At 51.1% G+C, this 57,671-nt stretch carries 51 protein-coding genes (2 of these 51 cut by a window edge); 27 read left to right on the top strand and 24 right to left on the bottom strand.

The window, feature by feature from the left end; genetic code table 11:
• The 8 genes from ACYU87_RS12225 to ACYU87_RS12190 form a co-directional block, all read right to left on the bottom strand.
• Positions 1-1,335, bottom strand: the 5' portion of a protein-coding gene (locus ACYU87_RS12225; protein WP_461134349.1) for a D-alanine--D-alanine ligase family protein. Its footprint begins 318 nt before the window's first position; the window shows 1,335 of its 1,653 coding nt (coding positions 1-1,335); the start codon lies at positions 1,333-1,335; the stop codon falls past the left edge of the window.
• Positions 1,336-1,472: 137 nt separating this feature from the next.
• Positions 1,473-1,739, bottom strand: coding sequence for a NifU family protein (locus ACYU87_RS12220; RefSeq protein ID WP_461134348.1), 267 nt, complete (start codon positions 1,737-1,739; stop codon positions 1,473-1,475).
• Positions 1,740-1,780: 41 nt separating this feature from the next.
• Positions 1,781-2,884, bottom strand: coding sequence for an Mrp/NBP35 family ATP-binding protein (locus ACYU87_RS12215; RefSeq protein WP_461134347.1), 1,104 nt, complete (start codon positions 2,882-2,884; stop codon positions 1,781-1,783).
• A gap of 40 nt (positions 2,885-2,924) precedes the next feature.
• Positions 2,925-3,947, bottom strand: a complete 1,023-nt coding sequence (locus ACYU87_RS12210) for a GSCFA domain-containing protein (protein ID WP_461134346.1) — start codon at positions 3,945-3,947, stop codon at positions 2,925-2,927.
• 270 nt (positions 3,948-4,217) lie between these two features.
• Positions 4,218-4,661, bottom strand: coding sequence for a 50S ribosomal protein L9 (gene rplI, locus ACYU87_RS12205; RefSeq protein WP_460940297.1), 444 nt, complete (start codon positions 4,659-4,661; stop codon positions 4,218-4,220).
• A 102-nt stretch (positions 4,662-4,763) separates the two neighbouring features.
• Positions 4,764-5,015 (bottom strand): 30S ribosomal protein S18, encoded by a 252-nt coding sequence (gene rpsR / locus ACYU87_RS12200; RefSeq protein ID WP_018620831.1) that lies wholly within the window; start codon positions 5,013-5,015, stop codon positions 4,764-4,766.
• A 2-nt stretch (positions 5,016-5,017) separates the two neighbouring features.
• A complete protein-coding gene (gene rpsF, locus ACYU87_RS12195) occupies positions 5,018-5,392 on the bottom strand; it encodes a 30S ribosomal protein S6 (RefSeq protein ID WP_461134345.1) in 375 nt (124 codons plus the stop codon).
• A gap of 75 nt (positions 5,393-5,467) precedes the next feature.
• Entirely contained in the window at positions 5,468-6,409 is a 942-nt protein-coding gene (locus tag ACYU87_RS12190; RefSeq protein WP_461134344.1) for a hypothetical protein, read from the bottom strand.
• A gap of 182 nt (positions 6,410-6,591) precedes the next feature.
• Here ACYU87_RS12190 and ACYU87_RS12185 point away from each other — a divergent pair, with 182 nt between their 5' ends.
• The 9 genes from ACYU87_RS12185 to ACYU87_RS12145 all read left to right on the top strand — a co-directional run bounded on the left by ACYU87_RS12185 (position 6,592) and on the right by ACYU87_RS12145 (position 13,045).
• Positions 6,592-7,251 (top strand): YggS family pyridoxal phosphate-dependent enzyme, encoded by a 660-nt coding sequence (locus ACYU87_RS12185; RefSeq protein WP_461134343.1) that lies wholly within the window; start codon positions 6,592-6,594, stop codon positions 7,249-7,251.
• A gap of 39 nt (positions 7,252-7,290) precedes the next feature.
• Complete coding sequence (locus ACYU87_RS12180; RefSeq protein ID WP_461134342.1) at positions 7,291-7,668, top strand: DUF423 domain-containing protein; 378 nt, start codon at positions 7,291-7,293, stop codon at positions 7,666-7,668.
• 109 nt (positions 7,669-7,777) lie between these two features.
• Positions 7,778-9,373 (top strand): peptide chain release factor 3, encoded by a 1,596-nt coding sequence (locus ACYU87_RS12175; RefSeq protein ID WP_461134341.1) that lies wholly within the window; start codon positions 7,778-7,780, stop codon positions 9,371-9,373.
• Positions 9,374-9,474: 101 nt separating this feature from the next.
• Positions 9,475-9,807: a hypothetical protein gene (locus tag ACYU87_RS12170; protein ID WP_461134340.1), complete on the top strand. Its 333-nt coding sequence runs from the start codon at positions 9,475-9,477 to the stop codon at positions 9,805-9,807.
• Positions 9,808-9,907: 100 nt separating this feature from the next.
• Entirely contained in the window at positions 9,908-10,129 is a 222-nt protein-coding gene (locus ACYU87_RS12165) for a hypothetical protein (protein ID WP_461134339.1), read from the top strand.
• 159 nt (positions 10,130-10,288) lie between these two features.
• Positions 10,289-11,161, top strand: a complete 873-nt coding sequence (locus tag ACYU87_RS12160; protein WP_461134338.1) for an ATP-binding cassette domain-containing protein — start codon at positions 10,289-10,291, stop codon at positions 11,159-11,161.
• Positions 11,158-11,982 (top strand): hypothetical protein, encoded by an 825-nt coding sequence (locus ACYU87_RS12155; RefSeq protein WP_461134337.1) that lies wholly within the window; start codon positions 11,158-11,160, stop codon positions 11,980-11,982. The genes ACYU87_RS12160 and ACYU87_RS12155 overlap by 4 nt, the downstream gene beginning before the upstream one ends.
• 2 nt (positions 11,983-11,984) lie before the next feature.
• On the top strand, positions 11,985-12,362 hold the full coding sequence (locus tag ACYU87_RS12150; RefSeq protein ID WP_461134336.1) for a GntR family transcriptional regulator: 378 nt from the start codon (positions 11,985-11,987) through the stop codon (positions 12,360-12,362).
• Positions 12,359-13,045, top strand: a complete 687-nt coding sequence (locus ACYU87_RS12145) for a hypothetical protein (RefSeq protein ID WP_461134335.1) — start codon at positions 12,359-12,361, stop codon at positions 13,043-13,045. Before ACYU87_RS12150 ends, ACYU87_RS12145 begins: the two co-directional genes overlap by 4 nt.
• 20 nt (positions 13,046-13,065) lie before the next feature.
• Here the strand turns inward: ACYU87_RS12145 and ACYU87_RS12140 are convergent, their stop codons facing one another.
• The 4 genes from ACYU87_RS12140 to ACYU87_RS12125 form a co-directional block, all read right to left on the bottom strand.
• Positions 13,066-13,344, bottom strand: a complete 279-nt coding sequence (locus ACYU87_RS12140; RefSeq protein WP_461134334.1) for a hypothetical protein — start codon at positions 13,342-13,344, stop codon at positions 13,066-13,068.
• A 36-nt stretch (positions 13,345-13,380) separates the two neighbouring features.
• A complete protein-coding gene (gene bla, locus ACYU87_RS12135) occupies positions 13,381-14,412 on the bottom strand; it encodes a class A beta-lactamase (RefSeq protein ID WP_461134333.1) in 1,032 nt (343 codons plus the stop codon).
• A gap of 37 nt (positions 14,413-14,449) precedes the next feature.
• A complete protein-coding gene (locus ACYU87_RS12130) occupies positions 14,450-15,631 on the bottom strand; it encodes a cystathionine gamma-synthase family protein (RefSeq protein ID WP_461134332.1) in 1,182 nt (393 codons plus the stop codon).
• A gap of 330 nt (positions 15,632-15,961) precedes the next feature.
• Positions 15,962-17,287 (bottom strand): DEAD/DEAH box helicase, encoded by a 1,326-nt coding sequence (locus ACYU87_RS12125; protein ID WP_461134331.1) that lies wholly within the window; start codon positions 17,285-17,287, stop codon positions 15,962-15,964.
• A gap of 75 nt (positions 17,288-17,362) precedes the next feature.
• Here ACYU87_RS12125 and ACYU87_RS12120 point away from each other — a divergent pair, with 75 nt between their 5' ends.
• The 10 genes from ACYU87_RS12120 (at position 17,363) to ypfJ (ending at position 27,870) form a co-directional block, all read left to right on the top strand.
• Positions 17,363-18,700 (top strand): DEAD/DEAH box helicase, encoded by a 1,338-nt coding sequence (locus ACYU87_RS12120; RefSeq protein ID WP_461134330.1) that lies wholly within the window; start codon positions 17,363-17,365, stop codon positions 18,698-18,700.
• A 128-nt stretch (positions 18,701-18,828) separates the two neighbouring features.
• On the top strand, positions 18,829-19,971 hold the full coding sequence (locus ACYU87_RS12115) for a DEAD/DEAH box helicase (RefSeq protein WP_461134329.1): 1,143 nt from the start codon (positions 18,829-18,831) through the stop codon (positions 19,969-19,971).
• A gap of 142 nt (positions 19,972-20,113) precedes the next feature.
• Positions 20,114-21,277: a T9SS type A sorting domain-containing protein gene (locus ACYU87_RS12110; RefSeq protein WP_461134328.1), complete on the top strand. Its 1,164-nt coding sequence runs from the start codon at positions 20,114-20,116 to the stop codon at positions 21,275-21,277.
• A 529-nt stretch (positions 21,278-21,806) separates the two neighbouring features.
• Entirely contained in the window at positions 21,807-22,499 is a 693-nt protein-coding gene (locus ACYU87_RS12105) for a YMGG-like glycine zipper-containing protein (protein WP_461134327.1), read from the top strand.
• A 105-nt stretch (positions 22,500-22,604) separates the two neighbouring features.
• Positions 22,605-23,060 (top strand): YybH family protein, encoded by a 456-nt coding sequence (locus tag ACYU87_RS12100; protein ID WP_461134326.1) that lies wholly within the window; start codon positions 22,605-22,607, stop codon positions 23,058-23,060.
• A 150-nt stretch (positions 23,061-23,210) separates the two neighbouring features.
• A complete protein-coding gene (locus tag ACYU87_RS12095) occupies positions 23,211-24,110 on the top strand; it encodes an alpha/beta hydrolase (RefSeq protein ID WP_461134325.1) in 900 nt (299 codons plus the stop codon).
• 92 nt (positions 24,111-24,202) lie between these two features.
• On the top strand, positions 24,203-25,261 hold the full coding sequence (locus ACYU87_RS12090) for an SDR family NAD(P)-dependent oxidoreductase (RefSeq protein ID WP_461134324.1): 1,059 nt from the start codon (positions 24,203-24,205) through the stop codon (positions 25,259-25,261).
• A gap of 126 nt (positions 25,262-25,387) precedes the next feature.
• Positions 25,388-25,672: a hypothetical protein gene (locus ACYU87_RS12085; protein ID WP_461134323.1), complete on the top strand. Its 285-nt coding sequence runs from the start codon at positions 25,388-25,390 to the stop codon at positions 25,670-25,672.
• A 177-nt stretch (positions 25,673-25,849) separates the two neighbouring features.
• Positions 25,850-26,920: an NADPH dehydrogenase NamA gene (gene namA, locus ACYU87_RS12080; protein WP_461134322.1), complete on the top strand. Its 1,071-nt coding sequence runs from the start codon at positions 25,850-25,852 to the stop codon at positions 26,918-26,920.
• A gap of 95 nt (positions 26,921-27,015) precedes the next feature.
• Complete coding sequence (gene ypfJ / locus ACYU87_RS12075) at positions 27,016-27,870, top strand: KPN_02809 family neutral zinc metallopeptidase (RefSeq protein ID WP_461134321.1); 855 nt, start codon at positions 27,016-27,018, stop codon at positions 27,868-27,870.
• Positions 27,871-27,969: 99 nt separating this feature from the next.
• Here ypfJ and ACYU87_RS12070 read toward each other — a convergent pair whose 3' ends face one another.
• The 3 genes from ACYU87_RS12070 to ACYU87_RS12060 all read right to left on the bottom strand — a co-directional run bounded on the left by ACYU87_RS12070 (position 27,970) and on the right by ACYU87_RS12060 (position 34,983).
• Entirely contained in the window at positions 27,970-30,693 is a 2,724-nt protein-coding gene (locus ACYU87_RS12070) for an ABC transporter permease (RefSeq protein WP_461134320.1), read from the bottom strand.
• 3 nt (positions 30,694-30,696) lie between these two features.
• Positions 30,697-31,023: a PadR family transcriptional regulator gene (locus tag ACYU87_RS12065; RefSeq protein ID WP_461134319.1), complete on the bottom strand. Its 327-nt coding sequence runs from the start codon at positions 31,021-31,023 to the stop codon at positions 30,697-30,699.
• Between the two features lie 279 nt (positions 31,024-31,302).
• Positions 31,303-34,983: a PAS domain S-box protein gene (locus tag ACYU87_RS12060; protein WP_461134318.1), complete on the bottom strand. Its 3,681-nt coding sequence runs from the start codon at positions 34,981-34,983 to the stop codon at positions 31,303-31,305.
• A gap of 244 nt (positions 34,984-35,227) precedes the next feature.
• On the opposite strand from ACYU87_RS12060, the gene ACYU87_RS12055 reads away from it, so the two are divergent.
• From ACYU87_RS12055 to ACYU87_RS12045, 3 genes are read left to right on the top strand one after another with little or no spacing between them, the layout of a single operon-like run.
• Positions 35,228-35,563, top strand: a complete 336-nt coding sequence (locus ACYU87_RS12055; protein WP_461134317.1) for a PKD domain-containing protein — start codon at positions 35,228-35,230, stop codon at positions 35,561-35,563.
• Positions 35,564-35,569: 6 nt separating this feature from the next.
• Positions 35,570-36,652, top strand: a complete 1,083-nt coding sequence (locus ACYU87_RS12050; RefSeq protein ID WP_461134316.1) for a hypothetical protein — start codon at positions 35,570-35,572, stop codon at positions 36,650-36,652.
• 25 nt (positions 36,653-36,677) lie between these two features.
• Positions 36,678-37,526: a hypothetical protein gene (locus ACYU87_RS12045; RefSeq protein ID WP_461134315.1), complete on the top strand. Its 849-nt coding sequence runs from the start codon at positions 36,678-36,680 to the stop codon at positions 37,524-37,526.
• Between the two features lie 205 nt (positions 37,527-37,731).
• On the opposite strand, the gene ACYU87_RS12040 is transcribed toward ACYU87_RS12045, so the two are convergent.
• The 7 genes from ACYU87_RS12040 to ACYU87_RS12010 form a co-directional block, all read right to left on the bottom strand.
• Positions 37,732-39,159: a WG repeat-containing protein gene (locus ACYU87_RS12040; RefSeq protein WP_461134314.1), complete on the bottom strand. Its 1,428-nt coding sequence runs from the start codon at positions 39,157-39,159 to the stop codon at positions 37,732-37,734.
• 122 nt (positions 39,160-39,281) lie between these two features.
• Complete coding sequence (locus ACYU87_RS12035) at positions 39,282-39,857, bottom strand: retropepsin-like aspartic protease family protein (RefSeq protein ID WP_461134313.1); 576 nt, start codon at positions 39,855-39,857, stop codon at positions 39,282-39,284.
• Positions 39,850-41,202, bottom strand: coding sequence for a LapA family protein (locus tag ACYU87_RS12030; protein ID WP_461134312.1), 1,353 nt, complete (start codon positions 41,200-41,202; stop codon positions 39,850-39,852). The genes ACYU87_RS12035 and ACYU87_RS12030 overlap by 8 nt, the downstream gene beginning before the upstream one ends.
• A 33-nt stretch (positions 41,203-41,235) precedes the next feature.
• Positions 41,236-44,670 (bottom strand): hypothetical protein, encoded by a 3,435-nt coding sequence (locus tag ACYU87_RS12025; protein WP_461134311.1) that lies wholly within the window; start codon positions 44,668-44,670, stop codon positions 41,236-41,238.
• A gap of 87 nt (positions 44,671-44,757) precedes the next feature.
• Complete coding sequence (locus tag ACYU87_RS12020) at positions 44,758-46,248, bottom strand: hypothetical protein (RefSeq protein ID WP_461134310.1); 1,491 nt, start codon at positions 46,246-46,248, stop codon at positions 44,758-44,760.
• Positions 46,249-46,352: 104 nt separating this feature from the next.
• The gene (locus ACYU87_RS12015; protein WP_461134309.1) at positions 46,353-46,796 is read right to left on the bottom strand and encodes a hypothetical protein; all 444 of its coding nucleotides are present in this window, start codon (positions 46,794-46,796) and stop codon (positions 46,353-46,355) included.
• 105 nt (positions 46,797-46,901) lie between these two features.
• Positions 46,902-48,410 carry a hypothetical protein gene (locus tag ACYU87_RS12010; RefSeq protein WP_461134308.1) on the bottom strand — a complete coding sequence of 503 codons (1,509 nt, stop codon included), beginning with the start codon at positions 48,408-48,410 and terminating at the stop codon, positions 46,902-46,904.
• A 234-nt stretch (positions 48,411-48,644) separates the two neighbouring features.
• On the opposite strand from ACYU87_RS12010, the gene ACYU87_RS12005 reads away from it, so the two are divergent.
• The 4 genes from ACYU87_RS12005 to ACYU87_RS11990 all read left to right on the top strand — a co-directional run bounded on the left by ACYU87_RS12005 (position 48,645) and on the right by ACYU87_RS11990 (position 53,349).
• A complete protein-coding gene (locus ACYU87_RS12005) occupies positions 48,645-50,390 on the top strand; it encodes an Ig-like domain-containing domain (protein WP_461134307.1) in 1,746 nt (581 codons plus the stop codon).
• A gap of 165 nt (positions 50,391-50,555) precedes the next feature.
• Positions 50,556-51,371 carry a 16S rRNA (adenine(1518)-N(6)/adenine(1519)-N(6))-dimethyltransferase RsmA gene (gene rsmA / locus ACYU87_RS12000; protein ID WP_461134306.1) on the top strand — a complete coding sequence of 272 codons (816 nt, stop codon included), beginning with the start codon at positions 50,556-50,558 and terminating at the stop codon, positions 51,369-51,371.
• Between the two features lie 73 nt (positions 51,372-51,444).
• Positions 51,445-52,797: a magnesium transporter gene (gene mgtE, locus ACYU87_RS11995; RefSeq protein WP_461134305.1), complete on the top strand. Its 1,353-nt coding sequence runs from the start codon at positions 51,445-51,447 to the stop codon at positions 52,795-52,797.
• A 15-nt stretch (positions 52,798-52,812) separates the two neighbouring features.
• On the top strand, positions 52,813-53,349 hold the full coding sequence (locus ACYU87_RS11990) for a GNAT family N-acetyltransferase (protein WP_461134304.1): 537 nt from the start codon (positions 52,813-52,815) through the stop codon (positions 53,347-53,349).
• Between the two features lie 22 nt (positions 53,350-53,371).
• On the opposite strand, the gene ACYU87_RS11985 is transcribed toward ACYU87_RS11990, so the two are convergent.
• Entirely contained in the window at positions 53,372-53,977 is a 606-nt protein-coding gene (locus tag ACYU87_RS11985; RefSeq protein ID WP_461134303.1) for a hypothetical protein, read from the bottom strand.
• Positions 53,978-54,500: 523 nt separating this feature from the next.
• On the opposite strand from ACYU87_RS11985, the gene ACYU87_RS11980 reads away from it, so the two are divergent.
• Complete coding sequence (locus ACYU87_RS11980; RefSeq protein WP_461134302.1) at positions 54,501-55,487, top strand: FAD:protein FMN transferase; 987 nt, start codon at positions 54,501-54,503, stop codon at positions 55,485-55,487.
• Between the two features lie 30 nt (positions 55,488-55,517).
• On the opposite strand, the gene ACYU87_RS11975 is transcribed toward ACYU87_RS11980, so the two are convergent.
• Positions 55,518-57,671: the 3' portion of a PepSY domain-containing protein gene (locus tag ACYU87_RS11975; RefSeq protein ID WP_461134301.1), read on the bottom strand. It continues 39 nt past the right edge of the window; 2,154 of the gene's 2,193 nt are visible here — the last part of the coding sequence; its start codon lies off the right edge, out of view; the stop codon is at positions 55,518-55,520.

The raw sequence follows: 57,671 nt of genomic DNA, 5'->3' as shown, positions 1-57,671 counted from the left end.
GAGATGGAAGGTGTCCTTTCCGGTACGAATGCGCTCCCGTAAGGACTGACGAATAAGATAGGTAAGCGAATTCGACAAGTTCAGGCCAATCTCCGCCATCTGCTTAAAGATCAATGACGAAGGCGACATACCCGGAATGGTATTCGGATCGTGCAGCAGCACATCGCCCGCGGGCGTCAGAAACCCGTCAATCCGGGAATAGACATTAATACCCAATCGGCTGAATACCTGTGCCACGGCCAGCTGAATCTTGCGGTTGTTTTCCAAGCTTGTATCAACCGGTATCCGCTTTTTGGTCGTGTTCAGTTTGTACTTTGATTCAAAATCGAAGCTGGTAACGTTGTAGATTTCTGTGGGTGGCAGAGCAATCGCAATCTGGTCATCATCCTGAATAACCCCGCAGGAAAACTCCTGACCCGTAATGAATTCTTCGAATAGAACTTCATCTTCCGCGTTCAACGATGCTAACGATACCGGCTGGCCCTGTTGAGCGATACTATCTAGTTTGGTGACGAAATCAGCCGGGTGTTTGATTACTTCGCCGGTTTGCTCAACAACGACGGGAAAACTGATACCTGAGTCCAGACTGACCATTTTCTGAGCCAGCTCGCTCTTCTCGTCCGTTGACAGGCTGGACCATGCACTCAGCTGACTCCAGCCATCCGGTTGTACGGTCATGGTGAAGAAACACTGCTCCACCGAACGGCAGAACAAAGCCAGATCAGCTTCGCGAACGATGGCTACGCCAATGGATGAGCCCTGGTGGGGAGCTTTTACAACAATCGGTAGTCCCAGATGATCGACCAGCGATTGAAAGAACTGCGCTTTATCGGCCTGCTCGTAAGCGTCCCGGCAAATCGTAGCCGTTTTTTTCTGCTGACCATTGGCCAGCGCAATCAACTCATTTTGTAAAATCTTATTGATACCGACAGCCGAGCCAACCAGCCCTGGTCCTGTGTAGGGCATTTTGTGCCACTCCAGCAGGCCCTGAATAGCACCGTCTTCGCAGTCGGGACCGTGCATAGCCAAAAAGGCCAGGTCGAAATGGTCACGGAATTGTTCGGGCCGTAGCTCGGGTAAGGTGGCGTCAAGCGCGTCGATAGCTAACGATTCGTCGTAAACCGAAAAACCAGACGCATCCTGTGGCAAGGCATCGCGTAATGATGGTGATTGCAGGAACGGAGGGGATACGAGCCGAAACCGCCCGCGTCCGTCGACAAACACCAGAACTGGCTCAAACAACCCCTTATCTAAATTAGCCAGGGCAGTACGCCCACCGGCAAATGAGACCTCCCGCTCCCGCGCTGGTCCACCAAAGAAAATGCCTATTTTCACTGAATGAAGGGATAATACGAAGTACAAAGAAACAAAAAAACGCCTGATTCGGCGTTTTGATGAGTGAGAAAGCCACGAGTAACGCGTGTGTTTCCCGAACAAGATACGGAATATACTCCGCTATAAAGTCAAATTCGCTAAAAGGCAGGCGTTATATTCACCGCTTCAACTTTGGTGATTTCCGGGACCGCTTTCAGAATGGCTTCTTCCAGACCACCTTTGAAGGTCATAGCCGACATCGGGCAGGAGCCGCAGGAGCCCATCAATTCGAGCCGAACCGTTTTGTCGTCCGTAACTTCCAGAATCTTCACATTGCCACCATCGGCTACCAGATACGGTCGCATGCTGTCGAGCGCCCGCTCTATTTTACTTATCAGTTGGTCGTTATTGACTACCGTCTCCATTGATTGATTGATTTACGGTAAATTTATACTTTCTATGTTGTTTATGCAACCTGAACCCGTTCGGTACGATCAAGACTGGCATTACGGATGGCTACTTGCTGGGCCAGCGCTTCGGCAGCTGCCTGAAAGGCTTCCGTAGCTACCGGTTCGCCGGCGCTGATAGCAGGTCGACCTTCATCACCGGCCTCTCGAATACTCTGTACCAGCGGAATCTGCCCCAGCATCGGTACATCAAACTGATCGGCCAGAAGCTGACCGCCCCCTTTGCCAAATATGTAATACTTATGGTTGGGCAGTTCGGCCGGGGTAAAATACGACATGTTTTCGATCACGCCCAATACAGGTACGTTGATCTGCGGCTGGCGAAACATCGACAACCCTTTCGTAGCATCGGCCAGTGCCACCTTTTGGGGCGTTGTTACAATGATGGCCCCGGTAACCGGAACCGTTTGTACCAGCGTTAGGTGAATATCACCCGTACCCGGCGGAAGGTCAATAAGCAGATAGTCCAGTTCGCCCCAGTCGGCATCAGAGAAAAACTGTTGCAGGGCCCGGCCAGCCATTGTACCCCGCCAGATAACAGCCTGGCCCGGAGCGACCAGTAAACCCATCGACAGCATCTTGATGCCAAACTGTTGAATCGGCTCCATACGCGTCTGGCCATCTACCTGAAAAATCCGTGGCTGAATGTTTTCCGCCCCGAACATTGTAGGCATCGAAGGACCATAAATGTCAGCGTCGATAATTCCGACTTTCGCACCGGATTTGTGCAGGGCAATGGCCAGATTGGCCGTTACCGTAGATTTGCCAACGCCCCCCTTCCCCGACGACACCGCAATGATATTTTTTACTCCTGGAAGTGTAGGTGCATTAACCCGTGTCGAAGTTACGTCTGACGTCATGTCGATCGTAATCTGGATATCAGCGCCTATATGCGAATGAATGGCGTCTTCGCACCGCTTGCGGATAACTTCTTTAAGCGGGCAGGCGGGTGTGGTTAGCACAACGGTGAAGCGTACGGAGCCAATGCCCAGCACCACATCTTTTACCATGTTCAGCGAAACGATGTCACGTTTCAAATCGGGTTCTTCAACGGTGCTCAATGCCCGTAGAACGGCTTCCTTCGATAATCGGTAATCAGACATATAAATGGGAAAAAAGAGAAGGGTAGAAGGAAGGATGTAGTCAGGCGATTTCTTTTTCGCCCTCCTGCCGTTCAACCGTTTCTCCCTGTTTTAAACGACTTCGCACCGCTGCCAGTTCCGCTGACACGTCTGCATGTTTTGAGATACTTTCCAGCTGAGCCATTAATTTAGTCAGAAACTGACAATGTGCCCGGCTATCGGTCCCATGAAGCGGTCGGTGCGCCAGCGACTTCATGATTTGCGACCAGTCTACCACAAAGTTACGAAGTTCAAGGGTAAAGGCGCACTCGGCGAATTTGGCAAAAATATAGTCGTGAGCCTGTGCATTCGGATGAATCATATCGGCTTCGTAAAAACGATAGTCACGCAGATCATCCATCATCAATTCGTAGGCCGGGAAATAGGCAACCCAGTCATGCCAGGTGGTTAGTTCGTGGGTGAGCACCCGCAACATGGACTTACTGATGCTGTTGACGGGCAAGGTATCCCGCGTATGGCGCACCGGACTAACGGTAAAGACTACCTTCAGGTCGGGGCTGGCTCTGCGCAGCGTTTTTAACAAAAGCGCTAATTCGTCGCGTAAATGATCAATCTGGTACAGGTATTTTTCAAACAGCTGGCCGGGCATCTTGTGGCAGTTGGCAACAACCCTACCCGTTTCGATATGCCGGTAAACAACGGCAGAACCGAGCGTAATAACTAGAAAGTTTGCCTGGCGAATGGCATCGGCGGTGAGCGACAGGCAGGTAGTCAGCTTATCGCGTAGTTCATGCTGGCTGTTAGCCCAGAGCGACGAATGAAAGTCGTAGTGAAACCACACGCCATTGCGCTCAAGATAACCGTCTTCATCGGGAGCCACGTCCCGCAGCGCCATCGTCAGCAGTTTAGCGATAGAGACCGGATTAAAGATCGTCCCGAGTGGATTGATCAGAACCGGCCGTTTGTAATCAGTTAACCGGCGTCCCATAACATCGGCAAAGCACGATCCGATGGTCACAATCCGGCTGGTAAGACCCATACGATGGGGTAGCGATTCGGGCGAAAATTCGGTATGAAACTGCATACTTTACTAACAAAAAAACGGCTTGATTAGGTCCTTCCTGTGCCTAAATTCTATTAGTTTACCCGCTGATTATCAGTAGTTAATTGGCAAAATTAATGATCCACTGGTGAGCGTTTTATAGCTCATTGTTTTCCTCGGAATACGGAAGCCCCATGAGTTTCGAGGCTAGCTTCCTGTTGAATGAGTACCCTTTGTTCAGGGAGACAAAACAAAAAATCGACCGGTCTCGTCATGCAACGCGCCGGTCGATTTTAATTAAAATAGAAGAGACTATTCAGCCGAAACTACTTCAAATTTTACTTTGTGCTTCACATCCTTGTGCAGGTCGAGCGAGGCTTCGTAGGTGCCAAGAACTTTAACGTCTTCCACCGTAATTTTCTTCCGGTCGATATCAAAGCCTTTCTCACGCAGCGCTTCCGCTACTTGTGTGTTGGTTACCCGGCCAAAAATCTTGCCGCTGTCACCTGCTTTTGCCGGAATGGTCAGCGTCATATCGCCAATGCCATCCGCAATCGTTTGGGCTTCGGTTTTGATTTTTTCGGCTTTGTGAGCAGCCTGACGAATATTTTCAGCAACGATCTTTTTATTCGAATCAGTTGCCATCATTGCAAATCCCTGAGGTATCAGGTAATTGCGACCGTAACCGGGCTTCACCACAACGGTGTCGTTCTTATAGCCCAGGCCGGCAATATCGGTTTTTAAAATGATATCCATTTTTTGAAAAAGGTTTTCGGTTCACAGTATTTGGTTTACGGCGGGTCGGCGCATCAGTATACTACACTAGCGTCAGCCCTACCATAAACCATAAACCATAAACTATTTTAAAGAATCGCCTACGTAAGGCAGGATGGCCAGATGACGAGCGCGTTTGACAGCCTGGGCCACTTTGCGCTGGTTTTTCAGGGTTGTTCCGGTTAACCGCCGTGGCAGGATTTTACCTTGCTCGTTCAGCAGTTTCAGCAGGAAGTTACCGTCCTTGTAATCGATATATTTGATACCGGCTTTCTTGAAGCGGTCGTATTTTTTGCGATTCTCGGTTTTCGAGACAGATTCGTTTTGCAAACTCATGATTACTTAGCCTCTCCGGCGTTTTCGGTTTGTTTTTTCTTACCCACTAAGCCATTGCGTTTACGATCGTTGTAAGCAATAGCGTGCTTGTCGAGCGAAATCGTCAGGTGACGGATGATCCGCTCGTCACGGAGATACTCGGTGTTGAGTTTCTCGATGATCGTGCCGGGGGCCTTAAACTCGAAGAGTTGGTAGTAACCCGTGTTCTTATGCTGAATTGGATAGGCCAGCTTGCGCAAACCCATGTGGTCTTCATGGACCAGTTCCGCACCGTTATCGGTCAGCACTTTGCGAAACTTGTCAACGGCGTCCTTCATCTGAGCATCAGATAAAACGGGAGTTAAAATGAACACCGTTTCGTAGTTATTAGGAAACATTTTTTTGTAATTTGTTTGAAATGAGGGCGCAAAGGTAAGAAATAATGTGATACTTGCAAAGGCAGGCCGGCGAATTTACCGTATCGTGAATTCACCTTCGCCAATCCGGAAGCCCTCACAATAGACTTCGACGGTATGCGTGCCCTCCTTGAATGGCTGGCCACCGCGTCCGTAGAAGAAGTCAAGCCGTTGGCGGCTATTGTCGAAGGTGAACTTCTGCATGGCGGTGTAAATCATGCCCTGGTTGTTGTAAATGAACTCACCAGAGCCCGTTGCCAGATCAGACACCACGGCACCGGAAGGATCGATAACCCGAACATAGATTAATTTCTCGTCTTTTTTGGCCAGGCCATTCGGCGATAATTGAATCGATATGTGGATCTTGTCGGTCTTTTTAGCTTTGTAACTGCCGCCGTCGCTTTCTTTGCCTCTCGCGTTGATGGCATTGATCGTCACCGTTTCGGCGTGCAGGGCCGCAGCGATGGTTACTTTCTCGGCCAGCTCCTGGTTTTTGATCGTAACGGATACGACTGAATCACTTAATGACTGTTTCTCGGCTTTGAGACCACTGTTTTCCTGGGCAAGTGATTCGTTCTGCTGGGACAGTACACCGTTTTCTTCTTTTAATCGGGCAATTTCCTGGTCTTTTTGAGCCAGGATCGCCTGGTAGTTCCTAATTTTCTGATCGTATTTTTTTCCATCAAAGGAGCTAACGTTTTTCAACTCCCGTTTATCGACTTCCAACTGGGCTTTCACCTTCATCAACGAATCGACACTACCCCCCAGCCGCTGAATTTCGGCAATTTTAGTATCAAGCTGGGCTGAAATGGAGTCGAGTTTTGTTTTAGCAATGAGGACCTCTTCTGTTTTGGCCGCAATGGTAGCATCTTTGGTTTTGTTGTCTTGCCGTTCCTGGTAATAGAAGTATAGGAGTAGTACATTCAAGGCGGCCAGGATCAGTAATGCCGCCAGTAAATAGCTACGACTGTTATTCTGAGGTTGTTGTCTGGGTTCCATTGGGGTCATGTGCTGGGCTGAAGAGTAGCGGTTAAAATCTTTACCAAAACTAAACCAACGAGTTATTTATTGCCTCAATTGGCGGGTTTGTGGCTAAAAACTACGCGTTCCCGCGGAGTTATCAAACCTATATTTGCACAATATTAGTAAACCGTTAGTATAAGACAACTACGTAAGAGATTATGATTGCTGATTCAATCCGCCTGATTGAGAGTGAATTACAGGATAAAGCAAAGCTGATTGCTGTGACCAAAACGAAACCCGTTGAGTTGTTACGCGAAGCGTATGACGCTGGTTGTCGCCGGTTTGGCGAAAATAAAGTGCAGGAAATGGTCGATAAATACCCGCAATTACCGGCCGATGTCGAGTGGCATTTAATTGGGCATTTGCAGAGTAATAAAGTTAAATATATGGCTCCTTTCGTGGCGATGATTCATTCGGTCGATAGTCTGAAACTGCTGCAGGAGATCAATAAACAGGCCGCTAAACACGATCGGGTTATTGATTGTCTGCTTCAGATTCACATCGCCGATGAAGAAACCAAATTCGGCTTATCGGCGGAAGAGGCTGAAGCACTGCTCAACGCACCTGAACTGGACGACCTGCCCAATATTCGCCTTGCTGGCCTGATGGGCCTGGCAACCAATACGGAAGATGAGTTGCAGGTACGACGGGAATTTCAGGGGCTTAAATCTCTGTATGACCGATTGTCGACCATTCAGCGCCCTATGCTTCAGTTTCAGGAACTATCGATGGGAATGAGTGGCGATTACCGCATGGCAGTCGAAGAAGGTAGCACGATGGTCCGGGTTGGCAGCGCCATTTTCGGAAGCCGTGCTTAAATTAATCGGTACGATCAACTAACTCTTGAGTCAATTACTATGAAATTCTTTATCCAGGCCGGAGCCGTTTTGGGATTACTGGGGGTCGCCATCGGCGCTTTTGGGGCACATGCCTTGCGGGCTATGCTCGAAACGTCGGGGCGGGCGGCCACATTCGAAACCGCCGTTAAGTACCAGTTCTATCACGCCATCGCGCTGGTCCTGGTCGGTATGTTGCTGCACCTGTTCGGGAGTAATCCGACTATCGTGAAGCTACTGAGCTGGTCGGGTTACTCGTTTCTGGGCGGAGTACTTATCTTTTCGGGCTCACTCTATTTATTATGCTTTACGGGCGTTACCTGGCTGGGGGCCATTACACCACTCGGCGGACTAGGTATGATTGCGGGCTGGGCACTGCTGCTGTGGGCGTTTCTGTAGCCTGACAGCGCGCGAAGGCCAGAGAATCGGTACTAGGCTGGCTCCGGCTCCGTTCAGCCTTCCTAATTCATCATTCTATTCGTATCTTTGTGCTTTGATTCTGAGAATAATGCAAACGAATATACAGGCCGAAACGGCCCGTCGGCGGACGTTCGCCATCATTAGTCACCCCGATGCTGGTAAAACAACGCTGACCGAAAAATTGCTGCTTTTTGGGGGAGCCATTCAAACGGCTGGCGCTGTCAAATCCAATAAAATCAAGAAGACGGCCACGTCCGATTTCATGGAGATTGAGAAGCAGCGGGGTATCTCGGTGGCTACCTCCGTAATGACCTTTGAGTACGATAACCTGAAGATTAACATTCTGGACACGCCTGGTCACAAAGACTTTGCGGAAGATACCTACCGGACGCTCACCGCGGTCGATAGTGTTATTCTGGTTATTGACTGCGTGAAAGGGGTAGAGGAGCAAACCGAGCGATTGATGGAAGTCTGCCGGATGCGCGATACGCCGGTTATTATTTTCATTAACAAGCTCGACCGCGAGGGCCAGAATCCGTTTGATCTGCTGGATGAACTGGAGGAAAAACTGAACATTCGCGTTCGGCCGATGACCTGGCCCGTGAACATGGGCTCCGATTTTAAGGGCGTTTACAGCCTGATCGAGAAAAAATTATATTTCTTCAAAGCCAACAAGACGAAAGTCGAAGCCGATGTGCTGCCCATTGACCTGGCCGATGATTTACTCGATACCAAAGTTGGTGCGCGCGATGCGGCTCAGCTTCGGGAAGATGTCGAGTTGATTGATGGCGTTTATGATGGCTTCGACCGGCAGGCGTACCTGGATGGGAAACTGGCCCCCGTATTTTTCGGATCGGCGGTGAACAACTTCGGGGTGAAAGAACTGCTCGAAGGCTTCTGCCATATATCGCCGGAACCCATTGCCCGCCCAACTGATAAGCGGGAGGTGGAGCCCGGTGAGAAAAACTTCAGCGGGTTTATCTTTAAAATTCACGCCAACCTCGATCCTCGCCACCGCGACCGGATTGCGTTCCTGCGGATTTGTTCCGGCGTGTTCGAGCGTAACAAATTTTATCGCCACACCCGCCTGGACAAAAACGTGCGATTTGCCAGTCCGTTCAGCTTCATGGCCGATAGCAAGAGCGTTGTGGAGGAGGGCTTCCCCGGCGATGTCGTGGGTCTTTACGATACGGGCACGTTTAAGATTGGAGATACCCTGACCGAGGGGGAAGCGTTACAGTTTCAGGGAATCCCGAGTTTTTCGCCGGAAATTTTCAAAGAATTGGTCAACCTCGATCCCATGAAGTCGAAGCAACTGGATAAAGGTATCCAGCAATTAACCGACGAGGGGGTAGCTCAGCTTTTTACGCTTGAACTGGGTAACCGGAAGATCGTTGGTACCGTAGGTGAACTGCAGTTCGAAGTTATTCAGTACCGACTGGAAAATGAATACGGGGCCAAATGCCGGTGGGTGCCGTTGAACTACACGAAAGCCTGCTGGATCACGGCCGAAAATCCCGTTAAATTAGCTGAGTTTATCCGGCTAAAAGGTAACCAGATTGCGTACGACAAGGACCAGAACCCGGTATTTCTGGCCGAGTCGGATTGGATGCTACGCATGAATGAACAGAATAATCCCGACGTTACCTTCCACCTCACTTCTGAATTTAAGGTAGCCGTTTAGAACGTTTGGCGTACCGTTTATGAAGATTCTTTATTGTATCGAAAACTCATAGGAAGCAAGCGAGTTGTTGTTCATATAAACTCACGTTAACGAAACAACGAATGACAAACTCACTCGCAACCCTGGCACTGGTTCTGATACTTGCCGGAACCGCTATTGCACAACAGAAACAACCCAGTCGTACGGCAACGGGCAAATCGTCCGGTGGTACAATCTCATCGGCCGATGCTGCCCGCTCAAATCCATCAGCGGCCAATACACACGATGGAACAAACGGGGCTTCTACCGGAACCGGCCTGACTAATGACCAACTCCAGGCCAATGGCAGCGGCTCCAACCAGGGTACCACTAAAGTAGATGCCAACAGTAGTGTAAGAACGGGACCATCGTCGGTAAAAGCGCGTAAAAAAACGCCTAAAGCAACCAACCAATAGTTGATCAAGGCTATTATTTATTGAATTAATGCATGTTTAATAACCTTTAAGGCAATCAGTGGTTAGTAAGGTTATAAAAACATACAAACTCGATAGACCAATGAAAAAGCTAATGATTGTTGCCGTTGCCGCTCTGTTAACGTCAGGAGCCGCCTTTGCTCAAGATGATATGAAGAAAGATGCAAAAGCAGAGCATAAGCACATGAAGAAAGAGGCTAAGATGATGAAAAAGGAAGCCAAAAGCGCCGGTGACGACGCGAAAGCTGATGCCGCAAAAGATATGAAGAAAGAAGCGAAGGCGATGAAGAAAAAAGACAGTTAGTCGTTTCTGGGTTCGTTCTAGTATGACCGAAAACCTCTCCTTGTGAGAGGTTTTTTTGTTGCACCAAAATTAAAACAGGAAAACGCTTGACTTTCATCTATAAATTTATCTACTATTGTAGTGTACTATTTATATAATACACTACAACGCCATGCCTTTATGATTGAGTTTCGCGATGTATCATTCGGCTACCACCGAGGTAAGCCGCTGTATGAAGGGTTGAATCTGACCCTAACGCCGGGTTCTATTTATGGCTTGCTGGGTCCGAACGGGGCTGGTAAGTCAACGCTACTGAGGTTGTTGTCTGGCCTGTTATTTCCTAAATCAGGCTCCATTCGGGTTGGGCAATACAGCCCAGAGAGTCGACAACCTGATTTTCTGGAAGATTTATTTCTGGTGCCGGAGGAGTTCTACATGCCTCCGGTACGCATTCGGCAGTTTGTGGAGTCTAATGCGCCATTTTATCCGCGATTCGATCGGACACAGATGGCCGGTTATATTCATGAGTTTGGCCTGACCCACGATCAGAAGCTTAACGAACTGTCGTATGGCCAGAAAAAGAAAATCCTGATTGGATTCGGACTGGCGACTAATACCGCCGTGCTCCTGATGGATGAACCCACCAATGGCCTGGATATTCCCTCGAAAAGCCAGTTCAGACGCATGGTGGCGGGTGCCGTTAATGAAGACCGTACCGTCGTCATTTCGACGCACCAGGTTAGGGACCTCGAAACGCTGATTGATCCCATCGTTATTCTGGCCGAGCGGTCCCGCTCACACATGACCGTTGCGCTCAAAGCCAGTGTCGAGGAAATTACGGCGCGGCTGTGGTTTGGTATGGTGCCCGAACTGGATAAAAGCCGATCAATTCTGTACTCCGAACGAGCTGTCGGTGGCTATGCCGTCGTAGCCGAAAATCCGCTGGGTGAGTCGAGTCGCCTGGATCTGGAGCGGTTATTCAACACCGTACAGGCCGAGCCAGCGCGTATTAGTCAATTGTTTTCATCCACATCAACCTTCTCGACTATATGAACCAGACCTTTTCATGGAGCCGCTTTAGCCGATTGTTGCGAACGTATCTGTCCGATAATAGAGGAGCATTGCTTGTTAACTTTCTCCTTCTTTCAGGCATACTAGTTGTCTTTTCGCTGATCTTTTACAGGAGTTACCCGGACGACGTTGACCGAACCAGATATTTAGTGTATTTTCTGATTGGCTGGGCGGCCTGGTTTGTCTTTACAGGGCAACAGGTAGCGGCACTAAATGAGAAAGAGCAAGCCATAATGTACCTGCTTCGTCCAGCCTCCTTGCTGGAGAAATACCTGCTCATCTTCCTGATTTCAGGAATTGGTTTTCTGGTTGTCTATCTGCTCCTGTTTACCCTGGTCGATGCCTCAGGCATCTCGTACGTAAACCATCGCAACTGGACACCCGATCAGTTGCAGCAAATTCGGCTTATGGGCGGCCGACTGCATGTAGAACCCTTCTACGTATCTGACATGCTTGGGCGTACACCGAAAGCCGTGTGGGCATTTTCACTACTCTTACACCCGATAACGCTGGCGTTTACGCTGCTGATCCGACGATTTACGTTGCCGCTGGTCGCTGTCGTTGTTATCGCTCTAGCGGTTATTGGTACGGTTGGGAATGACTATTTTGTGAATGGGCTATTTGGTGGGGTAGACGTTCAAGGGTTACCATTCTCTGACTCTACCGTGCTTCGGAACAATAATTATCGTCAGATTGAACTGCCTCAGCCATTGGGCAATCAAATTCGCTATACAGTGGCAATTATAGTGGTTGTGCTGCTATACATCACAGCTTACTTCAGCATTAAAGAACGGGAGGTATAAGAATGGATTTTAAGGACAGACAAGCTATATACCTGCAAATTGCTGAGTACGTCAGCGAGCAGGTGCTGGTGGGGCGCTGGGCGGTAGGCGAGAAGATTCCGTCGGTACGAGAGCTGGCGGCTGAACTGGAAGTAAACCCCAACACCGTCATGCGAACCTACGAGTTTTTAAGCCAGCAGGGCGTCATTGCCAACAAACGAGGCATCGGCTACTTTGCGGCTGACGATGCCATCGACAGGATTCGCACGTTCAGGCGCGAGCAGTTCCTGCAGAGCGATCTGCCGCAATTTTTCAAAAACCTGACTCTGCTGGGCATCGACCTGCGTGAAATAGAAGCCCGCTATGATCAATATGTAAACACGCTAACAAACGCACAATGAAAACAAGCTATATTCTTTTAGCGGTCATTGCCTTCATCACACTGACAGGTATGGTCGCTACCGATGTGTTGTTGAAGCAGCAATACGATAAACTGGACTGGAGCAATCCGTATCAGTCATTTGAACAGCGGACGCTGCCCGTTGCCAAACACGTCATTATTGAGGGGGCACCTGTTGCCGAAATAATTGTTGAAAAAAGCACGAAAAGGGCGCAGACGTTGCTGTTACCATCCATGGCTAATTCCTACAAATGCCGAAAAAGTGGTGATACGCTTTTTGTGTCGTATACCATGAATTATGACGGACAGAGCCGCGATCCGCATTATGATATTGACCGTACATTACCCGCTGGGATGATACTTCGTCTGCCTGATTTACGAAGCCTACGCATAACGAACGGACGGCTGACCGTCAATGATTTCACGACTGAACAACTGGTTATTTCATTACAGAACAGTCGTTTATTTACGAACAAATTGGCGGTATCAAACGCCTTTTCATTAACCGCAGGTCAGAATAGTTTTGCGGTACTGGGGGCCGATCATTACCGGACCTTAGCGGCTGTTGTAAACGATTCAAGTGGGATTAAGATCGTTGATAGTCAAGTAGATGTGTTCAAAAGTCAACTTTCGCCCAAAGCCGAAATACAGTTGAAAGGGCAATCGTTGAAATGGCTGAAATAGGCTAGGGTAGAGGATGGTGGCTAGAAGCCGCGCGTTGTTGGTTTCAGTGGTGGTGGTTTACTGCCGTTGGGGTAGGCTCCCAGCATGAAGAAAAAGCCACCGATGAAGGCAAACCAGATCAGCCACTTTAAAAAAGGGAAACGGGTTGTGACGGGCGGCAGTACCATAACACCGCAAATGAATAACAGCACAAGCGAAGCACTTGACCCACTGCTGTCCGTCACGCCACCCGTATGAATGATAATGGCCAGCGTCATGATGATGTACATCATGCCCATAAACCATTGAACTTGTTTCATAGGCTATAATTTTCTGGTAGTGCCCTGGGCAGTACGCTATCGAACGGCGTTCATAACAGTGGGTGACTGGTAAAGAAAATAATCATAAATGCTCCGGGCTGCGTGGGCTATGGTTTGCTCCCGTTCGGCCAGGGGCATAGGCGAATCACCCACAAAAACGGCAATCGCGAGGTGCCCGGCGTTGTCGGGTAGCGTAATAATGCCTACATCGTCGGTAGCACTGCCATCTAATGAACCTGTTTTATGGGCAACAACGGTGGCAGGCGGCAAGTATCCTTTCAGGCGGGCGGCTCCACCCCGGCAACGCTCCATAACACCCAGTAGCAACGCCCTACTCTCTGGCTTGAGCGCCGTGCCGCGGTAAATTTGTGTCAATAGGTTGACCATGGCCTCGGGAGTTGATGTATCGCGGGGGTCGGTTTTTAGTTTGAGGGCGGCAGCCCGTTTCATTTCCGGGGTGGTGGCACTGTCTAACCTGGCGTAAAAACCAAGCGTCCATTGGTCAGACGGCGGCAAGGTAATTCCGTCGAGATCGGCCAGTAGCTGGATAATGGTACGATCTGCCGACATGCCCTGAATCCCCAGCGTTTTCAGTCGATTCTGAACGGCTTGTGTGCCGCCTACCAGCCGCAGCAACATGTCCGTAGCGGAGTTGTCGCTAATGACCATCATCAATTCCAGCAGATTCTGAACGGATAGTTGAACACCGGGTTTGGCGAACAGCACGTCCAGTGTACCACTACCCGGATGCAGATCCGAAGGTTGCAGATCGACCATGGTCATTAGCGAGAGCTGACCCTTTTCGATCATCGTAAAAAGCTGTACTGCAATAGCTACTTTGATGGTACTCGCCATCGGAAAACGCTCCTGCCGGTTCAGGCTCACCTGCTTGCCCGATTCGAGATGCAGGGCACAAATACCGACTTTACCTTTGGCCAGCCCGGCAATACGCTCCAGTTCCTGTTGCAGTCGTTGCGCAGCGACATCCGGTTTTGATGCGGTACTGGTTTGGGCGTTGGCGGGGCCGTTCGCGAGTAAAAGCAGACCTGTGAAAAGGAGGGCCAGCATTGATTTCATCCGTTGGTTCATGCTAATCGAATCAGGTTTATAGTGTAGACAAGGCACTATCCAAATCAGTGAGCAGATCGCTGACGTTCTCGATACCAACCGAGTAGCGAATTAAACTTTCAGGAATGCCGAGTAGGCTGCGCTGTTCTTCGGTCAGTTCGACATGGCTGGTGGTTCTGGGTGGTCCGGCCAATGTGCTGACGGAGCCCAGACTAGCGGCCAGATGGACAAACTGGAGTTTGGGCAGGAATTTCTTTACGTTATCGTAGCTGCCATGCAGCGAAAAGCTCATGATGCCGCCAAACCCCGACATCTGCGCTTTAGCGATGTCATGCCCTGGGTGAGTCTCCAGGCCAGGGTAAAAAACGTCGCTTACTTTTGGGTGCGCTTTCAGGTGTTTGGCGATGGTGAGGGCGGATGCATTCTGCCGCTCAATGCGCAGCTCCAGCGTTTTCATGCCTCGGGCAATCATATACGCGGCATCTGCCTGTAGACTGGCGCCGTTGATTTCCCGGAACTGAAACACTTTCTCGACCAGTGCGTTTGTGCCGCACAGGACACCGCCCATGGCATCGGAATGGCCGCCGAGAAACTTGGTCGCGCTGTGTACCACCAGATCGGCTCCCAAGGCCAGCGGATTCTGGTTGATGGGCGTAGCGAACGTATTATCAACAACGGTTACAGCGCCTACTTTTTTGGCGGCAGCTGCCAGCCGGGCAATGTCGACAATTTTCAGGGTCGGGTTGGTCGGTGTTTCCAGGTAGAGAACATCGCACCCCTTCGCGATTTCGGCTTCGAGGTTGTCGAAGTCGGTTGTGTGGCAAAGGGTAACATTTACCTGGTAGCGGGGAAGAAAGTCGAGGAAGAGTCGGCTGGTACCGCCGTACGTATCGTTGAGCGACACGACCCGTTTGCCCGGCCCCAACAGCGCAAACAGCGTATTGCTGATGGCCCCCATTCCCGTAGCGAATGACGTAGCGGCTTCGGCACCTTCCAGAATACGGATTTTCTCTTCGAGTACGTGAACGGTGGGGTTGGTATTGCGGCTATAAATGTACCCTTCTGCTTTACCCGTTGCCACTTTATGCCACTCGTCCAGGTCATCGTAGGCAAAGGCAACGCTCTTCACAATGGGTGTTGTCACGGCACCGTCGTTGTAGTGATCATTTTCACCCGCCCATACCGAGACTGTACTTTTTTTGTAAGCTGAAAAATCCATTAGAACCGCTTGGTTAGTGGCTTACGAACAGGCGTATCGAAGCCAGGAATTGACAAGAGGGTAATAATACAGAATGAGGCTTTCTTATGAAAGTCGGAGGCTGTTTAAACTTTCTAAAAACGATTCGTGATCGGTTTTTTTGTCATTCTGACAGAAGAAGAAACTTCGGAATTCCTGCGGTGTTAGTTTTTTAACTGACATAAGGGGACAGTTCGCCCGCCCCGGCGAACCGGTTGCGATTCTTGAAACCGCGTGCTATTGATTAAGGAGGTTACTCAAAACCTCCCCGTGTCGGTTACTTATAACCGACACCACTGGACACCACAGAGACTAACGAGCCACTTCAATCTTGTACTTCTTTCCTTTCATCTTTTCCTGGCTGATCTTCGCCAGCAATGATTGTACTTTCTCCTGTTTTACGGCGGCAAACGAGATAAAATCCTGTACATCGATACGCCCCAGATCGCCTTTCTCCAGGCCACCCTTTTGGGCGAAGAAGCCAACAATGTCGACTTTGTTGAGCTTGTTTTTCTTGCCGCCACTAACGTACAGCGTTACGAAATCGGGGGGGGCAGGGAGTTGGGTTCTGACTGGCAAATGAAGTTCTTCAAGGGCGTCAGCGTCCAGATAGGCCGGTGGCGTTTCCCCGAGCGATAGAATGACATAGGCCGTTCCGGTGGCGTGCATGCGGGCTGTTCGGCCGTTGCGGTGCGTAAACTCGTGTTCCTGCAACGGTAAATGGTAGTGAATGACATGCTTCATTTCAGGAATGTCCAGCCCACGGGCGGCCAGGTCTGTCGTGACCAGATACCGGGTGCTGCCATTCCGAAATTGAATCAATGCCCGTTCCCGGTCGGCCTGCTCCATCCCGCCATGATACACGAGCGAATGAATACCCCGTTCGGCCAGTATTTCGCTCGTGCGCTCCGACGCGTCCCGGTGATTGCAAAAAATCAGCGCCGATTCCGAGTTTAGGGAACAAAGCAGCGCAAACAGCGTGTCGATCTTATCCTTCGATTCCGAATAAACCAGTTTGGTCGTTAACCCGGCCTGTTCGTCGGTTTCAGCCGCAAACGTCAGTTTGGTCGGGGCGTTGAGCCGGATGAAATCAGGGATACTGATGCCTGAGGTGGCTGAAACCAGTACGCGTTTGCGAAGTTTTCGTAACCCGTGAACGATGAAATCCATCTCATCGTGGAAACCCAGCGCCAGCGATTTATCAAACTCATCCAGCACCAGCGTATGAATACCATCCAGCGAAAAGCTCCGACGGGTAATGTGATCGGCGATGCGGCCGGGTGTGCCAATCAGAACAGCGGGTGGATTGCTCAGATTTTTAATTTCGGTTTCGACCGGGTGTCCGCCATAACATACGTTTACTTTATAGCCGGTCGACATTTTTTTCCATACCTGCTCAATCTGAATCGCCAGTTCACGCGATGGGGCCAGAATCAGGCACTGCACGTTTGTCTGGTCAGGCTTGAGCAGATCGAGGAGCGGTAACAGAAAGCCCACCGTTTTCCCCGAACCTGTAGGTGCAATCAGGAAGGTATCATTGTCTTGCCGAATCGCTTTTTGAGCGGCTTCCTGCATGGGGTTCAATGCCGGAATGCCAAGGCTTGTCAGAATCTGGGCTTGTTGCTGAGGGCTTATCATCCGGCAAAAGTAGCTCAAAATGCGGGGGCTACTAAACTTAGGCTTACCTTCGTAGTCTATTTGATTGGAAAGGCTATGACATTTGACGAACTGAATTTAAATAAACCCCTGCTGAATGCGTTGAACGACCTGGGTTATACAACCCCAACGACTATTCAGCAGAAAGTATTCTCGGTCGTCATGTCCGGTCAGGATGTGTGCGGTATTGCGCAAACCGGAACCGGAAAAACCTTTGCCTACCTGCTTCCCGCCCTCCGCCAGCACCAGTTTTCCAAAGATCGGCTTCCTCAACTACTGATCATTGTACCCACCCGTGAGCTGGTCGTTCAGGTGGTCGAAGCGGTTAAGAAGCTGACGACTTACATGAATTTGACCGTGGTGGGCGTATACGGCGGGGTGAATATGAAAGCGCAGACGGTGGAGGTTCAACAGGGACTGGACATATTGGTCGCCACGCCCGGCCGACTGGCTGATTTGATGCTGAACGGGATTCTGAAGACCAAAGCGATCAAAAAGCTGGTCATTGATGAGTTCGATGAAATGCTGAATCTGGGATTCCGAACCCAGTTGAAAGTCATCTTGGACTTGTTACCGCCTAAGCGGCAGAACCTGCTGTTTTCGGCTACGCTAACGGATGATGTCGATCAACTGGTGAATGCCTACTTCAACAGACCAGTTCGGGTAGAAGCCGCGCCGACGGGCACTCCGCTGGATAATATCGATCAGTCGGCTTACCTGGTTCCTAATTTTTATACCAAGATCAACCTGCTGACCAACCTCCTGAACCGGAATGCCGTGATGACGAAGGTGCTGGTCTTTGTGGCTACCAAGCAACTGGCTGATCAGCTGTACGAGCAATTGGAGTCGGGTTTTCCTGACCAGGTGGGCGTTATTCACTCGAACAAAGCGCAGAATTATCGCTTCGAAACGGTCAACAAGTTTAAGGCCGGGGCGTATCGTGTGCTGGTCGCTACGGATATCATTGCCAGGGGTATCGATGTGGCCGACGTTTCGCATGTTATCAACTTCGACCTACCCGAAGTACCCGAAAACTACATTCACCGGATTGGCCGAACAGGCCGTGCTGACCGAACGGGTATCGCTATTTCATTTATCACCGAAAGTGCCCAGGAACAACAGGCGGCCATCGAACAATTGATGAATCAACCGATTTCTCTGCTTCCCCTGCCTGAAAATCTGGTCATTTCTGAGGAGCTGACGGCCGATGAAAAACCAAAAGTGCATATGAAAAGCATTGAGGTTAAGCCGCCCCGGCGCGAAGACGTGGGCCCGGCGTTTCACGAGAAGATCGACAAGAATAAAAAAGTCAATGTCCGGCGCGATATCGCTGCCGAAAAGATGCTGAAATACGGTCGACCCATCAAACGAAGCGGTAAAAAGAAGCGGGATTAATCTGTTTATCCCAGGGTCTGTGTCCTCGCAGACCTCACACACAATAGTCAGCCTATACCGGTGTGTGAGGACACAGGCCAAGAAATAGAGGATACCGTTTCCTCCCTGTTCATAAACTCATTACTTGCATGTCGTTTTCATCGCTTGGTCTGTCCAAACCGCTCCTGAAGGCAGTTTCTGCCCAGAGTTATACAACCCCGTATCCTATTCAGACAGAGGCCATACCGGCTATTTTGCAGGGTAAGGACATTCTGGGTATTGCCAAAACAGGCTCAGGTAAAACAGCGAGTTTCGTATTGCCAATTCTGGAGTTGTTTCAACAGAAAAGTGTTGCCCGGAATCGATTCGTTAAAGCACTGGTACTTGTACCCACCCGTGAACTGGCCGTTCAGGTTGCCGATGTTTTTCAGGTCTTTGGCGAGCGGTTACCCCGGCCAGTAAAGACGGTGGCGGTTTATGGAGGAGTGTCCATCAATCCACAAATGATTGCTTTACGGGATGCCGAAGTCGTGGTTGCCACGCCCGGCCGCCTACTGGACCTGATGGCATCCAATGCTCTGCAATTGACAGAGGTCGACATGCTGGTGCTGGACGAAGCCGATAAAATGCTGGACCTGGGTTTTGAGGAGGAAATGGAGCGTATTTTCGACCGCTTACCCCGCCGTCGGCAGACGATTCTCTTCTCAGCCACGCTGGGTGACGCGATTCAGGACATTAACGCGGCTTTACTGCGGAATCCGGTAAAGATTGAGGTTGTTGAAGAAGAACAAAATCTTGATCTGATCAAGCAGCTCGCTTACCGGGTTTCCCCGGAACGGAAAGGGCCGTTTCTGCGCTACCTGATCAAGTCGGGACAGATGAAGCAGGTCCTGGTATTTGTCTCATCGACCCGAACAGCGGATAATGTAGTCGTGAAGTTGAGCAAAAACGGTATTCAGGCGGCCGCTATTCATAGTGGTAAAACGCAGGGTGCCCGAACAGATGCCCTGACTAAATTCAAAGCGGGCAAACTGACCGTTCTCGTTGCTACAGATTTGATTTCCAGAGGTATTGATATTCAGCTGTTACCACACGTTATTAATTTTGAATTACCCCGCTCCCCCAAAGATTACATTCACCGGATTGGCCGAACGGGTCGGGCAGAAGCCGAAGGGGAAGCCATTTCGCTGATTTGTCCGGAAGATGAACACCATTTTAAAATCATTCAGAAAAAGATGGGGAAACGGGTTGATCTAGTTGACACCGAAGAACTGGATTTGATGGGATATTAGGCTGGATGTACCTCGTTAATGTATAAAAAAGGCAAATTGATATAAACGAACTTTGTATACATAAAGCGTATTTTGATTGCTAATTCACGTTCTTTATCATTACGCCAGTTAACAAGTAGTGTTACTGGTTTTCATGGTAAATATGAGACTGCCGAAGGGATTATTCTATAAAATTTGGGTGCTATTGGGGCTGTTTTTGACCAGGCCAGTTGATAGCGTTTGTCAGGCAATTTACAGCAATACGTTCACGGGAGCCAGCGCCTGCCCAACGCAAGGCAACACGCCCACCGTATCGGCTAATGCAACGGGTACCCCCTTTACCCGAAGTACGGTAACCTGCGTAGCATTTACCGGTGTATTTGACTCCGCATCGCTCAATAATACGGCCAGCGTCAACAACTCCTCATACATTGAGTTCTCCGTAACGGCCAGTGCGGGTTCTCAATTGAATGTGGCTTCGCTGAGTTTTGTGCGTGACGCCAGCAACAGCGCGCCAAATCAACTGGAAGTCCGTTACAGTACCGACGGCTTTGCCACATCGACCAGTTGGGGAGCTGCTCCCAGAACGCCGACAACGGGAGCCTCGGTAACGTGGGATTTTACCGACTTCTCCGTTCCACCGGGTACAACGTTAACCTTTCGATTTTATCCATATGGCACACAGCGTGCTGACCTGGGAACAGGGGCTGCTTCGAGCACATCGGGAACCTTCAGCGTCGATAATGTGACGTTGAATGGTACCTCGCCCTTACCCGTTAACCTTATTTCGTTCACCGGCAAATCCAGTAAAAACGGCGTTGTGCTGAACTGGGTTACCGCCTGGGAAGAAGAGAATCAGGGGTTTGAGGTGCAAAAAAGTACGAACGCCAACACCTTCGAAGGGGCTGGCTTTGTTGATGGCAAAAGCAGTTCGAAAACAGAAGCTATTTATGAATTCACGGATCAGGATGTGTTACCGGGCCGGATTTATTATTACCGTCTGAAACAGAAAGATATACGTGGTGGGACGAGTTCGTCCCAGATAATAGGAGTTCATGCCTTTGCCGATGAACAGGAGGACAAAACAGCCATATACCCCAACCCGAACAAAGGCACTTTTACCCTCTCCGGGCCAGATCTGGACCATAATACCATTCGTCTTTACGCGCCATCAGGTGCTGAAATCCCCATTAGTACATCCGAAACAGAGGGCCAGCAGAAACTTGACATTTGGGCAAAAACTTTTCTGCCGCCCGGTATCTATTTTCTGGATGTGAAAGACCCCAATGGACTAAAGGCGAAAAAACTGAAAGTGCTGATCGACTAGAATGTTGCCCGCCAATTTTAGTCAGTACGACAGTAAGACCACTCTTCAGATGAAAGGAAATCTTATCTAAAGAGTGGTCTTACTAGTTGTCGGTCCCTGTAAAGCTCATCGCTGCTGTTAAGTCTCCGCATCGGTTTCAATCCGTTATCAGTAGTTTGACGAAGAGCCAGTTCGCCCGGCCCCTTCGGCTGTAATAGTAATGCTTCTGGGCGAATAAGGGTTCATAGCGAAATCAAGTCCATTGGAAGTTCATGCTGTCGACTTTGGCTGAGGCTACAAGTAAATTCGTAGCTGATAGCCGTATGTCAATACCAGTCTATAATTTTTCGCTGTTCTTGTCGCCGTAAAAAAGTGCATTGTTGCTTTGTAGAAAGGCATTTCAAGGTGCAGATGGAGACAAAATACGGAACAAAATCAACTGGTAGATTAAACTAAACATACGCAGATTGGTCTGAGAACAAACAATAGCTCAAAAGCTCAGTTGATTGCAGAATGTTAACGTGTGCATTTCTCACCAAAAAATGATGCTATGAAAACGAGTCGTAATCTGGCCTTACTTATTTTATTGACTAGTATACTGGGCCAATCCGTACAAGCACAATCATGGACTCCACAGGCAAAAGGAACCGTAATCGGTGCGGGTACCGGTGCCGCCGTGGGTGCTATTATTAATAAGCGTAACCGGGCTGTCGGTGGGGTTATTGGTGGTGTAATAGGAGGAGCCGGTGGCTATGCCATCGGAAAGCAGGGTAAGAAGCGCTGGAGCCCTCAGGCAAAAGGCACCGCTATCGGAGCGGGTGTCGGTGGTGCCGCCGGTGCCATCATTAACAAACGTAACCGGGTTGTCGGTGGGGTTATTGGGGGCGTAGCGGGTGGTGCTGCCGGGTATGCCATTGGTAAGATCAAAGATAACAAGAATAAAGAGGCCGCTCGGATTGCCGCAGCTAACAGAGCCGAAGCCGAACGTAACGCAGCTGCCAGAGCCGCCGGGCAGACAAGGGATCCCGATAGCAAGCCAGCGGTGGCCGCAACATCCGCTGGGGCAGCCTCCGCTGGGGCAACGCCCATTAAAGAACCGAGTGTTGTCCAGCCCGTTGCCATGCTGGCCGCTCACCCAAATACATCAGCCGCTATGATCAGTGCGGGCTATTTGGAAAATGAAACCTACGGCGACCCATCTGCTCCGTACGGTACGTCTGAATACAGACGCAAAAGCTGGTAGTCAGTTAATAAACAAGTTGTTTTTCTACCTGTTGCCGGGCACGTCTCTTCGATACGTGTCCGGCGGATAGTTCTTTTTCTCTCACCAACGTCACTAAGTATACGTATGAAATCGTTCATCGGAATAGCACTTGTTCTCGTGCTCTTCGGCGCCTGCTCACCATCTGGTGAAACCGTTAATGTTCAGGATCTTAACCGGCAATTTATTGATGCCTGGAATAACAAAAACGCCGATAAAATAACGTCACTTCTTGCCGAGGATGTTGACTTTTTGCAGGGAAACGTTCACTATAAAGGCAAGTCGGATGTAGCTAAGCAATGGGTACAGGCTACGTTACCAACGCTAGCCAACCTGAAAACCAATGTGGTCAGTTCAGCAACCGACACACGTACGGCTTATGAAGCAGGAACATTTGCTGTTGATGTTACGACAAATGTTCCCAATCAGCCTCGTGGTTTTGGGGAGGGGAATTTTATTCTCCTCTGGAAAAAAGGCGACGATGGTACCTGGAAACTGAGTTACGCCCAGCTGGAAGATTTACCGGTACAAGTGAAAAATTAAATAAGGTCAGCGTACCGCTGATTTTATTGATAGAAAAGCCTGCGTTTGCGCAGGCTTTTCTATTTCTGTTGCCTTCGTGGATGCTACAGTATGCCCCATTCTCCCTGTTTATACCTGTTTTGCTGACTACCTCACGAGTGAGGTTTCAATATGCTCTTTCTTCGACTGCTTTGGCAGATTCCTGCCGGTTTATGTTTAATGCTTGTCGCACTTCTGTTTATTAATGAATATGCTACAGCCCGCCCTAGCCGACGCACAAAAGACATCGTTTATGTAACAACGAATGTGCCGGGCGTCGGTACGTCGGGTGACGAGCGTCATTTGCTGGATGTTTACGCGCCGAAGAAAGCCAGATCGGGTAAACTCCCGGTGGTCGTATTTATCCATGGGGGTAACTGGAATAGCGGAAATAAAAATCTTTACTCCTTTGTTGGGCGTCGGTTGGCAAAGCAGGGTGTGGTGGCAGTCATCATCAATTACCAGCTTGCGCCCGCCGTACAGGTCCCTGCCATGGCCAATGACTGCGCTCAGGCTGTTCGCTGGGCTACCCAGCACATTGCCGAATTCGGTGGAGACCCGAATCGTATTTTTGTCATGGGGCACTCCGCGGGTGGCGGGCTGGCGGCCTTGCTGGCTACTGATGACCGCCTGTTCAGCCAGCTTGGCCTGACTGAAAATCCGGTAAAAGGGGCCATTCTGGACGATGCGGCCGGGCTGGATATGTTCGATTATCTAACCAAAATGGAGTACCCAAACGATCGGCAGTACCTGATTCCGTACGGCAAAGACCCGGCCGTTTGGCGGGCTGTATCGCCTATGTATTATGTCAGTGATCATACGCCACCTATGCTGATCTACTCGGGCGGACGCACCTACCCGAGCATCACCAGTAGTTCGCAACGGTTCCACCAGCGCTTACTTGACCATCAGGTGAGGCACGATTATAACGTGTTGCCGGGCAAAAAGCACATAGCGATGGTTACCCAACTGTTTTGGCAGCACAACATTATTTACCAGGAATTACTACGCTTTGTTGGAGCCAGTAACTAAGTGAATAGTGATGGGTAGATTCGTATAGATGCGATTACCAATAACCTTCTCGCCGAATGGCTGTTATGGTAGTTCAACGATATGAAGTAACCATGAATGCATCCATTCAAACAAAAGCCCTGCTGTGGGGCCTTGCCGGTGTAGGCGCGTGGACGGCCATTAAAGCTGTCCTGGCCCAAAAAAGGAAGATCGATTTTCGTAACAAGACCGTCCTGATTACCGGAGGGTCGCGGGGGCTGGGTCTCGAACTGGCCAGACTTCTGGCGAAAGAAGGCGCAAACCTGGCGATCTGTTCCCGTGACGCCGATGAACTCGACCGGGCCGAGGATGAGTTGGTCCAACTGGGTGTTGATGTGTATACCGAGGTTTGTGATGTGACAAACAAAATTCAGGTCGAACATTTTGTTGAAAACGTTCGGCAGGCGATTGGGCCCGTTGATGTGCTCATCAACAATGCCGGTACAATTATCGTAACCCCTTACGAACACGCGACCGAAGATGATTTCCGGTATGCGATGGATACTCACTTTTGGGCGGCTTTCTACATGACAAACGCGGTACTTCCTCAAATGCTGGCTCGTGTAGATACGCCAGATAAATCCAGACAGGGCATCGGCCGTATTGTGAACATTGCGTCGATTGGGGGCAAGGTGTCGGTACCTCATCTGATGCCGTACTCAACCAGCAAGTTTGCTTTGGTCGGTTACTCGGAAGGGTTACGGGCTGAATTGCAGAAAAAAGGAATTTATGTAACAACGGTCTCGCCCGGCCTGATGCGAACCGGTAGTCCGCGAAATGCCATATTTAAGGGTCAGAACGAAAAAGAATACGCGGCTTTTAAGGTCAGTGATTCAATTCCGTTTCTGACGATCGGGTCGGCGGAGGCAGCCCGCGAAGTTATTGAAGCCTGCCGGTATGGTGAGGCCGAACGCGTTATTACGTTACCCGCAAAAGTGGGCGTGGCGCTTCAGGGGCTGGCGCCTAATCTGGTTGCTGAAACAATGGCCATTGCCAATACAATGTTACCCGATCCCGGTGGAATTGGCGAAAAGAAGGCTTTGGGAAAAGATAGCGAGTCGGCACTCTCTGAGTCGGTCCTGACCACGCTGACCGACCAGGCTGCCGAACGGAACAATGAACTGCCAGATTAAGCTTGGATTAAAGAATCAGTTGCTTTGAACAAGGCTACCTGGTTTTAGTTATCTGTATGTTTCTAGTTAGAATTACTGGATTAAATAGAACAATCACTCACTTGAGGGCCTCAGGCCACAATTATTATGAAAAAAGTACTCATTGCAATTGCTGCGCTGGCATTAACACTTAACGTTGCTCAGGCACAGGACAGTAAAGCAAAAAAGAAAGCTGAAGTTGTTGAAGCAAAAGCTGAAGTAGCGGGTGATAAAGCCGCTTTGAAAGCAAATAAAGCCGAACGCGAAGCCGCTAAAATGACCGGCGATAAGGAAGCTCTGAAAGAAGCCCGGAAGGATCGGGTGAAAAAAGAGGGCGAACTGATTAAAGACCGCGCTAAGAAAGACGTTAAAGTGGTTAAAGAAAAGCTGTAGTAGAAGCTTGTTGCCACAAAGAAAAAACGCCCGGCTTTTTAAAGCTGGGCGTTTTTGCGTTTTAAGCAGCACCGTCATTTTCTGAACCGTTGGCCCTAAATATCAAGTTTTGTCAGGGTATTTCTAACGATAATCACAAATGAACGTTTATACGTAATAACCTCTATCAGCCTATTTATGTCTTTGCTTTTTTCCCCGCTTTCTATCCGTAGTATTCAACTCAAAAACCGCATTGTCGTATCGCCCATGTGTCAGTATTCCAGCGAAGATGGCTTTTCTTCCGACTGGCATCTGGTGCATTTAGGCAGTCGTGCGGTGGGGGGAGCCGGGTTGATCATAACGGAGGCCGCGGCCGTCTCGCCGGAGGGGCGGATTTCGCCGAACGATCTGGGTGTCTGGAAAGATGAACACATTGCCGGACTGAAACGAATTACTCAGTTTATTCAGCAGAATGGTTCCGTTGCCGGTATTCAGCTGGCACACGCGGGTCGCAAGGCCAGCACCGAACGGCCCTGGGATGGAAACAAGGCGATTTTTCCGAATGAAGAAAACGGATGGCAAACGGTAGCGCCCAGCGCCATTCCTTTCGTGGCCGATGCGCCCGTGCCGCTGGCCCTTACCGAAATCGATCTTGAAAAAGTGCGGGCGGATTTTATGGCGGCAACGCAACGATCAGTAGAGGCCGGGTTTCAGGTTGTTGAACTGCATGCGGCACACGGCTACCTGCTCCACCAGTTTCTGTCGCCTTTGAGCAATCAGCGTATCGACGCTTACGGTGGCTCGTTCGACAATCGTATCCGTTTTTTACTGGAAATCATCGAGCGTGTGCAAACCGTGTGGCCATCAACCCTGCCGCTGTTTGTTCGTATATCGGCGACCGACTGGACCGAAGGCGGCTGGACGATTGAGGACTCCGTAAGATTGTCTGCTGTTCTCAAAGACAAAGGTGTCGATGTGATTGATGCCTCAACGGGTGGCAATGTCGCGAAAGCGAAAATTCCCGTTGGTCCAGGTTATCAGGTCCCGTTCGCCGAACGCATCAAACAGGAAACGGGTATAATGACGGCGGCTGTGGGGATGATCACAACGGCCGAACAGGCAAACGATATTCTGACGGCCAGACAGGCTGATCTGATTCTGTTGGCGCGCGAGTTTTTACGGGATCCGTATTTTCCATTGCATGCCGCCACTGATTTGGGCGACGATATAGTATGGCCCGTGCAGTACGAACGAGCCAAGCCCCGGTAAGGAATTAAACGCTGAATCAAACATTTTCACGCTGGTAACAGTAATCTTGCCAGCGTAAGTTGGTTTATACAATCACCATTTAACTAAAGAAAACTATGCGTTGGTTAGGAGGACGTGAAAGTGATAATGTCGAAGACCGCCGGGGAAGCGGTGGTGGGGGTGGCTTATTGGTTGGCGGTGGCATTGGCTCGGTAGTCATTGCTGTGATCGTGATGCTGCTGGGTGGCGACCCAACGGAGGTCCTGAATCGGTCGTCGCCTACGCAGCAAACGTCACCTGCCGATCAGCAGGCCGAAGGTGAAGCGGCTAGCTTTACCCGGAAAACACTGGCCAGTACGGAAGATGTCTGGACGCAGATTTTTGCCGATCAGGGCTCGCAATACCGCAAACCAACGCTGGTCATGTTCGATCAGGCAACAACATCGGGATGCGGCACGGCGTCCGAAGCATCGGGTCCTTTTTACTGCCCCGCCGATCAGAAGGTGTACATTGATCTGTCGTTTTATAACGAACTCCGTGATCGCTTCAACGTTCCCGGCGACTTTGCCATGTCTTACGTGATTGCCCATGAAATAGGGCACCATGTGCAGAAGCAACTGGGTATTATGGACAAAGTAGACCGACTGAGAGGCCAAATCAGTCAGCGGGACCAGAATAAATTATCGGTTCGTCTGGAATTACAGGCCGATTTTTTTGCCGGTGTGTGGGCTAACAAAGCGCAGGGGAAAACGATCGAGCTTGATAAAAATGATATTGAAAGCGCGCTTACGGCGGCCAATGCCATTGGGGACGACCGTATTCAGAAGGAAACGCGTGGTACGGTGGTGCCCGATGCCTTCACCCACGGTACATCGGCCCAGCGGGTATACTGGTTTTCGAAAGGATTCAAAACCGGTGATATTAACCAGGGCGATACGTTCAATAGCCAGGAAGACGCTAATTTACAATAATCTATACGTTGCAACGCGAAGCAGGTCCCTGTTATGTGGAGTCAGATTCTTAAACCTGACTCCATATAACAGGGACCTCACTTTACACCCGTGAGCCGATCACTCACTCCGCAAACTCTTGACCGGATTCATCAGGGCTGCTTTGATGCTGTGGAAGCTTACCGTCGCTAGCGCGATGAAAATGGCGGACATTCCTACCAGAATAAATACCCAGACACTGATTTCGACACGGTAGGCGTACCCGTCGAGCCATTTTTGCATGAAGAACCAGGCTAGGGGTGTTGCAATGACAATGGACAGAATAACAAGCTTTACGAAGTCCTGCGAGAGAATGAAAACGATATTGGGAATGCTGGCTCCCAATACTTTACGAACCCCGATCTCTTTGGTCCGTTGTTCAATCACCATCAGGGCAACGGCAAACAGGCCAAGGCAGGAAAGTAAAATCGCGATGCTCGAGGCAAGACTGAAGATCTTTGACAGCTGCTCTTCACCCTTGTACCAGGCATTGGTATTCTCGTCGATAAACGACCCGATAAACTCTGAGTTAGGCGCTACTTCTTTCCAGACAGTCTCCAGTTTGTTCATCGCACCGGCCAGGCTTTGCGGAGCCACCCGAACAAAAATGTAGCTAACGGGTTGCGAGTGCGCCAGATACATAGTAACGGGCTTCTTCTCACTCTTCGACGAATACAGATAGAAGTCCGGAACCAGACCAATAATCTGGTATTTTACGCCCGCAGTATCCGTCTGGAAGTATTTACCTACCGGATCTTTCTCCCCGATCACTTTTGCCATACTTTCTGTAATGATGACCCGATCCAGCGAATCCGATGGGTAAGCCGGACTAAACTCACGACCCGACAGTAAGTTGATCTTGAGCGTTTTGAGGTAATCGTAGTCGACCTGTAACCAATCGGTCGACACTTCTTTTCCTCTATAGGTAAAGCCCATGACCGATCTCGACGTGCTATGGTCTTTGCCAAGGCCCAGGTTTACCCCGCTGCCGGTTATGGCAATAACGCCAGGGTCGTTGGCCAGGCTGTTTCGCATGCGCCTGAGCACCAGCCGTCCGTCGTCTTTGTTGCCAACCGGAATGCTGATGACCTGTTCTTTCTGAAAACCCAGTGGTTGTTCGCGCATGTGACGAACCTGTTGCACGGCGATAATGGTGCAGCAAATCAGCAGGGTCGATAAAGTAAACTGCGTAACGATAAGCGAATTACGCAGGAAGCCAGACCGTTTTACGGTTACTTTTCCTTTCAATACCTCAACGGCGTTGAACTTCGACATCTGTCTGGCCGGGTAGCCACCCGCTATCAGCGTTACCAGGCAAAACAGACCCAGTATGATCGTTAGTTTGTCGGGTTGTAGCATGTAATCGAGGGTAATTTTACCCTGAAACGTTGTATTGAAGACGGGCAGCAGCAGGTACGTGAGAAGCATGCCGATGACAAACCCAATGAAGCAGATAACGGCCGCTTCGCCCCATATCTGCACAAACAACTGACTTTTGAGTGCCCCCAGCGACTTCCGAACGCCCACTTCTTTGGCCCGGATAAACGACCGGGCAATGCTCAGGTTAATGAAATTGATGCATGCGATCAGGAGAATAAAAAGACCAATACCGGCTAGTGCATAGACCAACGCAATTGACACCCCTGACCCGCCACCTGTTTCTGTACCAAAGTGAATATCCGACAGCTTTTGTAATCTGATGGCAAACAGATCACCCCGCTCATCGGGTTTAGCCCCCATGTTCTTAAGCTTCCGGATGTCGCCGGAAAAGTATTTTTCGGAAAAGGATTTCAACCGGTTTTCAAGCGTTGCCCGACTTGCCTGGGGGGATAACTTCACGAAGACCGAGTGCGACATGGCATCCCATTTGTCTTTATCTTTCTGATAAGAAGGGGCGTTGGTTATCTGGATAAAGGCATCGTACTGAATGGATGAGTTCGTCGGAAAATCGTCCAATATGCCACTGACGGTGAACTCCTTGGCGTTGCTATCCCGGCCCAGTAGCACTCGTTTGCCCATTGGGTCTTCGTTGCCAAATACGGCTTTTGCCATATTCTGGCTGATAACGATACTGTTCTGGTCACTGAGAGCGGTTGCCCGGCTTCCTTTGATCAGCGGGAATGAGAATATCTTTAGAAAATCAGGATCGGTGAACTTGATATTTTTGTCGAAAAACTTCCCTTTGTATCCCACCACCGTGCTTCCATTCATAAACCGGGCAGCTGCTTCTATTTCAGGGTACTCTGCTTTCAGGGTTGGCGTGAAGGGCAAGGGCAATGTGCCAGAATAAACGGCCTTTTCTGGCTCATTGAAGAACAGGTTGGCCTGGTAAATACGGTCACCGTCTTTGTGAAACGAATCGTAGCTGAGGTGAAAATAGGCCGTTAGAAAAAGAAAGATGCTGATAACGAAAGCGACGGACAGGCCGACTACGTTGATCGCTGCGTAACCTTTGCTTTTCCAGATATTGCGGAAGGCGATCTTGATGTAATTGCTTAGCATAGCAGGATGGAGAAATGAGGGTTGGGGATACTCGCTGTATGAGTGGTGAAGACGAATCGCTGAGTTGGCCTGGGTCGATGAAGTTGTCAAACCGGCAATTCGGCGGCTAATAAAATAGGGGCGTACAAACCGTAGGATCTCCAGGCCGTATAATTGGCGAGCCCTGCGGTCGCCAAACTGATCTACCTGATCGGCAAACTGCTCGTGGAGATCGCCCAAAAGTTCTTCCAGTAGAGCAGGTGGGCAAAGCCAGGTTAAGAGCCGATCAGCCCAGGCGGGGGGAGTAGGCGTGTGGTTTGCCATAGTCTAGATCAGCGACGTAGTTGGAATGGAATCCCAGAGTTGATTGCGCACGTCTCTCATTTCGCCCAGGGTTTGCCTGCCCACTGCAGTAACGGTAAAGAACCGCTTACGACGTCCGCCCCGTTCGTTGGTTGCGCCACCCAGTTCAGAAAGCAGAAAGCCTTTCTCTTCCAGTCGATACAGGGCAATGTGGACACCGCTCAAGCTGATGGTACGGATAGTCCGTTGCTTCAGTTCAGCCGCAACCGTTACGCCATATGCCTGCCCTTGCAGCACCGCAACGGCCAGCAGCACCAGTTCCTCGAATTCGCCCAAATATGCTCTGTTCATGCGGTCTGCTCTGTTCTGGTTGGATTTCCTTCTTATTTGCTAAACAAATGCCCTGCCAAAGAAGAAAAAGGCCCATTCGAGCCAGCAGTAAGTTATTTCGCCTTTTTTAGAATAAGCTGATTGTCCAGAATCGGACAAGAAAAGTACGTTTGTGGACAGCTGCCTTAAGGCAAAATAAGGCGGTCCTGCCTGTGATTAGTTAATTAATCACAGGCAGGACCGCCTTCGGATTGATTACGGGGTAAGCCACTCGGTAGAAAAGATGGACCGGGTAATCGCTCAGCCTTTCCAGATCGTCAGGAACTCCTTAAACGACGCTTCCAGCGCGTGGAGGGCATCCAGCAAGCCGCTGGTATCGTTGACTTTTAGTTTCCCTTCGGCCGTCCGGGCAATGTCGGCGACGCGCGCGACGCCAATGGTTCCGGCGCTTCCTTTTAATGTGTGCAGATGGCTTTTTACGGTAGGAATATCGCCGAAATCATACGCGGCCAGCGCGCCGTTTACCAGATCGGTGGCTTCCGTTACGAATTCCTCCATAATGCTGTCAACCAGTTCCTGACCACCAATGTCGCGCAGCTGACCAACAATAGCTTCGTCGATAACGGGTATGTTGGGGTCGGCAACGGCGGGTGCGGGTTTTGCAGGTAGAGCAACCGCCGTATTCTGTTTGGCTCGGTTGGAATCCGTAAGTTCCTTTACTTTGGCGATCAGGCTCTGGGCGCGAATTGGCTTGGCAATGTAGTCGTCGAGGCCCTGGCTGATGAACCGTTCGCGGTCTTCGCGCATCGAATAGGCCGTCATGGCAACGATGGTTGGTAATTGATTACCAAATTGTTTGCGCAGATTTCTGGTCGTTTCTACGCCGTCCATATCGGGCATCTGAATGTCCATGAAAATAACGTCGAAGCCCGCTTCATCCTTGTTTTCGTGTGTTTTCTGCACTTCGCTAATGGCGGCCGGTCCACTGTCGGCGGTGGTCACGATGCAGCCTGACTTGCGTAGAATCTCGCTGGCAACTTTGCGGTTAACGGCATTGTCGTCGACCAGCAACACCTTGGGATGGTAGGCGCTGAAGAAGTTAGCCAGAGCGATTTCAGCTACTTCGGTCGTCTGTTGCGTAGGACTGATGCTGGTTTCCTTAAGTTCGATAGTGAACCAGAAGGAACTGCCCATCCCCACAATGGAGTCTACGCCGATTTCGCCTTTCATCAGCATGGCCAGTTCTTTCGAGATAGCCAGGCCAAGCCCGGTGCCCCCAAACGATTTGCGGGACGATGTATCGACCTGACTGAATGAGTTAAAGAGCAGATTGATGTTTTGCTGAGAAATCCCAATGCCTGAGTCCTTAACCTCTACCCGGATTCGGTTGAACTTTCCGTGTTTACTCAACAGCGACGCTTCAACGCGAATGGTGCCGTTTTCGGTGAACTTAATGGCGTTCGACGTCAGGTTGGACAGGACCTGCAAAAGCCGGGTCTGATCGGCTATAACGAAAGTGGGTAAATCAGCCCCGAGGTGGTACGTCAGATCGTTGTTTTTCGAGTTGGCCTGCTGCCCAAACAGCGCAATAAGTTTCTCGAAAATTTCCTTGAACGCTACTGGCGACTCGTGCAATACCATTTTGCCCGCTTCGATTTTGGACAAGTCCAGAATGTCGTTCAGGATATTGAGCAGTGTTTCCGACGAGCGCTTGACGGTTTTAACATAACTGCGTTGTTCTTCGTCCAACTGCGTATCATTCAGCAGGTCGATCATACCGATAACGCCGTTCATCGGTGTTCTGATCTCGTGGCTCATGTTGGCCAGAAACTGCTCTTTTACCTTCAGCGACCGCTCAGCCTCGTTCTTCGCTTTCACCAGTTCCGCCGATTGTCGTTTCAACTCCGTAATATCGCGGGCCAGCACGGCAACGACCGAATCGCTGCCTGACCCATCGTTGAGCATCAGCATGTTGAACATAAACTGGCGTTCGCTGCCATCTTTACGGCGCATGCTGGCTTCAAAATTCCGAAGGCTATGGTTGCGGCCCAGCTTGAACATGGCATGACGAATTTCATTGGCGTCGATAAAGTACTGCGTTATGTCCTGACCCATTACTTCGTCAGGGGTGTAGCCCATTCGCTTGAAGACCGACGGACTGATCATGGTGATGCGTCCTTTGCGATCCACGCGGGCGTAGATATCCTGCAGGTTCTCGAAGATACCCCGGAATTTCTCTTCACTCTGGCGCGTCGTAATTTCGGCCCGTTTCCGGTTGGTTATGTCGCGGGCAATGCCCGATACTTCTTCGATGACCCCCCCCGCCAGCAAAATCGGGTTCAGGTGAAATTCGAGATACGTTTCCCCTTTGGGTGTTTCGAAAAACAACTCGAAATTTTGGGCAAATCCGCGGAATGCCTGCCGGTAGCGTTCTTCCAGAAGCTTACGATTGTCGACGCCAATCATTCGCCAGCCCAGATCGGGCGCACTGGCTTGGATGGAGGGTGCTTCGTCCAGCTGGAACTCAATCAGCCGGGCGTAGTTTTTGTTGAAGGAGGTCAGTTTCAGCGCTTTGTTGACCGACCAGATCAGATACGTGCTGCTGTCGAAAATGGCGTTCAGGCGGGCGTTCTGTTTGTCCAGCCGGGCTTCCGACTGCTTTCGGGCAATTGCCAGGGCCACCTGCCCCGAAATAAATTCCAGCAGTTCGAGGTCGCGGGGGCCGTACGTCTGGGCATCGTTGTATGACTTTACTCCGATAATCCCCGTAATTTCATCACCAATGCGAAGCGGAGCCGTTAACATCACCTGCGGTTGGAGCTGGCCATACAAATCAATGTGTTCGCGGTCGGCAAGCTGACGAATGTCTTTTTCGTACAGGAATAAAGGTTTGTTCGCCAGAATCGTGTACTCGATCAATCCATTGCCCAGCTTCCGTTTCGTGAACCGCATGTTGCCGCCAAAGTATTCATCGACGTAATACGGAAACGAGAGGTAGGATTTACTGGCGTCGTACAGCGCGATAAAGAAGTTGCGGGCATCCATGATGTGGCCCAGTTCTTCGTGAATTTTATGGTACAACTCACCCAGGTTAGGCGTATTGATGGTCCAGTTGGCAATGCTGTAGTAGAGCTTCTGCGATTTTTCGGCCCTGATCTTGCCCGTTGTATCATGCAAAATGCAGCGAAACGCCGTCGGTCGGCCATTGTCGAAGCGGCAGTTGACGCTACCCGACAGAAACAGTGTTTTGCCGGACTTAGCCCGAAAGACCGTTTCTACGTAAGGAAGCTTGTCGCCCTCCTGAATACGTTTGAGCAGGCCCAGCGTACTGTCGGCATAGTCGGGGTGGAGTACGTCGCGCAGATTAAGTGCCGAAATTTCGTCGGAACTATAGCCAAGTGCCTCGCGCCAAGCCCGGTTCACGAATATAAATTTACCGTCGAGGGTTAGCAGCTGAATCAGGTCGGAGGTGTTATCGACCAGATCCTGTAACTGGGCATTGGTATTCGAGAGGGCGGAGGCTACCCGACGTTTGTTGGTTACGTCTTCGCCAATGATCGTGAATGACGAAACGTGCTTGTCGGTACTATTTATGATAAACGAATTGACCTGCACACTGCGCAGAGCGCCACTTCGGGCCAGAATCGTTATTTCTTTCTGTTCAGGAAATCCCCCTCTTGTCAGAGCCTCATCGAACTCGTTTTCGAGCTTGGCGCGGTCGGCGGGAAGAATAAAAACGTCGAAGAAGTTTTTACCGATAATGTGTTCAGGTTGCCAGGCCGTTACCCGATACGTGTACGGATTGGCGTAACTAAGCGTTCCATCACGTTCTATAGTGAGGCCGACCAGGTTCAGCTGGTCCACCGTATGCCGAACGTCGAAAGCCGGTAATGCATCCGCTACGGCCACATCCGTACGTTCGTGTTGTAGCCGTTGAATTTCGGCTACTAATTCATCCTTGGTTTTAGCAGACCAGCGCATGAGTAAGTCAGTGAGTTAATATGTCGTCGGACTCTTTAAATTTACGAAAATGTTGGCTACCGCCGAAACGAATGCAAGAAACGGATTTAGTTTTTAACACATTCGATGGTTTCCAAAGGATTGTTTACTTTGTTAACAATCCTGGTACCTTCGTCTTTCCGTCTGGTTCGTTTCAGTAATCAATAACCGCGTTTCGCTGTTACCGTAGCTTAACGGATCAAAGCCCTGAACCCTCGTAATGCCTATGCGAAAATGGTCTGTTTATCTGTTGGTGTTGCTGGCCCTGATGGCCTGTGAACCGTTTGACTTAACAAAAAAAACGTTCCCTACCTGCGCAAAACCCTCGGCGGGTGTCGGTTATACCACCGGACTTCTGGATGTTACGTTTTTTCTCGAAAACCCACAGGGCGACATTGGTGCTGCGGGCTGGGACCCCGGCGATGGTAAGGGTAAAAGCCGCGTTGGAACGCGTGTGACCTACACGTACGAGAAAGCGGGCACCTATACCATCACACTGACGCTGGCCAATGCGTGCGATGACACGTTTACGACCACCAGACAAATCACCGTTAGTAACTGATCTACCATGCGCTTAATCTTTACGCTTTTCTTTTGTTTGGCTATGGCCGTATCGGGCCGGGCGCAGGAGCGCGTCCGAAATGTCCGGGTTCGGGTGGCCGATTCATCGCAACTCGAAATACGCTACGATCTGGTTAATACCCGATACGGCGATTCCGTTTATGTTGAGGTACGCAGCCGGGTGCGGGGTGCGTTGCGCATTTCGCCGGAGTTTGTTCGTGGTGACGTTGGTTTCCGCGTTATAGCGGGTTCGGATCGTCGCATCATCTGGAATGCACTGGCAAATGGCTATTCGCTCAATGAGGAAATCCAGGCGAAGGTTTTTGTGAAAACGGGTCTTACCCCTCCTCCGGGCCAGCAAATAGAACCCGAACCGGTTGTGGTCCAGAAATCCGCTGCCACAACGCCCACACCCGTTCAGAGCGAACCCGTAACCGCACCCGGCACACCGGCCCCACAATACAAAAAAACCAAGCGGGGCAGACCTACCGTTGTGCTGGCGGACTCGATACCCCGGCAAGCCACACCCGATGCACCCGTGATCGTTTCGACGCCTGCTCCGCCGGTGGCTCCGCGCCCTGAACCATCTGTTCAGACCACACTACCCAACCGGGCTTCGTCACCCGCCAATGAGCCCCGGTCTACCGAAATTTATTCTGCCAGAAAGCGTTATGCCGGGCCTGCCTGGGCACTGGTGTCGGCAGTAGCACCAGGTATCGGCAATATTTTCGTGCAAACGCCCAGGCCGAAAGTGGGCATACGACCGTTACTAACAGTAGGGTGTTACGGTCTGCTGGTTTATGGATTGATGGAACGGCAGAAGGCAAACGATGCATACGCTATCTATGAACAACAGAAAAACAGTACGGCTGGCGAGCCTTATTACCAGATGGCAAACGACCACCATCATACGTACTTTATGGCTACACGGGGGGCACTTGTGGTTGCTGTGGCCGATGTTATTCTAACCTTCATTAGAGGAGTTCGTAATAACAAGATGCAAAGAGACGACCGTCGGTATCAATCGGTTACGATTCGGCCAGGTCTCCAGGCCGGACAACCCACTGCGCTAATACGCTATTCATTTTAATTGATTCTGAGAGATTTCGATACGTATGCGTCTATACCTAACCATTGCCCTGATAGTTCTCTGTGGAAACAGCTTTGCCCAGTCGGCCGGGCGTCGGGAAAAGCCAGGTGTTTATTCTGCTTCCAGTGAGTGGCAGAAGGTGACGCTGGAGCCAATCACTCGTTCGCAGGCCAGTCTGCCCGTAACCGTACCAGCGCCAACAGGTCCGGCTACGGCTGCACCCACCGGGCGGACGGAAACGGGCACGGTATCGACGCCCATAGTACCCGCCCGTCCATCGACGTTGGCCAACAGCACATCGGATTATCGGCCAGCGTTTGCGGGCGATTTTGCTACCAACCGAAATGGCTGGAAGGCCGGCAACAAAGGCGATTATTATTACCAGATTGGCCTCGGCCGGTACAGTATTCGAAAGCGAAACACGAATACCCAACAAATAGCGTTCAGCAGCGTTGACTTACCGAAGGATATCAATCTGAACAATGCCAGTTTCTTCACGATAAAAGTAGATATACTGGCCGATTCGGGGCGTGTGCCAACGGGGGGGCTGGTGTTCGGGGTTGTCGACTCACTCAACTACAACGCGTTTACCCTAAACGAGCGGGGGGAAGTAGCCGTTACGCGGGTATCGAATGGGAAAACGGATAGTAATTACATGACAGCCGACTACTTCTCGCCGGGTGTGTCGGTCGAACGGAACCGTAATCGGCTCAGCATACAGCGCAAAGGTGAGGAGCTGCATTTTTATGTTAATGCGCAGGAAATTCGCAGCAGTCCGTATTCAGTCAGGCTGTTCGCCGGAAACGGAATCGGGTTTATGGCTTCGGGTTACTGGACATCATTCCAGAAGCTTACGGTGACCCTGGGACCTTAGAAACGTGAAATCAATGGAGAGGCAAGCTAAACGAAACAACTAACCACTAAACCAGATAAACCCATGGCAAAGAGTCAGGATGCTAAGAAAACGGCCAAAAAAGAACCGCTGAAAACCCCGAAGGAGAAGAAAGAAGAAAAACGGGAAAAGAAAGCGAAAAAAGCCTAGGACTCGGTCAGTAACCCATTGCTACCGTAGCAATGGGTTACTTTTTTACCTGTTCGCCTGACCGGTTTATCGTCATGAGCTGCCCGTTCAGGAAAACGGCGGCTGTGTTGCCCCGAAAAGGCGTGACAGCCTCAAACTCTGGTTGAATAACCCACTCGTCATTTTCATTGATGTATCCCCAACGTCCGTTGGTTCGTGCCCGACGCCAGCCGCGCTCATCGGCGCCCAACTCGACCTTATCGTAGGGTTTATCGCCAAAAGCTTCTTCGTATTTGCCCTGACGTGCCTCCGCGGGGGTACCCGGTTTCGGCGTTGGTTTAACGGCGGCCGTCTTTTCTTCCGCAACCGGTTTGTTCACAGATATTTCTTCTTTTCTGGACGGCTCGTCGGGGCGCCTGGCTAGCGGTTCGGTAGCCGTTTCAGCGGGTCTACTCGTTTCAACTTTGGATTGACGGTCTGCCCGGCTTACTTTTTTTTTTCGGCTCGAAGAACGTTCTTCGCCAGCCGTGCGGGTTGTCTGCTCCGGTTTGCGGTCAACTCTTATGGTGTTATCGTTTTTGTTGGTACTTCGGATAAACCAGTAGATGGCCGCCAATAACGCCAGCGCAAACAAAACGCCATACAAGCCACTTCGATCTGGCTTGATAACCTCCACATGGACCGTACTCAATGGGTTATTATTGGCGTCGAACAGCGTATAATCCGTTGTTTTCGTCGGTTTTACCCACCCTCGATTGGTAGGTGACAACCCTTCTCCCAGGTCATCAATCGTTACGGCCAGCAGATTATCCACTTCCCAGGCCAATGTAACGGGTTGCCCTTTGCTGACGCGGGCGGGCGTAGCCGTAAATGACCGGACAACCGGCACGGGCTCGGGTGGCGAAGGAGATTTTACCGGTCGTTCAACCGGCGCTACCGGTGGTGGCGACACATAGATTGGCGGCTCGATTACCGGATTAGCTGGCCGGGCAGGTTCGGCCGGAATGACGATGGGGTTTGGCGTTTCAGGTTTGCTTTCAACAACGTTGTTAACGGTTGACTGAGCAACGGGTTCGGTACGTACCGCAATGGAAGGAGCAGGTACGGTGGCATCGGGCACAGATTGAGGCTGCTGCGCATTCGATTCACCCCCCAATCGTTTCAGAACCGTTGGAACCCACCGATGCCGGACAAAATCGGGGGAAAGTTTTAGTGAACTGGCGGCATTGACAATCTGGTTCAGGTCCTGATCGTACAGATGGACTCGGGATGGCTGTGCCAATCGCGCAATGCGGGCCTGTATATTCTGAAAGAGCAGATTATTGTTGGCAACTTCCTGGTTGATGAGCGCGGCCCGTTTCTGTGCATCGGGTTCTGATATGCCGACCTGCCGGGCATCGTCGAGATACCCGTTTGTACGCCAGACGTCAGGGCCCTCAAGTACGATGGCTTCACGAAGTCGGTCAGTCAGTTCGGTTTCGGTCATAGTAGCGGTTGTAAGGACTTAGATGAAGAGTCGTGCGACGGTTTGTTTATGTTGTACTGGAACCGTAGCACGACTCTTCATCACTCCTGCAAGTGGTCTTACAACGTACAAAACACCGAATTTCAGTCGAACGTCACAACATTACGTCGATAATCGACGGAAATTTTACCAAACTGGGATAGGGCCGACTGGCCGAGTAACAAGGGTGCTTTGGCATTGGCAACCACATTGGCGTTTACGTTTTCCAGAACGCGGTCCCCGATCTGCACCGACTTAAGCCGAATAACGGCACCGGGCGAAATGGCTCCGCTGGCATCCTGAAACCGCGACTGCCCAACAATATCGGCATCCGTAATGGTGCCGTTCTTTTCCATAAAGTCGGCTTCGGTAGCGGTTATCGAAATCAGGCTGGCACCCGTGTCCAGAATGAACTTCATGGGGGTTCCGTTGATCGTGACGGGTACCTTGTAAACCCCGTTTGATTTTTCCATCGCCACTTCCGTTGGACCGCTTCCCATTTTCGTCAACGTCGGTTTGGGCGTGGGGGCGGGTGTTTCCGCAGCGGGCTGTTCCGTTTTATTGGCGGTGCTGCGCTTACTTCGGCGCGGCTGATGACTACCCGATCGCGAACAACCTGAGCAACCGGACAGGTAAAGCAGATGACCGACAAGCAGCAGACTGATGAGGACTTTATTCATACCGGATCAGTGCTTTCGCTTTCACGCGCCAAGTGCCGTTTTCCAGAACGGCCTCCCCATCCCGGCGCATAACGATGCGGGTATGCGTCGTCGTGTAGCTGTTCTCGCTGTCGCAGGCAGGCTCGATCATGTAGTTGCGGTAGGTCAGAAAACGTGCCACCCGACCCGGTTCGGCCTCAAACCGGAACGACGCAACCGCTGTGTTGCTGGCGTTGATGCTGAATCGGTACGCTGATTCGGGGGAAAGAACACCGCTTTTTTGCTGACTATCGAACTGCCCCGTCGGGTCGGGGGGGGGGAAGTAAAACACCTCCGACCGGGCCGGAGCAGGCGTCTCTACCGGTGTCGGTGGCACCTGAATGGGTGCCAGTGGTTGGGTCTGAACAGGAACGGGTTCGATCACGGAGGTCTTCTCGATAATCGGTTCGCCCGAGCGGACAATCGGTGCGGCTGGTGGTGCTGGTTGACTGGCCTGCTGCTTAAGCTGACGAATCGCCACTAAGGGGTTGCTGGTGCCCAGTTCATTCAGGATGGCATCGTAGGCACTGGCTTTTTGCCGTAAATCACCCTGGGGTTGCCGCGTTTCGTTCGTCGGCCTGACTTCGTTAGCTGGCTTGGGCCGTAAGCTGTCGTTTTGCTTGCTCAGTTTCGCATTCTCATCGGTCAGGCGGTCCACTTCACGCTTAACGGTGCGGTAGCCCAGCAAATAAACGGCCCCGGCCCCAACAACCAGTCCTGCGAGTGCACCTAGTATCATCATCCAGAGTTGTTTTTCTTCCGCTTCTTTTTTCTGACGTTCCAGTTGGCTAAGCTGAAGAGCTGCCGGCGTTATGTTTGTTTCATCGTCCGTTGTCGTTTCCGATTCGGCCGGTTTGTCGTCGGCCTGGGGCGTGGGTTCGGTGGCAGCAGCGGGCGGTAGTATACCGTCTAACTTGGCAAGTATCTGGCTCTGAATAGCCGGACTCAAGGGTTTACCGTAATTTTTATCGCTCTTGTATTTCGCATAAAATTGAGCCAGCTGTCGGCGGATAGCCGTATTGGCATCACCGGGCGACATGGCCACAAAGGCTGCGGTATTCTTCAGCATGGCCAGCTCCTGCATTTTGGCGCCAACCTGATCCCAGCTGCCCACCCCCCGAATGATCTGTTGGGGATCGCAGCCATCTCCACAATCCAGCAGCTGCGCATAAATTTCCTGCGCTTTTGGCTGGCTGATTCCCGCGAAAACAGCGATAGATACATCCTTCGTCAGGGTATCAACGGCTGCCTGATTGGCATTTTGCGCCAGCGACGCTGACGCCGACAAGCACAAAGAGACAAGGCTTATATAGGCTACTTTGGGCATAATACAACGTTTAGTCGTGGAGAAACTCATTCACTACGCCAGGGCATTTGCCAGTTTATTGATCGCGCCAATGAGTGGGTAGAAAAACAGCGTTTCTTCGATTGGCGAGCTGAGTGTATCAATCATGCCGCTGTACTCGGCGGCCACTTCGCTTTCTTTCCGCTGAATACCATCCATAAGCGAGGTGTCCAGGTGGGTGCGTAATTCCTGCTGCGCCACGACCAACGAGCGGGCCGATACGTTCAGGTTTCTGGCGAAGCTAAACTGCTGATTGAGCGCGAAGAAGAAATCAATAAATTCAGTGGTTTCTTTCAGCAGCGAGTCAACGACTTCTGGCTTCCGCAGGTCGGCGTAGGTTAACGTCGGGAATTCGTCGTTAAACGTAGCCGGATACACATAACTGATCGCTTCTGTATCGACGGGGCGGCTGTTGGCTGGCTGCATCAAGGCTCCCTTACAGGTTACTTCCTTCGGCCCTTTTCGTTCGTAGAAGAGCGTAAGACCACTGGTGTCGTATGGCTGCTCATACACTTTTTCGAAGATGGCCCGCGCCAGCTTACCCAGCATCTGGTCGTCAGTGCTGATGATTGTCAGCAGTTTCGAGCCGGTTCCACTGAACGTAATCGCTCCGGGTAGACCAATGCCCCGATGCTTCATCAGGCGGGCAATATGGTAAAGTAAGGCCGTATAAAACAGGACAAAAACGATTTTCATGTCTTCATCCTTTGCCAGCATGCCGTTGAAGGATAACATACTTTTGGCCTTCACGTCATTGCTTTTCTCGATGGAGAACCAGAACGCCATAATGTCCTCCGACCGGTTCGTATCCAGCATTCGTCGGTTATTATCGCTCAGATTACCAAGGCTTTGACTTTCCAGTAATGTCTGAATTCGGTCGGCGTATTTGCGGATGAATCCGTTGTGGCTGGCCGCCCCGTATTCACTGAAGGCATCGCCGTAAATGGCATTGCCCGCAAACCGGAACGAGGTCAGCAACTTGGGTTCATTTCGTTCATAAACCACGACGTCCGACGTTCCGCCACCAATATCGACGTTAACGACGGGGCGGGCTGAGGCACTCAGCGTGGGGTTTTGTTTGTAATAATAGAATGGAGCCACCGACTCCGATACTTCGCGCAGGCGACCCGGTGCCCCGCCAATGTAGCGGTCGTACAGTTCCTGCCAATCGGCGCGGAGTTGGCTTACCCGACCGGGGGTCATGCTGGCCGGGAAAAACCAATAGACGGTCGTCTGGGTCAAATTACCCCCTTCGGTCAGTACTTTGTTCTTGATCAGCATCAGCAACTCCTCCAGAAAAGCCTCCACCCGCCGTTCGGTCTGGTCGTTGTTTTTGGCCCATTTCAGGTTTGTCGTGATCCGGTTAGAACCCGCCGGTTGCCGCTCCACGTAGAACGGGATGTTGAAGTCGGCGAGGGCCTGCGTTTGCTGATTGAAGCTAAGGTTCATTGGCTCGGCAATGGCCGTTCGCGTGGGGAAGCTATCCGGCCGACCGGGGCCGATGGTTGGCGGCACAAATTCCAGGTCATAGAGTAGAAACAACTCAAACAAAGCTGGATTGTACTGCGCCGGAGCAACGAGCGTGGCTACCTGTGGTGTCAATTCGGCCACATCGAACGGGCGGGGTGAGCCGCCGTCAACCTTGTATTCGACGTGGGTGTTCGTCGTGCCGAAATCCACCGAAAACTCAAACTGCTTGCTGCCGCCATCGTACTGCTGCCAACGGGGCAGAATAATGCCGTTCATATCCCGACCGTCGGCCCGAATGTGCGTTTGCAGGTAGTCGAATTCCTCGCGAAGAACATAGTAGACGCTTGATCCGTCGGTATTTTGCTGCCGAACCGTACGCTGGTGTTTCGACTCTGGCTTGACTTCGGCATTGGCCTGCTGCCGGAAATACGTCAGTTCGTATTGGTTCTGGCTGTCAAACCCAGATTCAATCAGCTGAATCCGATAGTCGGCAGGCACCGAGACCGCACCCGAACGTACAAACGGATAAATATTGACCGTAAACGAATTCTCGACAATGATTCCCTCATTGGTTACCTCGTTTGGGGCATTCGATGTGCCGACGGTTGGGTTATACAGCCGCTCGAAAGTCACAAACTGATTCCCCGGCTGATTGGGGGCCGTAACGGGAATATCGAGTGTAACGTTGATGCCGCTGCCCTGCGGGGTCATTTTCAGCCGAACGCGCCCTTGTAACAAATCATCGATGTCGAAGAAATCGAAGAAATCCTTTTTGAGCGGTAGCAGAAAGCCTTTATCCGTGGCGGGCGTCTGTAAATTACCGTCAAAGAACCGGCCCCGATCAGTGGGAAATGGTAACCGGATCAGGTAGGGTTCCAGTAAATCGCTGACCGTAAGCCAGGGGTAGTTGCCCGGCTGGCCCGGTAGGGGTCGCTGGTTGTCGCGCCACGATTCGCGGGCGTAGTAGGGAACCGGCGTATTCGAATTCCACTGGGCCTGCGGCACATAGGTGAATTGCCGGAAAAATCGATTTTGTAACGCCATTGGGCGTGGCTGATTGGGGTTCAACCGCGCGTATTTGTCCGATTTGATGATAAAATCGCTGACCGTGTCAATGGCACGGACATCGGATTTCTTCTTGCGCAGCGGGAAGCCCAGTACTTCAACAACATCACCGGGGCCGGTCGTTAATTCGTCAAAATCCTGATCGAATTTTTCACGGGTTAACAAAGGCTGGCCGTTGTGCGATTCGATGTGCTCGTAAAACATGGCCGGATTCTGCTGCTGCAACAGGGCGCGACTCCGGTTCAGGTAATCATCGACCTCCCGGAACCGATCCCGGAAATTGGGCATGAACAGCTTGATGGCATACCAGAATTTCTGGTACTCGATATCGCGCTGGTGCAACGGGCAAACCGAAGCATCGAATAGCCGGTCGTTCCCCATCGACACATCGACCCAGCTCAAATCATTGCCCGAGCTGAAAAACAACGTTTTGGGCGATGTACCGCCTACTACCCGTCCTCGGTAGCTGAGGACGAACAGTCGGTTAATGGCGTTGAAATTGTATTCGGCCGCGTCCTGATCCAGAAACAGCTTCAGGGCATCGCCGAGTCGCTTATGCCCCTGGCTGCTCGACTGCCGCAGCCGTTCGAGGTCGGTGCGAATGTCGAATGGCGTAATAGTAACGAATGTTTTGAGCTTGTCGTAGTTAAAGAACAACTCGCCCACGTCCAGGCAATCCGAGACAATGCGCTGGTCGTTTATGGTGCCGCTGAGATCCGGCTTGATGGCCAGATTCAGGAAAGCCGACCGAACCAGATCCATTCGGGCAAACGGGCTTGGGATAGAGGTTGGCTGCTTTACCGTCTGACCACCCTGTGGGTCGCGAATAGCCGCAATCTGATCGGTGCCAAGCGGTTTGCTGACGTACCAATGAAGACCGGGGGTAGGGTTATGTAGGCTGAATGTTGTTGGCATGTTGTTGAGGTTTACGGTTTGAGGTTTATGGTGGCTGGCGCATCAGTAGGCTTGCGCCAGCCACCATAAACCTCAAACCGTAAACATTTAGTAGTCGAGTACTTTCGGCAACCGATCGCGGACGAATTGTTCGGTGCCTTCTGAAAATAACTGTATGAACTTGTCGGCTTCGCTCCCGTAGGCTTTGCCTTCCGCGGTTTTGTTGAGCGTCTGGTCCAGATCATCGACGATGTCCAGCTTCACATCCGACTCACCCCCAAAAATGCCTCTCTTTTTCGGTTCGAAACCCCGCACGGTATGGCCGAGGTTGGCTGCGTCGAGCAGGAAAGGCTCAAAGGAGCGCTTGTTGCCCCGCATTTCATTAAGCCATTGCCGGAACGACGCGTCGAAATTTTTAACGCTGGTAAAGAAGCCTGAGTTTAGAAAGGCCGTCGAAATGGTCGGGTTTGCCTTGGACCATTGCACCGTACCAGCTGCCTGTTTGATCCGCTGACTGAGGTAGGTACTGAACAAGGCCATCTTCGAGAGTGGTAAGCTGATAATCTGCTTGGTGGCGCCGGCCAGGTTGCCAAGCTGGATGCTTAGGCCATCCTGTTCAATGCCAAACTCTTTGTAAACCGGACTAACGGGCTTGCCATTCGATACGGCCAGGCTGCTGTCGTCGGTGTTCATAAAATCGACAATAGCCAGCGCCGACGCCATTTCGACGAAGTGAGCTTCATTTTTCTGCCCACCGGCGCCGGGATCGTAGGTGTAGGCTTTCGTTTGGTCGTCGCCAATGTAATACAGCGCATTGACCGAGGGATTGACCCCTTTCTGGTAGTAGTTCAGCGCGGCCTTGGTTTTGGCAATAAACGAAGCCGGGTCAATCAGTTTGTTCTCGTTGGTAGTCAGGCTAAAGTACGGCATCACCGTGACGGCACCAATCTTGGCATTCGTTAAAAAGGCCGGATTCGGAATCTGGCCGAGGGCCTGCGCACCCCGGATGTTCTTGAGCAAAATCGGGAAACCAGCGGCCCCCGTTCCCCCGAAAATAGAACTGACAATAAAAATACGGTCATTGGCGCCGAAGTTCTCGGCAAACGCCTGAAACACATCCGAGTAGCGAAACTGATTCAGTACTGTGCTGCCAATATTCGGATTACCGACGAAACCGATATCCATCTTGGTTTCCAGATTTTCTTCCGAAAACAGCAGGCTGGCAAAGGCTTTGCTAGGAGCGTCCAGTCCTTCGTAATTGATGTAATCCCGAAATTTCTCCTGCTGAACGCCCTGTAATTCAAAGACGTACGTATCGGCAATGGTCGCATTGCCACCAATAGCCCGGTTGAGTGTTTTGATTTCGGTACTAAAAAAACCCGACGTTGGTTTGGTTTGCAGCCCCGCCCGAATGTTGCCGTATTCACGCAGCAGATCTTTGGTCCGCAACAGGTCATCGTTGGTGGCGTGGGGGTCCAGTATAATCGGGATCACCTCGTCGGTGTTGTTCATTTTAACGCCCGACGCCAGCAAAAACGTGAGTGCTTTCAACACCCGCGAGCCAGTCCCGCCAATGGCGAATACAAATAATTTAGCCATGTTATGTTTTTTTGTAGAGACGCAATCCCTTGCGTCTCCTGTGCGTCAGCAATCCCCTGCGCCAGCTCAAACCATCCGGTCAGTAGACGCAAGTGATTGCGTCTTTACTTTGACGGCCAGAGCATTGGCCGGTGTTTGGCGTTTTTGCTGAAGTTTTTCAGCACCATGGATATAATAAAGAAAATGATAGCCGTGAGTAGCGCCATTTCGAAGGCATAACTCAGAAACACACTGATGCCTTGATCGAAGAGTGTTCCCTGGTTCGGGTCAGCGTCGTCGCGGGCGATTTCCTGATTTGCTTTCTGATAACAGGTAATGAGCGTAATAACGAACAGGAACAGGGCGCTCACGCCCGTCATCAGCAACCAGCTGCCAAAGCCGCTGAAGCTCACTTTGTTAAAGGGCCAGATGTAAAAGGCAAACGCCACAACGAAAGCCAGCCCCACGGCCGTCCAGGTAAGTGGTGACAGGAGTTCTTCCTGGTACAAATCTTCCAGCAGGCTGCCGTTAACGAACAGGTTGTAAAAGTTATAAAGTGATTCTTCCATGGTTCAATGAGTGAATGAGCGAATGAGTGAGTGAGTGGAAGGAAACTCGCGTCAGCTTTGCGCTCTTTCGCTCGTTTATTCTTTCGCTCTTTATAACTCGTTCCCTCATTCTAAATTGATGGTTAGCGTGAAGTATTCGGTTTGATTGGTTGGGTTGTACGCTCGTTCGACGCCTTGCAGCAGGTTCTGAATACCAAAGGTCGAGTTGGCATCCGGCGAGGCATCGTTGGTGGTATTGGTGTTCGCAATCCAGCGAGGTGGAAACTGCCGACGAAGTCGGATTGTTGCCGTGCGCTCGCCACGGGCGGGTTTGTCGGTGGTCAGCAATAGCTTATGGGTCGTGCCATTTGCCCCTGAATACGCCTGAACCGCTGATACCTTAAAGTTATCTTTTCCGTCTACAACATACTGGCTGGCATCGGTTAGTAGCGATGCCGGTACGCGCAGGGCCGATAAATCGACCGCTATAGGAATGGTTAGGTTTTTATCGGCCACATCAGGTTGCACCCCTTCGAGGGCATGAACGGCTTTTGCGTGACTGCGAACTTCTTCGTCGGATCGTTTGAAGCGGCCTTTTCGAGCCGGGTCCGTAACCAGGATGCTGTAAAAGGGGGTAGTGTTTTTCGTGTCCCGCCCGAAGAACCAGGAATCGGCGTAACCGGGTAACTGATCGAACCGGCGGATCGTTTTATACGTCTGATCCTGGTAAAGCCGCTGCATGGCTTCGTTGCGGCCAACGAGACAGAGGTAGTAAGGACGCTCCCCTTTGTAATTTTTCTTGGCGTTGTTCCAGCTATAATACGTTCCGTCGAAGTCGGAGGTAAGCTTAATCACCAGCATGGAGTGCGTGCTGGCGTATGGGTTGAAGACCGTTGTGAGCAGTGAACTGGCTGCATCGAGCGTTTTCTGTGCGCTCATGCCGGTCAGGCTGGGGTCGGAGTAAATCAGATCGGATACCAGTACGCTCAGATCGTCGCCGGTGGTGTTTCGTAGTATTTCGCTGAAAATACCTTCGAAGTCAGTACTGGTGGTTTTGCCTTTCGTCTTGGCGACGGTGAAAATGTCTTTCTGCTTGAAAAACTGAGGCAGTGTCAGGCCCAGATCATTGACCTCCGTATTAACGACGAACAGTTTACCCTGGCCAGGATTAACCGCGTCGAACTCCGTCAGTACATCGTTGATTGTCCGTTTAAAGGCACCGTTTCCGGCAGGAGCATCGTACGGAAACATGCTGGCACTGGCTTCAAGGTAAACTTTCAGCCGCAGCGGTTTACCGGATGTTGCCGCACCTGCCATTGACAAAGTGGGTTCTTTGCCTTCCTTGGCCAGTTTGCGGTACGTGCGGTTTCGTTTGATGTAGGCTGCCAGTGCCGATTCGTTTATTTTGCCATCGGGCGTTAAGAGCGCCTTTGTCTTTTTGTCGGTGCTAAGCTCCTTGCTTTCCTGACCAATAAAGACCCGGAGAGCATCGGCCTCCGCAACATCCAGGGTATTGTCGTTACTCAGGGCATCGCTAATCTGGTCATCTAATTTATCGCCTGAACTGGAGCAGCCGGATAGCCAACTTACCGACAGCACAAGAAGGGGCAACAAACAAAAACGGGGGTGGATCATGAACGTGTTCTGCTTTTTGTATGAGTGGTGGTTTTTGTTATTGATTCGCTACCGATGGCCGGACACGTCGCAAAAGTAGGAATCTGGCTATACCATAACCCGCCAGGAACCCAAGTGACCTTAAATTTTCTTAAATTACTATAGAACGTAACGAACCATCGGGCCATTTTATGTCAATCGGTACAGATTAACGATGAACGGACGTTTACCTTTGTCGTTCTGATTAAGCCTAACATGACGCTCCGCCATCTAGTACTGAGTTTTTTACTGGTCCTTCCCATTCTTCTCCAAAACTGTGCACAGGTAGCCCAACCACCTGGCGGCAAGAAAGACACGCTGGCCCCTAAACTGGTGAGTAGCATGCCCACCGCCCGCCAGCTCAACTACAACGGCAAAACAGTTGAACTGGAGTTTAGTGAATACGTGAACAGTGAAAATCTTCAGCAAAAAATAACGATTACCCCCCAGGATAGTAACACGTTTGTGGTGAAATCATTACCCCTGGGCATCCGGCTGACGTTTGCCAAACCGTTCTTGCCCAATACGACTTATACTATCGATTTCGCTGATGGGATCAAGGATATTACCGAGCGAAACATTGCCCGAAATACCAAAATAGTTTTCAGCACAGGTGCTACGATTGACTCGCTTTTTCTGACCGGTAACGTGGTGGATGATGAAACCCGCCAGCCGTTGCTGGGGTTTGTGGTCGGTTTGTTTGCCTCGACGGATACGTTACCTATTAATCGAAAACGCCCTCAATACTTTGCCCGAACCGATAGCAGCGGCAATTACCGCATCGAAAATGTGAAGGCCGGCCTCTACAAAGTATACGGTTTTGATGATAAAGATTTGAATCTGGTAAACAACACACCGGGCGAGCGCGTCGCTTTTCGGGATAGCATACTGAACCTGAACCGCAATTATTCGGACATAAACATGGTCGCGTTTCGCGGTTATGGCAAACCACGCATCAGCCGACGGGAACGCACTGACGAAACATTGGGCCTTGAACTCAGCAGCGGCATAGCCAGCTACAAGATCCGCTTTGGCAAACCCGTTTCTACCTCGGCCGTATCTGCAACAACGACGTCTACGACGGCTGTATCCACGACGGCCGTCTCCACAACGCCCGGTGCCACAACAGCATCAGCGCGAAACACATCGGCCGATACATTGATTTCATTTCTGGAGAACCCGAAGATGATTCGGCTGTATAGGCCAGCGAACCGGGCGGCCGATGATACCCTTCACCTGACCATTATGGCCGAAGATTCGGTGGGCAACGTGACAGAGTTGAGAGAACGGGTCTATTTTTCGCCCCTAAAAACGAGGGCCAAAAACCGAACCGCACTGGCCGTGCAGGTGAGTCCTCCGGCGGGCGAATCGATCGATAATAACCTGGAGTTCACGCTGGTTTTCAATAAGCCTGTTCTGCGCTTTAGTACCGAGCTTATGGTTATTGGTCCGGATAGTACAAAGCCGCTGAAACTAACGCCCGCTAACCTGACCTGGAGCAATAACTATTCCCGACTGGTCATTAGGCAAAAGACTACTCTACGCGATACACTGCTCTTTCGCCTTCAGAAAGGTGCTTTCGTCAGTGTTCAGGGCGATACGTTGCCCCGATACTCAACCAGGTACCTGATTGCCAAGGATGATAGTTACGGGCTTATTGGCGGGCGTGTTAACCCGGCTACCGTCGGGCCCGCCGGAACCAACTTCATTATTGAACTGCTGGATGATAAACTTAATGTTGTTCGAACGGCCTACAGCACACCGACTTATAGTTTTGGCCGACTCAAACCCGGTTTTTACCGACTTCGACTGATCATTGATGCTAACAACAACCGCAAGCGCGACATTGGGAACGTGCAGAAAGGCATTCAGCCAGAGCGGATCATTTACAACCCCGGCACCGAAGAGAACGGAAGCATCCGGGTCAAGCAGGATTTTGAGCTGACGGATCTTGATTTTTGAGGGACTGGGAGGACAGCCCTCGACCGGTAATCAAGTAGGTTTTGAGAAACCTACCGAGTCAGTTTTAAGAAACTGACAGCACAGCACCAGATAGCCGCTGATTATTCAGGTCTTGCCCCCTACCTTTGCGCCGGGTAACAAAATCAGCCCAAAGCCGCCGGTATTATGTACGTTAAACCAAAGAAAGAACTCGGTCAGCATTTTCTGAAAGACCTGAGCATTGCCCAACGCATTGCTGAATTGCTGACGATGCATGCGGGCGCCGACGGCGTTCCCTACACAAAAGTTCTTGAAATTGGTCCGGGGATGGGTGTTTTGACCCAATTCCTGCTTCAGAATACAGCTATCGAGACTTACGTTATCGAGATCGACCGGGAGTCGGTCGATTACCTGAAGCAACACGTTCCCGCCCTGGAAGGGCGAATTCTGGGTGCTGATTTTCTGAATATTCGCCCCGACCTGTTGCCAACCAAACAAGCAAACAATACCGAGCCTTTCGCCGTTATTGGCAACTTTCCTTACAATATTTCGACCCAGATTCTGTTCAAGGTGCTGGACATGCGCGACCGGGTACCTGAAGTGGTGGGCATGTTTCAGCGTGAAGTAGCCCAGCGTGTAGCGTCTGGACCGGGCAATAAAGATTACGGAATTTTGAGCGTGTTGTTACAGGCCTGGTACGACATCAAGTACGAATTTACCGTCGATCCGGACGTTTTTAACCCGCCACCAAAGGTTTTTTCGGGGGTGATTTCACTGCGCCGTAATAAAACGACCGATCTGGGCTGCGACGTGAAGAAGTTTACGAACGTTGTTAAACACGGTTTCAGTCAGCGCCGTAAAACGCTCCGTAACGCGCTCAAACCTCTGGTGCCATCGGAAGCGGCCCTCGCCAGTCCGCTGATGGACAAACGGGCCGAGCAGTTGAGCGTGGCCCAGTTTGTGGAATTAACCCTGTTAATGAGCGAAAGCGTGAAAGAGTGAGAGAGCGAATGCACGCCACCTGGAACACAGCTTTTCGCGCTTTCGCTCATTCACTCTTTCGCTCCTTTAAACCGTGACGTTCGAACTCACTAAAGATTATCTCGATACCATTCAGGCCGCCATTGACGCGGGCGATGATGCCTTGCTTCGGGTCGAGATGGAGGAATTGTACCCGGCGGATATTTCGGGAGTTCTGGATGAACTGGAACCCGAATCGGCGCATTATTTGCTCAGCCTGCTCGACAAAACGGTTGGGGCCGAAATTCTGGCGAATCTGGATCAGACGGAGCGAACCACGTTACTCAAGCTGTTTACGTCTGCTGAGATTGCCCCGTTCATTAACCAGATGGACTCCGATGATGCGGTAGACGTGCTGAACCAGCAGCCCATTCAGGTGCGGGAAGAAGTGATTGGCCTACTTGAAGACCGGGAACAGGCGCGGTTTATCCTGGATTTGCTGCATTACGAAGATGGCGTGGCGGGTAGTCTGATGCAGAAGGAGCTCATTCGGATCAATGTCAATCTGACCGTGAATGCCTGTATCGAAGAGATTCGCCAGCAAGCCGAAGACGTTGAAAATGTGTATGCGATTTATGTTGTCGATGATGTCGGCAAGTTGCTCGGACTGGTATCGCTGAAGAAGATCGTACTGGCCCGGAAAAACGCCAAAATCGCGGATATCTACGACGACGACATTGTTTTTGTGGAAACTTACCGGCCGGTCGATGAAGTGGCTGAAGTTATGCGGAAGTATGATCTGGACGCCCTTCCGGTTGTGAACGTACAGCAACGGTTATTGGGCCGGATCACCATCGATGACGTGGTAGACGTTATTACCGATCAGGCTGAAGAGGATATCCAGGTGATTTCCGGTCTGTCGGGCGAAGTGGAGGAAGATGACAACATCTGGCGACGGTCGAAAGTACAATTGCCGTGGCTCGTGGTGGGGGCGGTGGGCAGTCTGATGGCGGCAACCGTTATCAATGGCTTTCAGAGCGAACTGGGCAAGATTGCAGCTCTGGCCGCTTTCATTCCCATTATCGGGTCAACGGGCGGTAACGTCGGTATTCAGACCTCCTCACTGATCTTACAAAGCCTGGCCGATACATCGGGTCTGAGCACGAGCCTGGGCCGGCGGTTGTTGCGAACGTTGATGGTTGCGGTAATCAATGGGCTGGTAGTGGGTCTGATTGCGGGAATCTACACGTTCATCATTGGCGAACCGCGTCTGTTTTTTGTCGTTGCCTCGTCGCTACTGGCCGTTGTGTTGCTGGCTTCCTTTATGGGTACCGTAACGCCACTGTTGCTTCATAAGGTCGGCATCAATCCGGCGGTCGCTTCAGGCCCGTTTATTACAACGGCCAATGATCTGATTGGCATCGGCGTTTATTTCCTGATTGCCCAATGGCTGCTGACTGAAGTTTAATCCCCCGTTGAGGTTATGTCGATTCGCTTTGCTACCCCTGCTGATGTACCCGCGATTCTGGCTATCTATGCGTCATACATCACCAACTCTGTTGTTTCGTTTGAGTACGAAGTGCCAACGCTGGCCGAGTTTTCAGAGCGCGTCCGCGCCATTCAGACCCAATTTCCATACGTAGTTGCTGAACGGGATGGTCGGGTGCTGGGCTACGCGTATGCGTCAAAGCACCGGGATCGAACGGCTTATCAATGGTCGGTTGAAACGTCGGTGTACGTGCACCCCGATGGTCACAGGCAGGGTATTGCCCGTCAGCTTTACACGACTCTGTTGGCGTATCTGCGTCGGCAGGGGTACATCAATGCGTTTGCCGGAATTACAGCACCTAACCCCAAGAGCGAAGCGTTTCATCGCGTCATGGGTTTTGAACACATCGGAACCTTTACCAACATTGGCTACAAAAGGGGAGCTTGGCATAGTGTTGCCTGGTTTCAACTCGTTCTGCAAACTTACCAGTCCAACCCGCCAGTTCCGCTACCAATCGGTCAAGTTCTGTAAAAGCATGTGCTTGGATAAAAGACTACCGATGCACATGTCGGGCCCGGATACGTCGGCCGCCCCGGGCCATCCCGACAATACCCCCGGAGTCTGTTCGCTGGAGTCCGTAACGCAGAATAAATCCGTAGAATGTTTTGGAGCTATCGAACGAGTCATTGCTGAAATCGTAGTAACCCGTGGTGATGCCAAAACCGAGTTTCGGCGCAATCTGGGCGAAAATGTTGTAGCTTAGTTCCAGCATTAAACTGCCTTTTGAGTCGAAAACCCGGCCTGCGCCAATCGCCATTTCGTTGGCGAAGATGCCGTAATTGGCCACGTCCATAGTTACCCTGCCCTCCAGAAACAGGGTCGTATCGGGCCTCAAAGAATTTCGACCGAAGGCAATTCCCAGGTCAATCACATCGAATGTTTTGCCGATCTCAATGTTTTGTGCCACCCGATCACTGGTTTTCCCGGCTCCCGTGTAAATGGAAAAGGGAACGGAGCGGGCGTACCAGGGCGCTTTTTTAAAATTAAAGGTTGCTTTTATTGAATCGGGCGTTGCCTGCCCCTGAGCCTGTAGGCTTCTGCCCGAGATGAGGACGAAAAGAAGTGAGCCGAGATAACCGATTTGTAGAAGATAGCGCATAAATAACGAAGAGAGAAGAAGGATTGAGGGCCAAGTTAGCGAGTATCGTGCTCACTTAAACCAGAGCCATCCGGTTATATATGAAGAAACGAGTAATTTCAACAATAGACCGTAATGATCCGCCCGGCACCGCCTGACCCTCACAAAAGAAACCCCGCCCGTGTCGAAACAGGCGGGGTTCATACGTACGGTAGGGGTAGTTACTATTTTTATTCAGTACGTACCTAGCCGCGTCCGGCAATTCCCCCCGCCCTGGTTACCATACTGCGTTGCGTGAAGGTTGTCGATTGGGTGCCCAGCGTATATGTACCGCTTGTATGGACGCCGTTGAATTTAATACATCACCACCCGAGAACACCTTGTAGGCTGTATTGACGTTCAGGTCAGGGCCCGAAAATAATAGGGTAGCGTATGCCCTCGGAATCAGGAATGTCGTCGTTATATCAGCCTCCATTTGCTGTTCAACGAAATGATTCTTGTGAATGGGTGTATCAGCAACGCGAATACTTCCGATTTTTGCCGCATGAAGATGTTTGTCCTGCTGGTACTGATTGTATCGGGATTCAGTGCTGCCGCCCAGGTGTCGAGAAAGCGAGCGGTCAAATTGATGGGCAGTCGATTTGATATTACCATCATTGCTACAGACTCGCTCACTGCCGAACAAAACATTGACGCGGTGATTGCCGAAGTAACGCGGATTGAAAATTTGATCTCTGACTGGCGACCTGATACGCAAATTTCCCAGGTCAACAAAAATGCGGGTATCGCCCCGGTTCGGGTAGACCCCGAAGTATTTGCCCTAACGGAGCGGGCACTTCATTTTTCTCATATCACCAACGGGGCATTCGACATCAGTTTTGCCGCTATGGACCGAATTTGGAAATTCGATGGCTCCATGACTGCCATGCCTAGTCCTGAAGCTATTCGAAAATCGGTGGAGAAGGTAGGCTACCAGCATATCCTGCTGGACAAAGAAAAATCCACCATTTTTCTGGACCGGAAAGGCATGAAGATTGGCTTTGGCGCGCTGGGCGAGGGGTATGCCACTGACCGTTGCCGCGACATGATGCTGGCCAAAGGGATTAAAGCCGGAATCGTCAATGGATCGGGTGATATGAGTACCTGGGGAAAACAACCGGATGGAAGCAACTGGACAATCGGCATCACCAACCCGTTGCGTAACGATACCATTTTCGCCGTAGTACCGTTGCGACAGAGCGCCGTTGTGACTTCCGGGAGTTACGAAAAATTTGTCATGTTCAACGGCAAGCGATACGCGCACATCATCAACCCCCGCACGGGCTATCCGGCCACGGGCGTAAGCAGCGTGACGGTCTTTGGGCCCAGTGCCGAAACGGCCAACGGGTTTAGTACCTCGCTCATGGTGCTGGGCAAAAACGCCGGGTTGAAGCTGATCAGGAAATACCCCCGGTACAACTACATCTTAATCACCGATGAGGGACGGATTTTCTCCTCTCCGGGCCTGGGATTTAAACAGCGCCGTTTGTAGGAAGTACTGCCGGTGCTGTTGGTCATTAGCTTAATAACAATCCATCAGGATCTGGCCGTGCGACTGATACACGCTAACGGATTTGCCCAGTTTCGTCTGGCAGATTGTTTCGAGCAGGGCAAGGACGTCCTTTTGCATGGCCAACGAGCCGCAGATCATCAATACACCATTCATCATCAACGTGTTGGCGATAAACTCGGCATCACGGGCGAGCAGGTTGCTAACGTATTGTTTTCCGTTTTCCCGCGAATAGGCAACGTGGAGAGTCGTGAGTTTTTTGGCCGATCGGCTTTCTTCCAGGAAATCCCAGTAAACATCGAAGGAAGACGTTTGTCGGAAACCACAATACAAATGACAGGGGACCTGTTGCTTATTCTGGCTGATCATGCCCAGAAAGGGAGCAATACCCGTGCCATTGGCGATCATGATCACAGCCGGTGCGCTCTTTGGGAAGTGAAAATGATCATTGTTGACAATCCGGGCGTGGATCGTTTCGCCGGGCGTTAACCCGTGTAAGAAGCCGGACCCCAGCCCCTGTTCGTGTAGTCTGACGCTCAACTGAATTTCTTTTTCCAGCACCCCAATCGAATACAGTCGTTCGCGGTGGTCATTGGCCGGGTAAATAGCCAGCAAATCGCCGGACGTAACCCTACGCCGACGACGGGACCGCATGCGAATCAGGAAAGTGCCGTCTGGTTGTGCGGCCTGGGTATTGCTGGTTACGGTCAGTGTATCAAAACGGGGTACCGGTGCCAATACATCAGACGAAACCGGCATCGGGCGGTTGGCTTGCTGCGACCAGGCTTCGGCCCATAAACCAAAATCTTCCGGCGATCGATCGTTGACTGTATGGACATCGACCAGCGCAAGCGCCCAGGACTGCCGGGCTAGTAACTGGTTGACCTCAAATGCATACTGACAGAAGTCGGGATAGGACCGTGACCCGAACCCAAGCACCGAGTAACGAACCGACTGCGACTGCGGATAGTTATCGATCAGGGTCGCCAGTTTGGTCGCGTTGGTTGGCGCTTCCCCGAGCCCGTAGGTGGCCGTTAAGACAATCAGGTGCTCGGCTTTGGGAAAAACAGTGTAGTTGTTACACTCGGTCAGAAACGATTTATCCCCCTGCTTAAGTAACTGCTGATGAATGAGCTGGGCAAATCGAAACGTGCTCCCGTTCTCCGACCCAACTAAAATAATGAACTGGCTTTCGTCGGCGGTGTACTTGTTTTTAGCCCGATTGGCTCGGCGTTTCCAGGTAATGGCAAAACCGGAATAAATGAAAAAAAGAATATTTCCAGACGCTACGGCCAGAATGAGTGCCCATAGGGCGCTTGCCCGGCCTGTGTGCAAATCCAGACTCAGGTTGGTCAGCAAGACCGCGGTCGGGTATCGGTTCTCGCTGAGAATATCGCCCGTGATCTGATTGACCGTCAGTTCGCGGTCTTTGAGTTTCACGGTGTAATAGTCTTCGACATCTTCCGAAAAAGGAAATTCGATACTCTGTACTTCCGCCAGTCGCGTGTTCTTGAACACCGTAAAATCGGCCAGCGTCCGTTCAGGCTTCGACTGAATGGCATTGAGGTCGATTTTGGCCGAAACCGTTTCGTTACCCACCAGACCGAAGCGGGCCAGCGAAAGGTAGGTTCCGGACAGGGCAATGACGAAGATCGGAATCAGCGACAGCCGCCCCAGTACGACGTGATAATACTGGGCAAAATTGTCGCGGACAATCCGGGTAAAAAATCGCTTCACACCCCGCTGACGCTGAATGATCAGCATGGTGCCGGATACGGTAATCAGCAGTAGTAAAAACGCGGTCAGGCCAATAAAAAACCGACCAGCTTCGTGCAGGAAAAGCGAGCGGTGCAAGGCGGTAACCCACTGGAAGAACTCAGATTGCGGACTGGGAATACCCAGGATTTTACCTGTCTGGGGATCAACGTAAGCAACCAGATTTTTTCCGTTATCATCACTTGCTTTAATCTGGACAAACTGGTTGGCATCAAGGCTCAGCTCACTGATTTCAGGGTAGTTTTTTTTCAGAACGGGCAGCGTCTGGGCCAGCGTGAGCTGGTTAATAGTGTCGGCACGATAGGGCAGGAGTTTCTGCGATACGGGCTCGAACGCCAGAAGGATCCCTGTCAGCGAAGCCAGCGTCAGTAAAAGAAAAGAAGATACAGC

The sequence above is a fragment of the Spirosoma lituiforme genome, from assembly GCF_054776635.1.
Note: the sequence above shows the minus strand (reverse complement) of the source record. Positions and strands in the feature narration are given on the sequence as shown.

Bases quoted from the DNA above. Each gene is read 5' to 3' on its own strand.
- ACYU87_RS12220 (WP_461134348.1), bottom strand. From the start codon at position 1,739: ATGGAGACGGTAGTCAATAACGACCAACTGATAAGTAAAATAGAGCGG.
- ACYU87_RS12215 (WP_461134347.1), bottom strand. From the start codon at position 2,884: ATGTCTGATTACCGATTATCGAAGGAAGCCGTTCTACGGGCATTGAGC.
- ACYU87_RS12210 (WP_461134346.1), bottom strand. From the start codon at position 3,947: ATGCAGTTTCATACCGAATTTTCGCCCGAATCGCTACCCCATCGTATG.
- rplI (WP_460940297.1), bottom strand. From the start codon at position 4,661: ATGGATATCATTTTAAAAACCGATATTGCCGGCCTGGGCTATAAGAAC.
- rpsR (WP_018620831.1), bottom strand. From the start codon at position 5,015: ATGAGTTTGCAAAACGAATCTGTCTCGAAAACCGAGAATCGCAAAAAA.
- rpsF (WP_461134345.1), bottom strand. From the start codon at position 5,392: ATGTTTCCTAATAACTACGAAACGGTGTTCATTTTAACTCCCGTTTTA.
- ACYU87_RS12190 (WP_461134344.1), bottom strand. From the start codon at position 6,409: ATGGAACCCAGACAACAACCTCAGAATAACAGTCGTAGCTATTTACTG.
- ACYU87_RS12185 (WP_461134343.1), top strand. From the start codon at position 6,592: ATGATTGCTGATTCAATCCGCCTGATTGAGAGTGAATTACAGGATAAA.
- ACYU87_RS12180 (WP_461134342.1), top strand. From the start codon at position 7,291: ATGAAATTCTTTATCCAGGCCGGAGCCGTTTTGGGATTACTGGGGGTC.
- ACYU87_RS12175 (WP_461134341.1), top strand. From the start codon at position 7,778: ATGCAAACGAATATACAGGCCGAAACGGCCCGTCGGCGGACGTTCGCC.
- ACYU87_RS12170 (WP_461134340.1), top strand. From the start codon at position 9,475: ATGACAAACTCACTCGCAACCCTGGCACTGGTTCTGATACTTGCCGGA.
- ACYU87_RS12165 (WP_461134339.1), top strand. From the start codon at position 9,908: ATGAAAAAGCTAATGATTGTTGCCGTTGCCGCTCTGTTAACGTCAGGA.
- ACYU87_RS12160 (WP_461134338.1), top strand. From the start codon at position 10,289: ATGATTGAGTTTCGCGATGTATCATTCGGCTACCACCGAGGTAAGCCG.
- ACYU87_RS12155 (WP_461134337.1), top strand. From the start codon at position 11,158: ATGAACCAGACCTTTTCATGGAGCCGCTTTAGCCGATTGTTGCGAACG.
- ACYU87_RS12150 (WP_461134336.1), top strand. From the start codon at position 11,985: ATGGATTTTAAGGACAGACAAGCTATATACCTGCAAATTGCTGAGTAC.
- ACYU87_RS12145 (WP_461134335.1), top strand. From the start codon at position 12,359: ATGAAAACAAGCTATATTCTTTTAGCGGTCATTGCCTTCATCACACTG.
- ACYU87_RS12140 (WP_461134334.1), bottom strand. From the start codon at position 13,344: ATGAAACAAGTTCAATGGTTTATGGGCATGATGTACATCATCATGACG.
- bla (WP_461134333.1), bottom strand. From the start codon at position 14,412: ATGCTGGCCCTCCTTTTCACAGGTCTGCTTTTACTCGCGAACGGCCCC.
- ACYU87_RS12130 (WP_461134332.1), bottom strand. From the start codon at position 15,631: ATGGATTTTTCAGCTTACAAAAAAAGTACAGTCTCGGTATGGGCGGGT.
- ACYU87_RS12125 (WP_461134331.1), bottom strand. From the start codon at position 17,287: ATGATAAGCCCTCAGCAACAAGCCCAGATTCTGACAAGCCTTGGCATT.
- ACYU87_RS12120 (WP_461134330.1), top strand. From the start codon at position 17,363: ATGACATTTGACGAACTGAATTTAAATAAACCCCTGCTGAATGCGTTG.
- ACYU87_RS12115 (WP_461134329.1), top strand. From the start codon at position 18,829: ATGTCGTTTTCATCGCTTGGTCTGTCCAAACCGCTCCTGAAGGCAGTT.
- ACYU87_RS12110 (WP_461134328.1), top strand. From the start codon at position 20,114: ATGAGACTGCCGAAGGGATTATTCTATAAAATTTGGGTGCTATTGGGG.
- ACYU87_RS12105 (WP_461134327.1), top strand. From the start codon at position 21,807: ATGAAAACGAGTCGTAATCTGGCCTTACTTATTTTATTGACTAGTATA.
- ACYU87_RS12100 (WP_461134326.1), top strand. From the start codon at position 22,605: ATGAAATCGTTCATCGGAATAGCACTTGTTCTCGTGCTCTTCGGCGCC.
- ACYU87_RS12095 (WP_461134325.1), top strand. From the start codon at position 23,211: ATGCTCTTTCTTCGACTGCTTTGGCAGATTCCTGCCGGTTTATGTTTA.
- ACYU87_RS12090 (WP_461134324.1), top strand. From the start codon at position 24,203: ATGAATGCATCCATTCAAACAAAAGCCCTGCTGTGGGGCCTTGCCGGT.
- ACYU87_RS12085 (WP_461134323.1), top strand. From the start codon at position 25,388: ATGAAAAAAGTACTCATTGCAATTGCTGCGCTGGCATTAACACTTAAC.
- namA (WP_461134322.1), top strand. From the start codon at position 25,850: ATGTCTTTGCTTTTTTCCCCGCTTTCTATCCGTAGTATTCAACTCAAA.
- ypfJ (WP_461134321.1), top strand. From the start codon at position 27,016: ATGCGTTGGTTAGGAGGACGTGAAAGTGATAATGTCGAAGACCGCCGG.
- ACYU87_RS12070 (WP_461134320.1), bottom strand. From the start codon at position 30,693: ATGGCAAACCACACGCCTACTCCCCCCGCCTGGGCTGATCGGCTCTTA.
- ACYU87_RS12065 (WP_461134319.1), bottom strand. From the start codon at position 31,023: ATGAACAGAGCATATTTGGGCGAATTCGAGGAACTGGTGCTGCTGGCC.
- ACYU87_RS12060 (WP_461134318.1), bottom strand. From the start codon at position 34,983: ATGCGCTGGTCTGCTAAAACCAAGGATGAATTAGTAGCCGAAATTCAA.
- ACYU87_RS12055 (WP_461134317.1), top strand. From the start codon at position 35,228: ATGCGAAAATGGTCTGTTTATCTGTTGGTGTTGCTGGCCCTGATGGCC.
- ACYU87_RS12050 (WP_461134316.1), top strand. From the start codon at position 35,570: ATGCGCTTAATCTTTACGCTTTTCTTTTGTTTGGCTATGGCCGTATCG.
- ACYU87_RS12045 (WP_461134315.1), top strand. From the start codon at position 36,678: ATGCGTCTATACCTAACCATTGCCCTGATAGTTCTCTGTGGAAACAGC.
- ACYU87_RS12040 (WP_461134314.1), bottom strand. From the start codon at position 39,159: ATGACCGAAACCGAACTGACTGACCGACTTCGTGAAGCCATCGTACTT.
- ACYU87_RS12035 (WP_461134313.1), bottom strand. From the start codon at position 39,857: ATGAATAAAGTCCTCATCAGTCTGCTGCTTGTCGGTCATCTGCTTTAC.
- ACYU87_RS12030 (WP_461134312.1), bottom strand. From the start codon at position 41,202: ATGCCCAAAGTAGCCTATATAAGCCTTGTCTCTTTGTGCTTGTCGGCG.
- ACYU87_RS12025 (WP_461134311.1), bottom strand. From the start codon at position 44,670: ATGCCAACAACATTCAGCCTACATAACCCTACCCCCGGTCTTCATTGG.
- ACYU87_RS12020 (WP_461134310.1), bottom strand. From the start codon at position 46,248: ATGGCTAAATTATTTGTATTCGCCATTGGCGGGACTGGCTCGCGGGTG.
- ACYU87_RS12015 (WP_461134309.1), bottom strand. From the start codon at position 46,796: ATGGAAGAATCACTTTATAACTTTTACAACCTGTTCGTTAACGGCAGC.
- ACYU87_RS12010 (WP_461134308.1), bottom strand. From the start codon at position 48,410: ATGATCCACCCCCGTTTTTGTTTGTTGCCCCTTCTTGTGCTGTCGGTA.
- ACYU87_RS12005 (WP_461134307.1), top strand. From the start codon at position 48,645: ATGACGCTCCGCCATCTAGTACTGAGTTTTTTACTGGTCCTTCCCATT.
- rsmA (WP_461134306.1), top strand. From the start codon at position 50,556: ATGTACGTTAAACCAAAGAAAGAACTCGGTCAGCATTTTCTGAAAGAC.
- ACYU87_RS11990 (WP_461134304.1), top strand. From the start codon at position 52,813: ATGTCGATTCGCTTTGCTACCCCTGCTGATGTACCCGCGATTCTGGCT.
- ACYU87_RS11985 (WP_461134303.1), bottom strand. From the start codon at position 53,977: ATGCGCTATCTTCTACAAATCGGTTATCTCGGCTCACTTCTTTTCGTC.
- ACYU87_RS11980 (WP_461134302.1), top strand. From the start codon at position 54,501: ATGAAGATGTTTGTCCTGCTGGTACTGATTGTATCGGGATTCAGTGCT.